Annotated in this window: 57 protein-coding genes and 1 tRNA gene; 7 read left to right on the top strand and 51 right to left on the bottom strand. The window is 38.6% G+C overall.

From position 1 onward, the window contains the following. Window positions 1-148 precede the first annotated feature (148 nt). Complete coding sequence (locus ACH0AK_RS08760; protein WP_023519362.1) at window positions 149-1,381, top strand: aminopeptidase; 1,233 nt, start codon at window positions 149-151, stop codon at window positions 1,379-1,381. Window positions 1,382-1,441: 60 nt separating this feature from the next. Here ACH0AK_RS08760 and ACH0AK_RS08755 read toward each other — a convergent pair whose 3' ends face one another. Beyond that, window positions 1,442-1,606: a hypothetical protein gene (locus tag ACH0AK_RS08755; protein WP_010735955.1), complete on the bottom strand. Its 165-nt coding sequence runs from the start codon at window positions 1,604-1,606 to the stop codon at window positions 1,442-1,444. Window positions 1,607-1,728: 122 nt separating this feature from the next. Between ACH0AK_RS08755 and ACH0AK_RS08750 the strand changes: the two genes are divergently transcribed. Beyond that, a tRNA-Arg gene (locus ACH0AK_RS08750) sits at window positions 1,729-1,802 on the top strand. Between the two features lie 291 nt (window positions 1,803-2,093). On the opposite strand, the gene ACH0AK_RS08745 is transcribed toward ACH0AK_RS08750, so the two are convergent. From ACH0AK_RS08745 to sfsA, 12 genes are all read right to left on the bottom strand, one after another. After that, window positions 2,094-2,372 (bottom strand): zinc ribbon domain-containing protein, encoded by a 279-nt coding sequence (locus ACH0AK_RS08745; RefSeq protein WP_096081434.1) that lies wholly within the window; start codon window positions 2,370-2,372, stop codon window positions 2,094-2,096. A 34-nt stretch (window positions 2,373-2,406) separates the two neighbouring features. Further along, window positions 2,407-3,585 carry a GNAT family N-acetyltransferase gene (locus ACH0AK_RS08740; RefSeq protein ID WP_023519360.1) on the bottom strand — a complete coding sequence of 393 codons (1,179 nt, stop codon included), beginning with the start codon at window positions 3,583-3,585 and terminating at the stop codon, window positions 2,407-2,409. Window positions 3,586-3,845: 260 nt separating this feature from the next. After that, window positions 3,846-4,259: a DUF3284 domain-containing protein gene (locus ACH0AK_RS08735; RefSeq protein ID WP_010735958.1), complete on the bottom strand. Its 414-nt coding sequence runs from the start codon at window positions 4,257-4,259 to the stop codon at window positions 3,846-3,848. Then, entirely contained in the window at window positions 4,259-4,441 is a 183-nt protein-coding gene (locus ACH0AK_RS08730; RefSeq protein ID WP_010735959.1) for a DUF3188 domain-containing protein, read from the bottom strand. The genes ACH0AK_RS08735 and ACH0AK_RS08730 overlap by 1 nt, the downstream gene beginning before the upstream one ends. Before the next feature lie 23 nt (window positions 4,442-4,464). Continuing rightward, window positions 4,465-4,686: a hypothetical protein gene (locus ACH0AK_RS08725; protein WP_010735960.1), complete on the bottom strand. Its 222-nt coding sequence runs from the start codon at window positions 4,684-4,686 to the stop codon at window positions 4,465-4,467. 108 nt (window positions 4,687-4,794) lie between these two features. Further along, on the bottom strand, window positions 4,795-6,255 hold the full coding sequence (locus tag ACH0AK_RS08720; RefSeq protein WP_010735961.1) for a PTS sugar transporter subunit IIC: 1,461 nt from the start codon (window positions 6,253-6,255) through the stop codon (window positions 4,795-4,797). 110 nt (window positions 6,256-6,365) lie between these two features. Next, window positions 6,366-6,686 (bottom strand): PTS lactose/cellobiose transporter subunit IIA, encoded by a 321-nt coding sequence (locus ACH0AK_RS08715; RefSeq protein WP_010735962.1) that lies wholly within the window; start codon window positions 6,684-6,686, stop codon window positions 6,366-6,368. Window positions 6,687-6,712: 26 nt separating this feature from the next. Then, window positions 6,713-7,030 carry a PTS sugar transporter subunit IIB gene (locus ACH0AK_RS08710; protein WP_010735963.1) on the bottom strand — a complete coding sequence of 106 codons (318 nt, stop codon included), beginning with the start codon at window positions 7,028-7,030 and terminating at the stop codon, window positions 6,713-6,715. Between the two features lie 151 nt (window positions 7,031-7,181). Next, a complete protein-coding gene (locus ACH0AK_RS08705) occupies window positions 7,182-9,884 on the bottom strand; it encodes a sigma-54-dependent transcriptional regulator (protein WP_404852099.1) in 2,703 nt (900 codons plus the stop codon). Window positions 9,885-9,946: 62 nt separating this feature from the next. Then, the gene (locus ACH0AK_RS08700; protein ID WP_010735965.1) at window positions 9,947-11,224 is read right to left on the bottom strand and encodes a DEAD/DEAH box helicase; all 1,278 of its coding nucleotides are present in this window, start codon (window positions 11,222-11,224) and stop codon (window positions 9,947-9,949) included. Beyond that, on the bottom strand, window positions 11,224-12,237 hold the full coding sequence (locus ACH0AK_RS08695; RefSeq protein WP_010735966.1) for a Gfo/Idh/MocA family protein: 1,014 nt from the start codon (window positions 12,235-12,237) through the stop codon (window positions 11,224-11,226). The genes ACH0AK_RS08700 and ACH0AK_RS08695 overlap by 1 nt, the downstream gene beginning before the upstream one ends. A gap of 15 nt (window positions 12,238-12,252) precedes the next feature. Beyond that, entirely contained in the window at window positions 12,253-12,981 is a 729-nt protein-coding gene (sfsA, locus tag ACH0AK_RS08690) for a DNA/RNA nuclease SfsA (RefSeq protein WP_019722912.1), read from the bottom strand. Between the two features lie 173 nt (window positions 12,982-13,154). On the opposite strand from sfsA, the gene ACH0AK_RS08685 reads away from it, so the two are divergent. The 3 genes from ACH0AK_RS08685 (at window position 13,155) to zwf (ending at window position 16,064) form a co-directional block, all read left to right on the top strand. After that, on the top strand, window positions 13,155-13,499 hold the full coding sequence (locus ACH0AK_RS08685; protein WP_010735968.1) for a DUF4828 domain-containing protein: 345 nt from the start codon (window positions 13,155-13,157) through the stop codon (window positions 13,497-13,499). Between the two features lie 379 nt (window positions 13,500-13,878). Next, the gene (gene efaR / locus ACH0AK_RS08680; RefSeq protein ID WP_010735969.1) at window positions 13,879-14,526 is read left to right on the top strand and encodes a transcriptional regulator EfaR; all 648 of its coding nucleotides are present in this window, start codon (window positions 13,879-13,881) and stop codon (window positions 14,524-14,526) included. Between the two features lie 14 nt (window positions 14,527-14,540). Next, a complete protein-coding gene (gene zwf / locus ACH0AK_RS08675) occupies window positions 14,541-16,064 on the top strand; it encodes a glucose-6-phosphate dehydrogenase (RefSeq protein ID WP_194179777.1) in 1,524 nt (507 codons plus the stop codon). Between the two features lie 91 nt (window positions 16,065-16,155). Here the strand turns inward: zwf and ileS are convergent, their stop codons facing one another. The 17 genes from ileS to ACH0AK_RS08590 all read right to left on the bottom strand — a co-directional run bounded on the left by ileS (window position 16,156) and on the right by ACH0AK_RS08590 (window position 34,295). Continuing rightward, on the bottom strand, window positions 16,156-18,948 hold the full coding sequence (gene ileS, locus ACH0AK_RS08670; RefSeq protein WP_096081432.1) for an isoleucine--tRNA ligase: 2,793 nt from the start codon (window positions 18,946-18,948) through the stop codon (window positions 16,156-16,158). Window positions 18,949-19,192: 244 nt separating this feature from the next. Next, window positions 19,193-19,900, bottom strand: a complete 708-nt coding sequence (locus ACH0AK_RS08665) for a DivIVA domain-containing protein (protein ID WP_010735972.1) — start codon at window positions 19,898-19,900, stop codon at window positions 19,193-19,195. Between the two features lie 20 nt (window positions 19,901-19,920). Then, entirely contained in the window at window positions 19,921-20,703 is a 783-nt protein-coding gene (locus ACH0AK_RS08660; RefSeq protein WP_034689841.1) for a YlmH family RNA-binding protein, read from the bottom strand. A 33-nt stretch (window positions 20,704-20,736) separates the two neighbouring features. Then, on the bottom strand, window positions 20,737-21,006 hold the full coding sequence (locus ACH0AK_RS08655; RefSeq protein WP_010735974.1) for a YggT family protein: 270 nt from the start codon (window positions 21,004-21,006) through the stop codon (window positions 20,737-20,739). Between the two features lie 30 nt (window positions 21,007-21,036). Next, window positions 21,037-21,636 (bottom strand): cell division protein SepF, encoded by a 600-nt coding sequence (locus ACH0AK_RS08650; protein WP_023519355.1) that lies wholly within the window; start codon window positions 21,634-21,636, stop codon window positions 21,037-21,039. Further along, window positions 21,636-22,322, bottom strand: coding sequence for a YggS family pyridoxal phosphate-dependent enzyme (locus ACH0AK_RS08645; protein ID WP_010735976.1), 687 nt, complete (start codon window positions 22,320-22,322; stop codon window positions 21,636-21,638). Before ACH0AK_RS08645 ends, ACH0AK_RS08650 begins: the two co-directional genes overlap by 1 nt. Before the next feature lie 15 nt (window positions 22,323-22,337). Then, a complete protein-coding gene (gene ftsZ, locus ACH0AK_RS08640) occupies window positions 22,338-23,585 on the bottom strand; it encodes a cell division protein FtsZ (protein ID WP_010735977.1) in 1,248 nt (415 codons plus the stop codon). A 20-nt stretch (window positions 23,586-23,605) separates the two neighbouring features. Continuing rightward, the gene (gene ftsA / locus ACH0AK_RS08635; protein ID WP_019723318.1) at window positions 23,606-24,934 is read right to left on the bottom strand and encodes a cell division protein FtsA; all 1,329 of its coding nucleotides are present in this window, start codon (window positions 24,932-24,934) and stop codon (window positions 23,606-23,608) included. A 154-nt stretch (window positions 24,935-25,088) separates the two neighbouring features. Beyond that, window positions 25,089-26,264: a cell division protein FtsQ/DivIB gene (locus ACH0AK_RS08630; protein WP_169058283.1), complete on the bottom strand. Its 1,176-nt coding sequence runs from the start codon at window positions 26,262-26,264 to the stop codon at window positions 25,089-25,091. Between the two features lie 14 nt (window positions 26,265-26,278). Then, the gene (gene murG / locus ACH0AK_RS08625; RefSeq protein WP_062805503.1) at window positions 26,279-27,367 is read right to left on the bottom strand and encodes an undecaprenyldiphospho-muramoylpentapeptide beta-N-acetylglucosaminyltransferase; all 1,089 of its coding nucleotides are present in this window, start codon (window positions 27,365-27,367) and stop codon (window positions 26,279-26,281) included. 18 nt (window positions 27,368-27,385) lie between these two features. Then, the gene (murD, locus tag ACH0AK_RS08620) at window positions 27,386-28,756 is read right to left on the bottom strand and encodes a UDP-N-acetylmuramoyl-L-alanine--D-glutamate ligase (protein WP_023519352.1); all 1,371 of its coding nucleotides are present in this window, start codon (window positions 28,754-28,756) and stop codon (window positions 27,386-27,388) included. 12 nt (window positions 28,757-28,768) lie between these two features. Next, complete coding sequence (gene mraY, locus ACH0AK_RS08615) at window positions 28,769-29,731, bottom strand: phospho-N-acetylmuramoyl-pentapeptide-transferase (RefSeq protein WP_499796852.1); 963 nt, start codon at window positions 29,729-29,731, stop codon at window positions 28,769-28,771. A 16-nt stretch (window positions 29,732-29,747) separates the two neighbouring features. Then, on the bottom strand, window positions 29,748-31,940 hold the full coding sequence (locus ACH0AK_RS08610; protein WP_062805506.1) for a penicillin-binding transpeptidase domain-containing protein: 2,193 nt from the start codon (window positions 31,938-31,940) through the stop codon (window positions 29,748-29,750). Next, window positions 31,941-32,339 carry a cell division protein FtsL gene (ftsL, locus tag ACH0AK_RS08605; protein ID WP_010735984.1) on the bottom strand — a complete coding sequence of 133 codons (399 nt, stop codon included), beginning with the start codon at window positions 32,337-32,339 and terminating at the stop codon, window positions 31,941-31,943. Between the two features lie 4 nt (window positions 32,340-32,343). Beyond that, window positions 32,344-33,303: a 16S rRNA (cytosine(1402)-N(4))-methyltransferase RsmH gene (gene rsmH, locus ACH0AK_RS08600; protein ID WP_010735985.1), complete on the bottom strand. Its 960-nt coding sequence runs from the start codon at window positions 33,301-33,303 to the stop codon at window positions 32,344-32,346. A 21-nt stretch (window positions 33,304-33,324) separates the two neighbouring features. Beyond that, a complete protein-coding gene (gene mraZ, locus ACH0AK_RS08595; protein ID WP_034691698.1) occupies window positions 33,325-33,756 on the bottom strand; it encodes a division/cell wall cluster transcriptional repressor MraZ in 432 nt (143 codons plus the stop codon). A gap of 170 nt (window positions 33,757-33,926) precedes the next feature. Beyond that, on the bottom strand, window positions 33,927-34,295 hold the full coding sequence (locus tag ACH0AK_RS08590) for a DUF3397 domain-containing protein (protein ID WP_010735987.1): 369 nt from the start codon (window positions 34,293-34,295) through the stop codon (window positions 33,927-33,929). Between the two features lie 209 nt (window positions 34,296-34,504). Between ACH0AK_RS08590 and ACH0AK_RS08585 the strand changes: the two genes are divergently transcribed. Next, window positions 34,505-35,461: a magnesium transporter CorA family protein gene (locus ACH0AK_RS08585; protein ID WP_010735988.1), complete on the top strand. Its 957-nt coding sequence runs from the start codon at window positions 34,505-34,507 to the stop codon at window positions 35,459-35,461. 71 nt (window positions 35,462-35,532) lie between these two features. Continuing rightward, window positions 35,533-35,649: a DUF4044 domain-containing protein gene (locus tag ACH0AK_RS08580; RefSeq protein ID WP_010735989.1), complete on the top strand. Its 117-nt coding sequence runs from the start codon at window positions 35,533-35,535 to the stop codon at window positions 35,647-35,649. 131 nt (window positions 35,650-35,780) lie between these two features. On the opposite strand, the gene ACH0AK_RS08575 is transcribed toward ACH0AK_RS08580, so the two are convergent. The 21 genes from ACH0AK_RS08575 to ACH0AK_RS08475 form a co-directional block, all read right to left on the bottom strand. Continuing rightward, complete coding sequence (locus tag ACH0AK_RS08575) at window positions 35,781-36,380, bottom strand: hypothetical protein (RefSeq protein WP_137072067.1); 600 nt, start codon at window positions 36,378-36,380, stop codon at window positions 35,781-35,783. Next, window positions 36,367-37,518 carry a hypothetical protein gene (locus ACH0AK_RS08570; protein ID WP_409173771.1) on the bottom strand — a complete coding sequence of 384 codons (1,152 nt, stop codon included), beginning with the start codon at window positions 37,516-37,518 and terminating at the stop codon, window positions 36,367-36,369. Before ACH0AK_RS08570 ends, ACH0AK_RS08575 begins: the two co-directional genes overlap by 14 nt. 187 nt (window positions 37,519-37,705) lie before the next feature. Further along, window positions 37,706-38,320, bottom strand: a complete 615-nt coding sequence (locus ACH0AK_RS08565; protein ID WP_010735992.1) for a hypothetical protein — start codon at window positions 38,318-38,320, stop codon at window positions 37,706-37,708. A 54-nt stretch (window positions 38,321-38,374) separates the two neighbouring features. Beyond that, window positions 38,375-39,832 carry a hypothetical protein gene (locus tag ACH0AK_RS08560; RefSeq protein ID WP_023519348.1) on the bottom strand — a complete coding sequence of 486 codons (1,458 nt, stop codon included), beginning with the start codon at window positions 39,830-39,832 and terminating at the stop codon, window positions 38,375-38,377. A gap of 854 nt (window positions 39,833-40,686) precedes the next feature. Continuing rightward, entirely contained in the window at window positions 40,687-42,366 is a 1,680-nt protein-coding gene (gene recN, locus ACH0AK_RS08555; protein ID WP_010735994.1) for a DNA repair protein RecN, read from the bottom strand. 17 nt (window positions 42,367-42,383) lie between these two features. Continuing rightward, on the bottom strand, window positions 42,384-42,833 hold the full coding sequence (locus tag ACH0AK_RS08550; protein WP_010735995.1) for an arginine repressor: 450 nt from the start codon (window positions 42,831-42,833) through the stop codon (window positions 42,384-42,386). Between the two features lie 99 nt (window positions 42,834-42,932). Further along, window positions 42,933-43,754 (bottom strand): TlyA family RNA methyltransferase, encoded by an 822-nt coding sequence (locus ACH0AK_RS08545; protein WP_010735996.1) that lies wholly within the window; start codon window positions 43,752-43,754, stop codon window positions 42,933-42,935. Between the two features lie 8 nt (window positions 43,755-43,762). After that, window positions 43,763-44,650 carry a polyprenyl synthetase family protein gene (locus tag ACH0AK_RS08540; protein ID WP_023519346.1) on the bottom strand — a complete coding sequence of 296 codons (888 nt, stop codon included), beginning with the start codon at window positions 44,648-44,650 and terminating at the stop codon, window positions 43,763-43,765. Continuing rightward, on the bottom strand, window positions 44,647-44,874 hold the full coding sequence (locus tag ACH0AK_RS08535; RefSeq protein ID WP_010735998.1) for an exodeoxyribonuclease VII small subunit: 228 nt from the start codon (window positions 44,872-44,874) through the stop codon (window positions 44,647-44,649). Before ACH0AK_RS08535 ends, ACH0AK_RS08540 begins: the two co-directional genes overlap by 4 nt. Before the next feature lies 1 nt (window position 44,875). Further along, the gene (gene xseA / locus ACH0AK_RS08530) at window positions 44,876-46,216 is read right to left on the bottom strand and encodes an exodeoxyribonuclease VII large subunit (protein WP_010735999.1); all 1,341 of its coding nucleotides are present in this window, start codon (window positions 46,214-46,216) and stop codon (window positions 44,876-44,878) included. Next, window positions 46,213-47,067 (bottom strand): bifunctional methylenetetrahydrofolate dehydrogenase/methenyltetrahydrofolate cyclohydrolase, encoded by an 855-nt coding sequence (locus ACH0AK_RS08525; RefSeq protein WP_010736000.1) that lies wholly within the window; start codon window positions 47,065-47,067, stop codon window positions 46,213-46,215. Before ACH0AK_RS08525 ends, xseA begins: the two co-directional genes overlap by 4 nt. Window positions 47,068-47,161: 94 nt before the next feature. Continuing rightward, window positions 47,162-47,611 carry a transcription antitermination factor NusB gene (gene nusB, locus ACH0AK_RS08520; protein WP_010736001.1) on the bottom strand — a complete coding sequence of 150 codons (450 nt, stop codon included), beginning with the start codon at window positions 47,609-47,611 and terminating at the stop codon, window positions 47,162-47,164. Beyond that, window positions 47,604-48,029 (bottom strand): Asp23/Gls24 family envelope stress response protein, encoded by a 426-nt coding sequence (locus tag ACH0AK_RS08515; RefSeq protein ID WP_010736002.1) that lies wholly within the window; start codon window positions 48,027-48,029, stop codon window positions 47,604-47,606. The genes nusB and ACH0AK_RS08515 overlap by 8 nt, the downstream gene beginning before the upstream one ends. 213 nt (window positions 48,030-48,242) lie before the next feature. Next, a complete protein-coding gene (locus tag ACH0AK_RS08510; protein ID WP_010736003.1) occupies window positions 48,243-49,307 on the bottom strand; it encodes a M24 family metallopeptidase in 1,065 nt (354 codons plus the stop codon). A gap of 152 nt (window positions 49,308-49,459) precedes the next feature. Next, window positions 49,460-49,705 (bottom strand): GlsB/YeaQ/YmgE family stress response membrane protein, encoded by a 246-nt coding sequence (locus ACH0AK_RS08505; RefSeq protein WP_010736004.1) that lies wholly within the window; start codon window positions 49,703-49,705, stop codon window positions 49,460-49,462. A 77-nt stretch (window positions 49,706-49,782) separates the two neighbouring features. Then, window positions 49,783-50,157 (bottom strand): DUF956 family protein, encoded by a 375-nt coding sequence (locus ACH0AK_RS08500; RefSeq protein ID WP_010736005.1) that lies wholly within the window; start codon window positions 50,155-50,157, stop codon window positions 49,783-49,785. 315 nt (window positions 50,158-50,472) lie between these two features. Continuing rightward, window positions 50,473-51,387, bottom strand: coding sequence for a PTS system mannose/fructose/sorbose family transporter subunit IID (locus tag ACH0AK_RS08495; protein ID WP_019724014.1), 915 nt, complete (start codon window positions 51,385-51,387; stop codon window positions 50,473-50,475). Window positions 51,388-51,403: 16 nt separating this feature from the next. After that, window positions 51,404-52,210, bottom strand: coding sequence for a PTS mannose/fructose/sorbose transporter subunit IIC (locus ACH0AK_RS08490; RefSeq protein WP_010736007.1), 807 nt, complete (start codon window positions 52,208-52,210; stop codon window positions 51,404-51,406). Window positions 52,211-52,242: 32 nt separating this feature from the next. Further along, window positions 52,243-53,214: a mannose/fructose/sorbose PTS transporter subunit IIA gene (locus tag ACH0AK_RS08485; RefSeq protein WP_010736008.1), complete on the bottom strand. Its 972-nt coding sequence runs from the start codon at window positions 53,212-53,214 to the stop codon at window positions 52,243-52,245. A 100-nt stretch (window positions 53,215-53,314) separates the two neighbouring features. Further along, complete coding sequence (locus ACH0AK_RS08480) at window positions 53,315-53,806, bottom strand: mannose/fructose/sorbose PTS transporter subunit IIB (protein ID WP_010736009.1); 492 nt, start codon at window positions 53,804-53,806, stop codon at window positions 53,315-53,317. Window positions 53,807-53,969: 163 nt separating this feature from the next. Then, entirely contained in the window at window positions 53,970-56,825 is a 2,856-nt protein-coding gene (locus ACH0AK_RS08475) for a sigma-54-dependent transcriptional regulator (RefSeq protein ID WP_010736010.1), read from the bottom strand. Between the last annotated feature and the right edge of the window lie 846 nt (window positions 56,826-57,671).

Raw genomic sequence — 57,671 nt, 5'->3', positions numbered from 1 at the left:
TGTCATTATACTCGGATATCAACGCTTTTTTGTGTTTTCTAATTAAAAACAAATGATTATTTTATCAGATGTTTATTTGTTTCACTTCTAATAAAATGTTATCATACAATGAGGAATTACAAAAAATACGATGAGGAGGAATTTAATTATGTTAGCTGATTTTAATGTTAATTTAAAAAAATACGCCCGTTTAATTGCAGAAACAGGGGTCAATGTATCGAAAGGGCACACAGTAGTCTTACAAATCAATGTAGAGCAAGCGGAATTAGCCCGATTGATCACGAAAGAGGCTTACCAATTAGGTGCAGATGAGGTGATCGTTCAATGGACAGATGATATCATTCAAAAAGAATTCTTGACTCACGCTGCAGATGATCGAATCTCTACAGTTCCACAATATAAAATCGATCAAGCAGATGATTGGATTGAAAAAGGTGCGAGCAGAATCAGCGTTGTTTCTTCTGATCCAGATGCATTCGCAGGAGTTGACAATGATCGTGTAGCCACTTATCAATCAGCAGTTGGAAAAGCATTGATGAATCTAAGAAAAGCGACACAATCAAATAAAGTAAGTTGGACAGTTGTCGCAGCTGCTGGGAAACAGTGGGCAGCAAAAGTATTCCCTGATCTACCAGGGGAAGAACAAGTCGACGCATTATGGGATGAGATTTTCAAAACGACTCGCATTTATGAATCTGATCCTGTAATTGCTTGGAAAAATCACGATGAAAAACTAGCGACAAAAGCAGAAGAATTGAACAAAGAACAATTTACAGCTTTACATTATACTGCCCCAGGGACAGATATCGTAATTGGCTTGCCGAAAAATCACTTGTGGGAAGGCGCTGGAAGCTATAATGCTCGTGATGAAAAATTCATGGCAAACATGCCAACAGAAGAAGTCTTCACCGCACCTGATAGTCATCGCGTGGATGGGTATATCTCAAGTACGAAACCTTTAAGTTATGCAGGAACGACCATTACTGGAATGAAATTTACATTTAAAGACGGTAAAGTCGTTGATTTTTCAGCGGAACAAGGACAAGAAGTCTTGGCAAAACTACTAGATACCGATGAAGGTGCACGTCGTTTAGGCGAAGTTGCTCTAGTTCCTGATCCTTCACCGATTTCACAATCTGGTATCATTTTCTATAACACATTATTCGACGAAAATGCTTCAAACCATTTAGCACTTGGTTCAGCCTATGCGTTTAGTGTGCAAGGTGGAACAGAAATGACCGATGAAGAATTGGCAGCTGCAGGCTTGAATCGAAGCCAGACGCATGTGGATTTCATGGTTGGTTCAGATAAAATGGATATTGATGGTATCCGCGAAGATGGCTCACGCGTGCCGATCTTCAGAAATGGCGACTGGGCGTAATAATAAAACAAAAAAAGATCTGGAAATCCCAGAACTTTTTTTGTTTTTCCATAGATATGTTTATAATAAATCTTCTTTTTTAGTAAACGTAAATTTGCGACTTTCTTTTTCTACAGGTTTTTCTTCTTCGTGTTTTTGGATTGCCTCTTTCGTAATTTCTTCACGTTCTCTTTTTGCTTCATCTAAACGTTCTGCAATTACTTCTTCTTTTGGCTTATCAGACATAATCAAAACCCCCTTTATCACCCTCATTCTACCACTCAGGATTCCTTTATTGGAAACGTTTTGCTCTAAAAATCAGCTTGCATGTATGCCTTCAAAGCGCTAAAATAATAGTATTGATGCTTGTTCCTGTAGCTCAGTAGGATAGAGCGATCGCCTCCTAAGCGATAGGTCGCTGGTTCGATTCCAGTCAGGAACGTCTTAAACTTATCATGAGTTTGTGATAGTGATGTTCAGCTCCGAGAAATAAGCCCGCTCCCCAGAAATTTGTTCTTGTATTTTGGGGGACGGGCTTATTTCTTATGGACACTGTTTATTCAGTTTTAATAATCATGAGATCCCTCAAGTCACAATCCCCTATTATATTTCTGCTTTTTAAAAAATAGCGACAAAAATAAAATTCCATTTTTTACTTATTACCAAATACATTATGTGAAGTCATTTTATTCGATAATGAGGTAGCATCCATTTTTTGCTATTGGAATAAACTTTATTGATGTTTCCACCTTTTTAAATCTGGGAAAAATTGATGCATGAATTCACGTGCTTCTTCCTTTGTCTTGCCTTGTTCTTTCAGCATGCCTGATTCATTCATGTGCTGGACACTCTCTTCAATCATTTCATCCATTGTACAATCAGTTAAAAATGCGCCATCTTTGTAGCAGTAAATGCAATATTCTTCACTCTTGCTATTGTTTTTGTTTGTCCCTAAAATCTCAACTGAATCAAGTGGCATTCCACAACTTTGACAATTCGTCATTGCTTCCATTTCTATGTTCCTCCTATCATCTGATTGTCTTTACTCAGAAATAATCATTGAGAATTGGTTGTTGATTAGGCAGTGATTGACTAAGTTCAGCCACCAATGCGCCTTCTACTTTGATTTTTTCATGGAAATCAAGCTCTTCAACTGTTTGATATCCTAACAATAATTGTGTCAAGCTTTGAATCGTTCCACTGACCACAGGTAATTCTGTCTGTTGGACTTTCTTTACTTCAAGTACTCCATTGACATAAGAAATATCAAAAAATCCTTCGTTCCATTTTGCATACGGATCTTCTGTCACATGGATAGAAAAGTTGATTGCATGTCGGAATGGATAAGTCTGCATAAATTTCTCAACATCTACGATTCTCCCCATCATATAAGGCGTGATCGTGGTTTTAGCAAATGGATTATCCAATAAATAATTTTTACTGTAGCCAGAAAAACCACATGTATACTCAAACGAATCAAATGCGCCACTATGCGAACCAATGAAACGCATCAATCCTTTCAATGCTTCATGATTCAGATAACCCATTTCGACGATGATAAATGTAGGGGCGGCTAATTTATAAACGACATATCCTGTAGCATTCCCCTCACGGTCGTAATACAGTGCATATTGATTCTCTTTTCGTTGTTTAAACTTGTAGGAATACCACCATTCTTCTCGGACCAAACCGCCTCGCGTACTCTCCGGCATATTTGTATAAATGGATCGTATGGCATCCACTGATTCTTCAAAACTTGTCCGTTTCATATAACCAGTTGTTTTCTTTACAGCTGGCATATCACGGCTCGCCAACTCATAGCTGATTCGATCAAATAATTGTTCGTAGCCATAGCGACGATAAAAAGGATAAGAAAATGGTGCTAGATAAGACAGCGTGACATTTCTTTCTCGACAGTCTTCAAGGATTTTTTCCATGATCCGATTGATACCGCCCTGTCCTCGCGCTTCAGGATAGGAAGCAACGTATCCAATCCCAGCCATCAAGTAATTTTTTCCATAGAAATCCACTGAAAAAGGTGTGGCCATTACTTGACTTGTCAAATGGCCCTCTGGATCTAAAAAGCCGTAGTTCCATGAATTCTCAACAATCATTTTAAATCGTTCACGTCGTTCGTCTGTATCTTGTGAATTAAAAGCATAGGTTGCTAAAGCGTACATTTCTTCTAGCGCTTGGTTCCCTAATTCTTTTATAACATTCGTCATACTTTCCCTTCTCCCTTTAAATATCTATACCAATTGTACTATTATTTTCTTTATAATAGCAAGCGGACCTTCATTACTTTCACAAAGTAGTATCTCTCAAAAAATGATTTACAAAAAATAGCGCTAAAAAGCCAAAATAGAACAAACGATTTTGGTTTTTAGCGCTTCATTTTTTTGATCCAAACGTTGTTTCCACAACTTATTCTTATTTTGATCATTAGTTATCCTCTTGGATGGACGATTTGATTTACCATCCTCTTTTAATAGGATTCTTCAATCATCCCTAGCATCTTTTTAAAACGTCTCTTTTTAAAATACATCAACATCGTTCCTAAGATCATATCATTCATTTTCTGCAACATACCGTGTGATTCCATTTGTTCTGTATAGTGGACTTCACACGATTTTTCATCAATTGGTTTGATTTGATAATGAACGACAAAATCATTTTTAGTCGTTGAGGTACGAAATTTATAAGATTGGTTATCAATGACTTCCTCAATGATAATGCGTGCACGATTATTTTGAGAGAATTGTTTGACGTATTCAAGATTCTTTAATTGTTTGCGTGTCACTGATTTCCCAGTGGCTTTGCGGACATCAAAAAGAACAGAATCCATCACTTTATCATAGAAAAACGATGCCGGAATGTTTAGTGTTTTAATTATTTCCATTAGTTCTTTTTCTCCTTTGCTTCTTCTTTTTTCTTACCTTTTAAAAAGAAGTAAATCCCTAGTCCTGCAAAAAACAACCCAGTGACCATACTATAAATGTCATATTGTTGTGTTCCCGGATTTAAACTATATAGTATGATCAGTGAACCAATACTACACAAAAACAATCCATTTTTTATCATTTGAACCACCCTTATCTTGTTTCTTAGACTGCTGCTGCTTGGAAATATAATACCGTGCCCCATGGTTGAGCTTTGATCAATTCTTTTGCTGTTTTGGCAGCTGCTTCTTTATCTTCTGCACTTGTTTCAAAGAATAATTTGATTCCTTGTTTTTCTTTGAATGTAAAGGTCATGCCTTCTTCGTTGTATCCTTCTAATAATTCTTTGATTGCATCTTGTTGCATAGCACTAGCGATTGAAATCATTTGTTCTCCTCTTTTCTTTTTTTATTGATTACTTTTAGTTTCACTCGAATGAAGCGAGGGCTAGGGATTTGACGGATCGTCATCGCCCATAGCCCCTACTTCAACTGATTATTTAGGTTCTCCTGCTGCTGGATCCATTTTATTTGCTGACATCACAAATGGTGCCCAGATCAGGAAGGTCACAACCATACATACTAATGTGACAATCGGCGCCCGCCAGTCTGCCCCTGTTGCAAGGAACGATAGCAAGAACGGTGGGACGACCCAAGTCACTTGTTGGGATACCGGTGCGACTAATCCTAGATAAGTAGCTACCCAACCAATTGTTGTTGCAACAACCGGCGCAACCAAGAATGGGATAAACATGATCGCATTCAAGACGATTGGTAAACCAAACATCACTGGTTCATTGATATTGAAGATACCAGGTCCAATCGAAAGTTTTGCTACAGTCAAGTAGTCTGCACGTTTTGATAATAGTAAGATAGCGATCAATAGAACGATTGTTCCACCTGATCCACCAAACCATGCAAACGCATCAAATGAGCCACGTACCCACATGTAAGCTTTACCATCTTCAATCGCATCTAATACTGCAGGTGTTCCTGTTTTGCCATTGTAACCTTTTTGGAAGATATCGATGTTGATCAATTGTGCTTGACCCCAAATACCTTCTAATACTGGTGCTAATACGTTCGGACCATGGATACCAAAGAACCAGAAAATCTGAACGAAGATCGTAACGATTAATACAGCACCAATACCTTGTGATAAGCCTAAGAAAGGTTCTGCAATATATTTTTGTACTAAATCAATGATCAGTTGACCATCTGCCACACGTCCAACAACATAATTAATGATAGCGATGACATATAATGAAATCGTTGCTGGTAGGATTGCTGCAAATGCTTTAGAAACTGCGGGTGGTACTGAGTCAGGCATTTTGATCGTGATATTAGCAAGCATCAATTTACAGAAAATGATAACAGAGATTGCACCCATGATCATTACTGTAAAGTAGGCGTTACCATTTAAATGATCTAATTTCAACCATCCCCACAAACCAACTGATAGAGTGCCATCAGCAATCGTTGCCCCAATTTCCGAGCCATTAATCGCATCTGCCACATTTTGTGGAACATTGACATTCAATGCAGCTGATAATGACGGGCCAAAAGCGATTCCTTGGATCAGTGTTGCTAAACCAACGATCCCTCCTGCTAAATCATTCACGCCATATGCACGGGCTAAATTATATCCCCATGAAAAGGCAAAGATCAGTCCGGCGATCGCTAAGGTACCATTCCAAACGAACCCATTGATGCCGATGATCACATTCAATACAGCAAAAAAACCTTTGTCTGCTGCTAAGCTGTCAGCATACGTACTAATAAATTGCTGTGGTAAATCACGAATAATTGCGTTGATCATTACAGCTACTGATCCAGCCATTGTTGCAGGCATCGTACCGATAAAAGCGTCACGCAATGCCACTAAGTGCTTTTGCGCCCCGATTCTTCCGGCAACTGGAAGGATGTATTTTTCCATCCAACTTGTTAATCCATTCATTATTACTTCCTCCTATAAGTTTTTTATATAAAGAATAACTCCTTATACCAAATTAAAAAAATCCGTTCAAAAATTTTTTTCTTCTTCCGTTCAAAAAAGAAGTGTTATGGTTATTCAACGTAAGTTCTACGATATAAATCAATGATTTCTTTTGCAAGGTCTGTAAATGCGATCGATGTCATCAAGTGATCTTGACTATGCACAGTCAACAGCGTTACTTGCATATGATTTCCTTGTGCTTCTTGCGTGAGCATTTGAGTTTGTGAATGATGCGCTTCTACCAGAGAGGCTTCAGCATCGCGGATTTTTTGCTCCGCTAAATCAAAATCTCCTTTTTTCGCCGCAGAAATCGCTTCCATTGCATCGCTTTTTGCATTTCCACCATACATGATCAATCCCATGATGGCTTCTAGATTTTGTTGATCTTCCACTATTCTACCTCCAGCTTCACGATTGATTATTTCATTAATTTTTCAGCTTGTTCAAGTACTTTTGCACCGTTCATCATGCCATAATCTTGCATATTGATAACATCCAATGGAATTCCTTTTGGCGCTAATTTTTGTTCAAATTGTGCTTTCATAAAGCGAACTTGTGGACCTAATAATAGAACATCTACATTTTTTGATTCAAGGTTATTGTCAGCATCTGAAGCTGAAACCGCAAAGATATCTGCTTCCATTCCTTTTTCTTCTGCTGCTTTTTGCATTTTTGTTACTAATAAACTTGTACTCATTCCTGCAGAACATACTAACATGATTGTTTTTTTTTCCATTTTTTCCACTCCTTTAAATTTGGTTTTACACTATAACTATAATGCAAGAAGCATGCCAAACACTAAATAGGTAAAATAGCGTTTTCACAACACTAATCAAGCAAACACAGTGTACACACTAATCGTTAGTGTGTACACTGTGTAATTTCAATCATTTTTTTATTTTATTTTCTATAAACATTTGTGTGATAAAAGCAATTTCATGTTCTGGGATTTTCACACCATATTTTCGTTCGACCCCGATCAAATTCGTTCGAACAATATCCATTTCTAAGCGATACATTTTTGCAAAAATGGGGAAATCATCAAATGTACGCAATTTTTCATGTTTGATTAGACCATCAATCAAAAAAGCAACATGGATCACGATACCCGTATCCACACCTGGTTCAACGATGATCGATAAGTCTGTTTGGATTTGTTGGACCGCTTTTTGCAAAGCTTGAATCAAACGCTCAACAGATGATATCGCATTCAATGAGTCTTTTAATGAATCAACAATTTTCGCTGTCGGAACTTCGTCATCTGCGATGCGTTTCAATGTATTGAGTTTTTCATCATCGAATACGTCATAGGCAGAGAAGAATGGGATATTTTGATAATCTACCTCAACAGTTCCGGCAATCGCCTTGATCTCATATTCTTCCAATAACGCATCAATGTGGCGTTTAAATGATTCACGTTCCAAAAACTGCATTTGGATCACTTCAACTTTATCCTGATTGATAACGGGCACAATTCGTTGATACAGTTTTGCTGCCACCCCTTCTCCAGTAAAACAAGTCACGATCACTGCTTTTTTCCGTTCGTTCATTTCCTGCTTTTCGATTTTAAATTGATCTTTGACAATCGATTCAAAAGACATTTGGATACTTTGGTAGATATCTTCTAAGCTTCTACCAACATTTGCCATCCGGATTGCTTCGATGACGATCATGGTACTGGTCATCGTAATTGCTTTTGTACGTATCCCCGTCTCTTCATAGATCAAATCGCTGAATGTATTCAGTGAACCCATATCAGTCAGTAAAATCAACCCATTTGTTAAATTGCTTTGACGATTCTTTACATATTTCAATACTTCTTCGTACATGGATTGAACTTCCATCTCTAATGGCATATTGAACGCTTGACCGATCGTTGTTCCGAGTAAAGCTTGCGCCATCTCCAACATACTTGAAGCGGTTTGTCGCCCGTGCATCAAGACTAACACGTCGACTTTATTTTCTTTGACTGGTTCACTTTCTCCGAGGTTGATCGATAAAAACATACTGATAAAGCCAATTTCATCAAATGGTATCTCTACTTGTTGATCTTCTTCAATGATCGTAGACAAATCGATTGCAACTTGAAATTCTTTTTTGAACTTCTTTCGTATATTATTCAAGTCTGGATGAACGATCATATGTCCATCTTTCACACGATCCAATGTACTTTGCAAATGTAAGGCAAAGGCAAAGCGTGCTTTTTGGTTATAGATTCGGTCTAGTCGTTTCTCAGCAACATCGTATAGCTCATTTGTCAAACGCCAGATGTCTTCTGGAAGTAAATCTTTAGGGATCGTACTTTTCGTCAATTCTTTTACATACGTTTGAAAATAGGCATCGACATCTTTCGAGATCAACGCCTCAAGATCAATATTTTCGCCACCCGTTTCAGAAAGTGACATCACCTTTTCTTCAATATCATTGTACACTTGCATGTTTCTTTCTGGGTCCCGAGACCAAACCACATCAGCGAATCCTGGCTCAAATGTCAAATATTGACTCTTACTATCCATGAAGCGATCTAATCGTTCAGGGACTTCTTTGATTCGTAATAATCCTTTTTGGACTTGCAGGGATAACTCTTCTTTTCGAATGACTAATTTTTCTTCTTGGTGCATACGATAATGAAGGAATGACTTAGCACAGACTAATTTCAGGTCACGTTTCACTTGCCCGATATTTCCCTCTGCGTCGTATAACATAAAAGCTAAAATCGCTTCTTTTTCAATATCGATCCGCTGATTCAAGCGATTCGCTTCTTGCTTGATAAACAAGGAAATGATTTCATACCGCTCATCTAATGAACGAGAGGCCAGATTTGGCAAAGTGATTGCCATCGGTATCCTGCGGTTAAATGTCGTCAAAAAACTTTCAGATGATTCTGTCGTTGCTCCGATGATCTGAACAGACGCCTCATGGACTTGTGCGCTCTCCCCTAATGGGCGATAAACGCCTTTGTCGATAAACGTGAAGAGCATCTCTTGCCCTTCTGGAGGTAAGCGATGGATCTCATCTAAAAATAAGATCCCCCCATCTGCTTTAGCCATCAAACCTTGGCTATCTTGTGTTGCACCTGTATAAGCACCTTTTTTTATTCCGAAGATATGTCCAAACAACAACTGTGGGTTTTGCGCATAATCTGCACAATTAAATGAAATAAATGGGGCATCTGGAGAAAGCATTTCCGAATCGATTGCAAAATGGTACATACATTCAGCAAACATCGATTTCCCTGTTCCTGTCTCCCCAAAAATAATCGTATGCAATCCTCTTGGCGGATATAAAATCGCTGCTTTAGCCTGTTGGATACTTACTTTTAATGATTCATTCTCCCCTACTAGGGTTTCAAAAGTGACTTGTGTAGAAGCGTCCACATGAACTTTATCTGAAGCTATTTTTTTGGGAGGCATAGAATAAACTACAGGTCTGCCAGTGCTTTTCACGATGTAATGCGCTTTATATAAATCACTTAGATAACGACTTGCATTACTACGATCAATCTCTAATTGCTTCGCAACATCCGTTGCTGTCAATCCTTTATGATTTTCCGTAAGTAAATCCAAGATTTCTTCCTGTCTTTCGTTCATGATAACTCTCCTTTAACCAAACGACCTGTTTCCATTTTCAATATAATAACACAAAAAGGCGCTTATTTGCGCCTTGCTCCTTTATTTTTATCTTTTTTATGCTTGTTTTTGTGTTTTGTTTTAGGAGAAGAAGCAACTTTTTTTGTAACTGTTTCACTTGCTTCTTTTTTTCCTAATTCTTTCTTTTTTGGGAGCATTTTTGTTGGGGCTTTTTCAGGGGCTTCTGTCTGTAAGCCTCCCCCATAAATAAATAATTCAGTGAGTTCTGTTTCTGTTTGTCGAGCCATTTTTTTTAAGTCTCTTAGTGTATGTTCATTCACAAAGGTGATGACTTGTCCTTCTTGCCCCATTCGACCAGTTCTACCTGCACGATGCAAATATGTTTCTTCTGTCATTGGAACGTCGACATTGACAACATAAGGCAGTTCCGCGATATCTAGCCCACGAGCAGCTACATCCGTTGATAACAACATGCTGATTTTGCCTTCTTTGAATTGATTCAATGCCGCTTTTCGTAACAGCTTGTTTTGGTCAGATGCTAAACTCGCCACGCGGATTCCTCGATAACTCATTTTTTCTTCCATCATGCCTAACTCACTCAACTGGTTGAAAAAAACAAGACCTTGGAAACCTTCCACATGGGCTAATCGTCTTAGATAGTCCTCTGTTTTTCGAGCAGGAACACGGATAAAATAGTGACTAAGTCCTTTCCTTGAATCATCCATTTTAGTAACGTCGACCACTTTCAGCGATTGTTTTGTCAATGATTCGATTTGCTGGATGGAACGATCGGCTGTTGCTGAAAAGAAAGCTAATTGGTAGTCGGTTGGCGCTTGATGAATGATTTGATCAATAAATGGTCGATTTCCTTCATCAAAAAGTTGATCTGCCTCGTCAAATACGATTGTTTGGATTTGATGAGCCTTTATTTTTTTTTGTTTCATCAACTCCAATACACGACCTGGTGTGCCTACCAATACTTCCGGTTTCTTTTTTAGTCCTTCGATTTGGCGTTTGACATTTGCACCGCCCACAACAGATTGGACAGAGATTGCTAAATCTTTTGCCCATTCACGGGTGACCTCAGCAACTTGGATCGCCAATTCTTGCGAAGAAGCAAGGATCAATAGGGTACTTGCCTCTCCTTTTTTCACATTCAATAGTAAAGGCCATAGATAAGCTAAGGTCTTACCTGAACCGGTTGGAGAAACAGCAATCAAGCTTTTACCTTCTTTTAAGTCAGTGAATACTTCTTGTTGGATAAACGATGGGACAGTGAACCCTTTTTCTTCCCATTTATTTTGCCAATTAGTTGGAAAATGTTTTACAAAATCAGTCATTACTCAGTTCCCTCTTTATCTGCATCGAATTCGATCCCACCACTGATTCGCAAATCATAAACGACTTGATTCACGTTTCGTGCAAGTTCGACCCATTCTTCATACTGTAATCCCCATTGTGGATCTTTAGGGTTCATGATCACATTCGCAAAATCTTCTGCCTCTTCACTCATTGGATTTTCAGAAGCTACGATCTCTAATTTTTCAATTTGTTCGTGGTTACGGTCATGGTACTCTGCTTGCTCAATTGCATTGACGCCATTCATGATCACTGTTCCACTATCAAAATAAATCTCGGAAGGTAGATATGAATCACCAATTTTGCCCGGTTGGATTGCTACATCAAAAGTAGCATAGCGCAAGATCCCCCAACCTAATCCATCAACACCTGTAGCTATTTTTCTAGGGAAATAATGGACTTCTTGCGGCTTGCCAAACCAACCTACAGCTGCGTAGACAAGGTAAACGCCGAGATCCATCATTGCTCCACCTGAAAAACGCGGAGAGAAAATATTCGGTTCTTCCCCATCTAATACTTGATCATAACGAGAAGAATATTTCATATAGCTGAAATTTGCGCCAATGATCTCATCTTTCAAAGGTAAAAATTCTGCAATTTTTTTAAACCCAGCTTCATGGATATTTCGCGCGGCTTCAAAGAAAAAGACTTTCTCTTGGTTTGCCAAATGAATGATCTCTTCCATTTCTTTTGGTGTACTAAATGCCGGTTTTTCTACAATCACATTTTTCCCTGCCAAAATTGCTTGCTTCGCATGCTGAAAATGCAAACTATTTGGCGAAGCAATATAGACCGTATCCATGTGTTCTAACTCAAAAAAAACAGTTAAATCTGTTGCGAATGCGATATCGCCTTCATATTCTGCGCCAAATTGTTGCGCTTTTTCTAAATGTCTTGAATAAACAGCTGTTAATTCATACTTACGTGTCGCTAATGCTGCTTGAACAAATTGATGGGTAATCCAATTTGTGCCGATTATACCTAAATGGATCATCTTTACGCCTTCTTTCTATAAATTAGGATCTTCAAAAACTGTATTTAGGTCAAATGGGATTGCTTGTTTCAATACCACTTGTTTTTCTGTTACTTGACAATTATATACGATTACTTGAACACCTGCTTGTTGAGCAAAACGAAAAGCAGTGGCTAATTCTGGTTGCATCTGTTCATGGATCGTTGCTTGATGCAAGTGTTCAAATTGTGCAATAAAAAGAATATAGGTCTCATAGCCTTCTTGATGCGCGCGGATCAATTCATTGACGTGTTTAAGTCCACGAATGGTCGGTGCATCGGGAAAAGCACCTATTGCTTTGTTTTCCAGGGTCATCCCTTTGACTTCTACAAATGCTTTTTGACCGCAACTTGTTTCTAAATAAATATCGAATTTAGACTTTCCAAAGGTCACTTCACGTTTGTAGAACTCAATATCACCATTTAAATTTGGTAAGTGGATCGTCCCATCTAAAATTCCATCAATCGCTAATCGGTTTGGTAACTGACTATCGATATTGAACCACTGCTGCTCTTTTTTTACAGCAATTAGATCATAGGCAGTTTTACGTTTTGTTCCAGGAATGTGTACTAACGCCACCTCTGCACCAGGAAGCAACAACTCTTTGCCTCTACCTGTATTCTTAACATGAGTTTTGACTACTTCTCCTTTTTTGTTCAAACAAAAAGCAATAAAGCGATTTGGTCGTTCAATGAAGTAAGCAATTTCAACATCTTGGTAGTCCAATAGTCATCACCTGTCTCCCTACTACTGTATCCTACCATATTTTTACTAAAAACACTTGAAAAACCAGTCGAAAGTCTTAGAGAAATCATGCACTTTCTTTAGTAAACTATAAGAAAAGGAACAATAAGCAAAATATGCTTTTATCATAAATGAAGACAAAGGAGTGGAAAAAAATGAAAAAAAGAATCATCTATATCCTACTTGCCGGTATCGCAACACTTGCTGGAAAAAAAGTACTCGATCATAAAAAGAAAGAAGCACAGGTCGATCATTTGAATAAATACTGTGGAACTTGGTCATTTACGGATACCAGCCAAACACACCATGAACTGACCATCCATTCTGATTATTCTTTTTGGCTTGATGACCGTTCTTTAGGAACACTATTAGTCGAAGTTACCTCCGAAAAATTGATAGTTAGAGATCAGTATGGCTTTTACCTAACGTTTTCTTACAACGACATGTTATTGTACGATGAAGCAAATGATTCCGCTTATTTATTATCAAAAAAATCATGATTATCCTAGCTTAGTAGATGATACACTGCCAATCACTTCATTAACGTACTTCTTTTTTATAAAAACGAGACAAAGGGTTTAGAAAATTGCTGTTTTCTAAACCCTTTGTCTCGTTTTACAAGTTTCATCCATGCAATTTCCTCTAGGTCACAACGATCGAACAAATTATGCTAGGATAAGAGCAAAGTACTTTTCAATTAGCGGCTATTTGATCACTACACATCTCAAATAACTACTTAGAAAGATGGACAAACGATGGAATACGAAAAATAAAAAAACCGACATTTCCGTCCTATTTTTTTCTCATAAAATAGTCAATTTGTGTTTTTTTTGTTACACTTACAAGTGATGGTTTCTTACCATGAAAGGATGATCGCATATGACACCAAACCGAGAAGATTATTTAAAAATCATTCTGGAATTAGGCGGTGACACAACAAAAGTCAATAATAAACAAATCGTTTCTAGCCTAGCAGTGTCACCTGCTTCAGTAAGCGAAATGATTTCTAAACTCGTTAAAGAAAAACTAGTCGAACACTCTCCTTACCAAGGTGTACAATTGACTGATAGCGGACTGATAAAAGCAAGTAGCCTGATACGTAAACATCGATTATGGGAAGTTTTTTTAGTCGAACATTTAGATTACAACTGGAATGAGGTTCATGACGATGCTGAGGTCCTTGAGCATGTGACTTCTGAACAGCTTGCGGATCATTTAGAAAGTTATTTAAATCATCCTAAACATTGCCCACATGGAGGCATTATCCCTAAAAAGGAACAGGTTGTCCATGAAGAGCGTCGTCAAACACTGGAATCCTACCCAGTCGGTACCAAAATTCGGATTGCTCGTGTCCTTGATGAAAAGGAATTATTAGACTATTTAGTCACAATCGATGTCAATATTGATGAAACTTATGAAATCACTGATGTAGCGGCCTATGAAGGACCAATCACCATCCAAAATAAAACTAAAAAAATTCCTGTCAGCTTTAAAGCCGCCAGCACAATTTTTGTTGATAAACTGTAAAGGAGATTACCCAAATAATGAATGAAAAAAACGTATTATTTACTATATTTGGCGGTACAGGAGATTTAGCACAACGTAAATTGTATCCTTCCCTTTTTCGTTTATACAAAAAGGGCAACTTGAGCGAACATTTTGCTGTGATCGGTACAGCACGTCGTCCTTGGAGTGATGAACACTATCGTGAAGTGGTTAAAGGAACAATCGAAACATTAAATCCTTCTGCCGAAGAAGCCGAACGATTTGCTAGCCATTTTTATTACCAATCTCATGATGTCAATGATTCTTCTCATTACCAAACATTAAAAGAATTATCTGATCGTTTAGATGAAAAATACCACTTGAATGGTAATCGAATGTACTATTTAGCCATGGCTCCACAATTTTTCGGTACGATCGTTTCACATTTGAAATCTCAGAAAATCATCACTGAAACTGGCTTCAATCGATTGATTATCGAAAAACCTTTTGGTTCTGATTTCCATTCAGCCTTTGAATTGAATGAAAAAATTCGACAAGTCTTTCCAGAAGACGATATTTTCCGTATTGACCATTATTTAGGTAAAGAAATGATCCAAAATATCTCTGCGATTCGCTTTGCCAATAATATTTTTGAGTCTCAATGGAACAATCGTTACATTGACAACATCCAAATCACTTTTGGTGAGAGTTTAGGTGTTGAAGATCGTGGCGGCTACTATGACCACAGTGGTGCGTTAAAAGATATGGTCCAAAATCATATCCTTCAAGTATTAGCATTACTTGCGATGGAACCACCCGTTGCCTTTTCCGAAAAAGAAATCCGATCAGAAAAAATCAAAGCGTTAAAAGCGATTCGTATTTATGAAAAAAAAGAAGTCTTAGAAAATTTTGTACGTGGGCAATATGCTGCAGGTCAACTAGATGATCAGACATTCAAAGGCTATCGTGAAGAAGACAACGTTGATCCAGAATCAACAACTGAAACATTTGTTGCTGGAAAATTCACGATCGATAATTTCCGTTGGTCTGGCGTACCGTTTTATGTACGTACTGGAAAACGTCTTACTGAAAAAGGTACACGAATCAATATTGTCTTTAAACAAGTACCTGTCAATGTATTTAAAACATCGATCGACGAACCTTGTAGTGATCCAACGTTACCACCAAATGTTTTGACTATCTATATTCAACCAACAGAAGGTTTTTCATTTACATTAAATGGAAAAAAAGTTGGTCAAGGCTTCGCCACCGATCCAATCAAACTGGAATATCGCAATAGTGCTGAAATGGTCGAAAATAGTCCTGAAGCGTATGAAAAGCTTATGTTAGATGCGTTGAACGGTGATAGCACCAACTTCTCTCATTGGGAAGAAGTCGCACAATCTTGGCATATCGTTGACGTGATCCGCCAAGTTTGGGATCAAGTACAACCAGATTTCCCGAATTATAAAGCTGGTTCTATGGGTCCTGAAGCAGCATTCGAGCTTTTAGAAAAAGACGGGTTCGAATGGATCTGGCAACCAGATCATTGGTACCGTGAACGTGGTAAATTGGATTAGTGACCAATCATTTGCTATTCGCTTAAAAATACTCTTTGATGTAATAAAAACAACCAAACACAAGATGTGTTTGGTTGTTTTTTACTAACTTCTATTCAAAACCTTCTGCGACTGCTTCTGGATAGAATTCTTCAACAAGCTGTGCGCAACGTCCGCATAAGTGTGGTAATTTTTCATCAGTTCCAACATCTTTACGGATTTGACGGCAACGATCACATGTTTCACCTTCTGCTTTTTCGACTAAAATCGCTACATCATCAAAGACTAAAGCATTTTCAGGCGCTTCAATGTTTTCTGGCATAACCGTAAAGTAGTCTGGTGAGACGATCAATAATTGAGGAATGTCAGCAGCAACTGCTGTCAATAATTGATTCACCTGTTGATTTGGATAGATCGTTAATTTTGCTTCTAATGATTTTCCGATCAATTTACTATTTCTTGCTTCTTCTAGTGCTTTTAAGACTTTATCACGGAAATCCATGAAGGCCGCCCATGTATCTAATAACTCATCTTGGTTAGGATATTCAACATATCCTGGTAACTCACTTAATTGAACATAAGCTTCCTCTTCTTTTAAGAAGGACCAGATTTCCTCTGTTGTGTGAGGAATGATCGGTGTCAGTAATTTTGTTAATGAAACAGCTGTTTCATAAAAAACAGTTTGCATACAACGACGTTGATGATCATTTTCTGCTTCAATATAAACAACATCTTTTGCAAAATCAAGATAGAAAGAAGAAAGATCAACTGTTAAGAAATTCATCACTGTGCGATAGATTTGCATAAAGTTATACTTATCATATCCTTCTTCACGGATTTCTTTGATGACTTGATTTAAACGAACTGTCATATATTTATCAACTGAACGACGATCTTCATACGCTACTGCATCTTTCTTAGGGTCAAAATCATCCGTATTTGCTAATAGGAAACGCATCGTATTTCGGATTTTTCGATAAACTTCAGCAACTTGACCTAAAATATCCATAGACACACGAACATCTGCTTCGTAGTCCACACTAGATACCCATAGACGTAGAATATCCGCACCAAATTGTTTGATCACTTTATCTGGAACGATCGTATTGCCTAATGATTTACTCATTTTTCGACCTTCTCCATCTAACGTGAACCCTTGTGATAGAACTGCTTTGTATGGCGCAACACCATTGATCGCGACACTTGTTGTGATACTTGAGTTGAACCAACCACGGTATTGATCGGAGCCTTCAAGGTACATATCTGCTGGGAAAGATAACTCAGGGCGTTGACGTAAAACTGCTTCATGAGAAGAACCTGAATCAAACCATACGTCCATGATATCTGTTTCTTTAGTAAATTCGCCATTTGGTGATCCTGGATGCGTAAAGCCTTCAGGTAGTAAGTCCTTCGCTTCTTTTTCAAACCAAATGATTGAGCCATGGGCCGCAAATAATTCAGCGACATGTTCAATCGTCTCAGGTGTAATGATTGCTTCACCATTTTCAGCATAAAAGATTGGTAGTGGGACGCCCCAAGCACGTTGGCGTGAGATGACCCAATCGCCGCGATCACGTACCATATTGTAAAGACGTGTTTTTCCCCATGGAATGATCCAATCAACTTTTTCCACTTCATCAAGAATGTTTTGGCGGAAATCATTGATTGAAGCAAACCATTGTGGTGTTGCACGATAAATGACAGGTTTTTTAGTACGCCAGTCATGTGGGTAACTATGGGTGAAGAAATCCAATTTCAACAAGGCACCTTTTTCTTTTAATAGATCCGTGATCATTGGATTTGCTTTGTCATAAAAGATTCCTTCGAATCCAGGAGCTTCATCAGTAAATACACCTTTAGAATCAACGGGAGAAACAACAGGTAATTTGTAACGATTTCCTGCAATATAGTCATCTTCCCCGTGTCCAGGTGCAGTGTGAACTAATCCAGTACCGGCATCCAGCGTCACATGATCTCCTAATATCACTAAAGATTCACGATCATAGAATGGATGTGTCGCTGTCATGTATTCCATCTCTTGTCCTGCAAATTCTTTTAAGACTTGGACTGCTTCCCAGCCAATTGCTTGTTGTACCGTTTCCATCAAATCTTTGGCAACGACAAATTTGCGACCATCAGCTTCTACTAAGACATACGTAAATGTTGGATTTACAGCAATCCCTTGGTTAGCTGGCAATGTCCATGGTGTAGTTGTCCAAATAACGAAAGCAGTATCTTCTTCCAAAAGACCTTTGCCATCTTTCACAGTGAAGGCGACGTAGATTGAAGGAGATTTGACATCTTTATATTCAATTTCAGCTTCAGCTAATGAGGATTCACTAGATGGTGACCAGTAAATTGGTTTTAATCCTTTATAGATATATCCTTTTTCAGCCATTTTACCAAACACACGGATCTGTGCAGCTTCATAGGAAGGATCTAAAGTGACATAAGGATTTTCCCAATCACCAGCAACACCTAGACGTTTAAAGTCTTCTCGCTGTTTGTCTACTTGTGAAAGGGCGTATTCACGACACTTTTCCAAATATTCAGCCATCGTCATTTCTTTTCTTTTGATCCCTTTGTTCGTCAACACTTGCTCAATCGGCAAGCCATGCGTATCCCAACCGGGAACGTACGGCGCACGAAAACCAGACATTGATTTTGAACGGATGATGATATCTTTACTAATTTTATTTAAAGAATGCCCTAAATGGATATTTCCGTTTGCATACGGAGGCCCATCATGAAGTATGAAGCTTGGTTTGCCTTCATTCAACGCTTGTCTTTGTTGATAGATTTGATTTTCTTCCCATTCTTTTTGCCATTCACCTTCACGGTTTGGCAAATTCCCACGCATAGGAAAACTTGTTTTTCCTAGTTGTAAGGTTTCTTTCATTTTCATACAAACACTCCTTAACTATAGTTTACAGAACGCAAAAAAGCATGCTCATCCTAGGGACGAACATGCCGTGGTACCACCCAAATTTAGTTACGATCGTAACTCTCAAAGACCGATAACGAGGTCAACCGCTATTTCTTACTAGTGTTCAGAAATAAATCAAGTAGAGGATCTTTCACTTTGCAGGGTCTTACCAATCTTACACTGTCATTGGCTCGCTTTAAGAATGTCAAAATGCTTTTCTGTTCTACTCTTCTTCGTATTCTCCAGGAATGATCGAAAGATCGATTGCTTGCGTATCAAAAGCAGTCACTGGAGACTCGTATACTCCTGTTTCAGAGTGTACATCACTTTCATTTTCATTGTCAAGCTGTTTTGCCAAAACTTCTTTGATTACTTCATGGCTATCTGTTACATAACTAGAAAATGGTTGTAGGATCTCATCCCATTCTGGACTTTTTACTTGTTCAAGTTGAGATTCCAACATCAAGCTGATTCGTTGATGGAATACACGAGTTTTCTTCTTCAAGTCCTCTGTTTCTGTCGCTAATTGTCTTGCTTTTTCAGTCGCATCTGTCAAGATACGACGTGCTTTTTCTTCAGCATCTGTAGTTAATTGGTGCGCACGTTTTTCAGCATTTGCGACCATTTCGTCCGCTTTGTTTTGTGCAGAAGTAACAATCACTTCTGATTCTTTGCTTGCACTTGTTTTTACTTTGTCAGCTGTATCTTGTGCCACAATGATCGATTGATTCAACGCATCTTTCAATTCATTGAAGTACTCAAGTTTTTCTTCCGAATGCTTTACTGCTTTTTCTAATTCACGATTTCTTTGTGTTACTTCTTCGTAATCACGAACGACTAAATCTAAGAAATCATCTACTTCGTCTTGATTGTATCCCCGCATTTTTGTTGGGAATGTTTTATTTTGAATATCTAATGGAGTTAAAGCCATGAGTAAACCACCTTCTTGTTTTATTTACGTAATACACCAAACAACACCCTGCACTTGTCTTTTTTCGTTTTCCCCTCAAGGTCTTGGATCTGTATTCTACCATACCCTCTGATCGAAACAATGTCCAATAACTCAAGTAGAAAGTCTGGTTTTGTATTTTCTGTCCAATTGACTTTTACTTTACCTGCTTCGATCAGTTGCTTCGAACGTTGTCTGGATATATTATAGATTTCCGATATCACAGTGTCCAGTCTAAGTGAAGTGACCGTTCCTCTTTCTTGCATCCAGCTATCTTTTGGCAAGACCATATCTGTATACTTGATTTCCTCTAAGCGTACAGCTACTTTTCCGATCTTAGTCACTTGATTAACGACAAAGTGGTCGACTTCATTTGCAATGAAAACTTGCCATCGTTCATCATCTGAAATAATATCACCAAAATATGAACGTTTTATCCCTGTACCAACTAATGTACCTAGGATCTTCCCATGGCTTAAACTGGCAAATTTACTGGGATAATGGACTTCATATAATGACATTTCAAAATCTTCATCAACAGGCTCATAATAGTCTGGGAAAATCAAGCATCTTTTCCGTTCCGCTTGCTCATACCCACCATATAACTGAAAACGCAAGTCACTATTTTGACGTATCAGGGTCTCTAAGATGTAGCACTGTCTCGGATCAAGAAATTCTGTCAGATATGGTGCATACTGACTCTGGACCTGTTCAATCCAATCTCCGACAGAGTCGATAAAAGAACGTTCATCTACTCGGAAATGTTGATATACATTCGCATCCACTTGATCCCCTCCTATCTCCCTGTTTATTCTACGCTAAATAGCGAACGTAATCATCCATAAAACGATATGCTGCAATCCTTGTACGGCAAGATTCAAAATCAAAATCGATGCTAAGATCGTAAAATCAATTGGTCCAAATCTTAACGGCAAACGATCAAATAGGCTGATATATGGTTCACAAATCTTTGCTAATATACGTCCAAGACTAGATTGGTACCCTCCAGGAAACCAAGATAGTAACGCATAAACTACTAGAATCATGCTGTAAAAGTATGCAGCACGTGAAATTAAATTAAGTAACATAAAAAGAATATAAATGTTTACTCCTCCTCTTTACAGATCAAACATACTGCCATCTGCGAAAGATTGAGCCGTTGAACTATCGATTTCCAGACCAGCAGGTGTGCAAAGGAAAATCTCATCACCTACTCGTTTGATATCGCCGTCTAACGCATAGACTGTCCCTGTTAGGAAATCCACGATACGTCGAGCCTGCTTTTCTTCTACTAATCGAAAATTGACTAATGTTGCTTCTCCCGCAATGATCCTTTTAGCAATCGTCATCGCTTCAGAGTAGGCACGAGGTTCCATCACTGTGATTTTTCCTGCTACCTGTGTGTTAGGTTGAACAGATGGTCTCGTTTGTCGTTGGTCTTTTTGCGTATTTTTTGTAGAAGTTTGATGTAATTCAATGACTTTTTTTGTTTCGTTCATCGGCGCATTCTCAAGACCAACCGGACGAGATGTCGTCGCTGGACGTTGTTTTTTTTCAATCGGCTGTGAAACAGCTGGAGAATGTTGTTGATACTGTGTGTTTGATTTAGTTGGTTGCTTGGCAACCTGTTGTTGTTCAGGATAATCTTCGTATTCGTACTCTTCTTCATCCGCTAATCCGAAAAAATTAGCAATTGCTCCCCTGTTTAAAAGTGACATTATTCTTCCTCCTCGTCTTTGAATAGCGCTGTTCCTACACGGATAAATGTAGCTCCTTCTTCAATTGCAAGTTGAAAATCTTGGCTCATCCCCATGCTCAGTTCGGTACATGGTGCATGTGTGTATTGTTTTGATTGGGCAAGATCACGCAATTCTCTCAGCGTTTCAAATACTTTATGAATTTGTTCAGCAGAAGCGTCCTTCGGTGCCATAGTCATAAGTCCCACTACCTGTATATTTGGATAGGCTGCTAAAGATTCTAAGAAAGGTAGAAGCTCCGCTGGTGAGATACCGTGTTTCGATACTTCACCAGACACATTGACTTCCACAAAACAAGCTAGCTGTTTTTCTAATCTTTTTTGGATTTCTTCTGCTAATTTCAAACTGTCTAACGCATGAAAGTAATCAATTTCATTTACAATCAATTTTACCTTTCTGCGTTGTAAATTACCAATTAAATGCCACTTCACTTCAGAATATTTAAGCAAATCTTGTTTTTTTTGCAACAATTTATCGACACGATTTTCTGCACAATGTGTGACTCCAGCATTGATTAATTCTTCAGCTTGGAGTGACTCTACAGATTTTGTAACAGCTACTAATGTCACTTCTTTCGGGTCACGATGAACAAGAGCACACGAATCCTGAATGTCTTGCTTGATATTCTGCAAGTTGTCAGCAATCATGTGCTCTTCCTCCTTTTATTTTTTACGACGGAAAAACGGCGGTGTATTCAATTCGTCGTCACCTTTTGTTTTTGTTTCTTCACGATTGAATGTATCAAATTCTTTTTTCTCAATAGTTTCGTAATTAGACTCATCCACTTTTGGACGAACATTTTGTTCGCGGCGGATGTCCCAATCACCAAAACTGCTTTCATCCTCAGCAGTAATTGGTTTTGCTTGGTCCATGTCTAATCGATTGCTTTGAGCAGAAGATTGCGTTTGAGTTGACGTTTGTCTAGCTGGACGACTAGACTTCCGTTCCTTTTTTGTTTCATCAATACCTGTAGCAATGACCGTTACACGGATTTCATCGCCCATTTCTTCATTGATCGATGTCCCTAAGATGATATTTACATCGCCAGTTGCTGCATTTGCTACGATATCTGAAGCATCTTGTGCTTCGAATAACGTCATATCCAAGCCACCAGTGATGTTCAATAGGACTTGTTCTGCCCCATCGATCGATGTTTCTAATAATGGAGAAGAGATTGCTTTTTTCGTTGCTTCGATCACGCGTTCTTCACCGCTTGCTACTCCGATACCCATCAAAGCAGTACCTTGGTTTGCCATCACTGTTTTCACATCAGCAAAATCCAAGTTTACGTAACCTGGTGCAGTGATTAGATCAGAGATACCTTGCACACCTTGGCGTAAGACATTATCTGCCTCGCGGAATGCTTCAAGCATTGGTGTCTTTTTATCAACGACTTCAAGAAGTCGGTTGTTTGAGATGATCAATAATGTATCTACGTTTTCTTTCAAACGTGCGATACCTTCCGCAGCAAAACGGCCACGTTTTGGTCCTTCAAATGTAAATGGACGAGTGACAACACCTACTGTCAATGCACCCAATTCTCTAGCAATTCCAGCAACGATCGGTGCAGCACCAGTACCAGTTCCACCACCCATACCAGCAGTGATGAAGATCATGTCTGCGCCTTCTAATGCTTCACGTAGAGATTGTTCACTCTCTTCAGCTGCTTTTTGGCCAACTTCTGGTTGTGAACCTGCACCTAAACCACGTGTGTATTTAGGTCCTAATTGGATCACTGTTTCAGCTTTTGAATTTTTTAATGCTTGGACGTCTGTGTTGGCAGTGATAAATTCAACACCTTTAACGTTTTCTTCAATCATACGGTTTACAGCGTTTCCGCCTCCGCCACCGACGCCGATTACTTTGATGACTGCGCCGTCATTGATGTTATTATCAATTGAGAATTCCATGTTTTTTCCTCCCACGATGATTAATCAAATATATTGGTAAAAAATCCTTTGATTTTACTTGTTACGTTTTCGCCAGAATTTTTTTCTTCTGGTTCTTCGTTATACGTTGTTTCTTCTGCCACATCGTATTGTTCATAAGATGTGTGAGCTTCCGGCTCATTGGTTGTATAATGAACAGGTGCTGATTCCCCCATAACAGCGATTTTAGCTAATTGGTATACTTCACTTAAATTCGCAGAGTAATCAACGATACTGATCACGTTTGTAAATACTGGATTTCTTAGACCCATTTGATTTGGTACATAAAGCTTCACATTAACGCCAAATATTTCCTGTGCCAAATCAACGACACCTGGAAGGCTTGCTGCCCCACCAGTTAAGACGATACCGCCAGGCAGCTCTAACGCTTCGATTTGATCTAACGCTTCTTTTGCTTTATTGAAGATTTGTTCCATTCGAGCAGAGATTACTTCTGATAGGTAATGTTCATCGACTCGAACAGGTTCTGTTTGGCCGATCACATCTACCGGAAATTCTTCTTGCTCTGAGGTACGTTCTGGATATGCATCCCCGTAATTTATTTTTAATGCTTCTGCATTGTTGAAGGAAGTATTTAAAACAATGGAGATATCTTTTGTGACAAATTCGCCACCTTCTTGATCTAGGCTCGTGAATTTCAACTGTTTGTCATGCATGACAGCTGTTGTTGTTTGTCCGCCACCCATATCGATAACGATTGTACCAAAATCTTTTTCTCCATCCGAAAGAATTGATTCAGTCAACGCTAAAGGTGTGATCACTAATTCATTGACGATCAATCCCGCATTTTCAACACATTTACGAATGTTATGAATGATTGTTTTTGGTCCAGTAAATAATAGACCATACATTTCTAATCTGACACCGATCATCCCACGAGGATCTTTGATGCCTTCGAATCCATCTACCGTAAAGTCCTGTGGTAAAATTGACACGATTTGACGTTCAGGAGGTATTGAACGAACCAGTGCAGCTGAAGCCACATTGCGGACATCTTCATCGGTGATTTCTTTTGAATCTCCGTTTACTGCAATCATCCCTTGGCAGTTTTCTACTTCAAGCATGTTTGCTGGTAGACCCACGCTTACACTTTTGATTTGAATGCCGGCTTTTTCTTCTGCCTGACGCACTGCTCGCTGTATCGCTTGTACTGTTTTATCGATATCAACGATGATGCCTCGGTTAATCCCTTCTGATTTTGCGTTCCCTACTCCAATAATATTCATTTGGCTGTCGATATATTCAGCCACGACAACTTTGACAGATGTCGTTCCAATATCAAGGCCTACGTACATTCCTGTTTTTGCCATGAATGGGATTCCCTCCTACTTAACTATTCCATATACATGCGAACCAATAACGTCCGTTTTAAAAATATACTTAATAGATATATTCACTGTTTCCAATTTTACCATAAATTACCAGTTTTTAGAAAGTAGATTATCACATTTTACAGTGGTTTTCTTAATTTTCATCTAAACTTGACGAAGATGGGGTCGTATTTTCATTTGTTGGATTCATTTCGCCTTGATTCTCACTTATTTGAGGCTCATCAACGCCCGTTTCTGAAGTAGAAGTTTGATCCGCACTTTGCGCACTTGCCTCTGTACTTTCTTCTGATCCATCTTCTTGCGCTTCTTCGCTATTATTTGAGTAAGGGTAAGAAAAAATCCCTACTTCCATGTCGATCACACCATTTTCTTCCATTTCGCTAGCTACTTGCGCATAAAAATTCATTTGCGTTGCTAAGTTAGTAATATTGACGATCACTTGGTTCCCATCGTTCATATTCAGCTGGATCAAATTTTGATTCGTATTACGAGGCGTATATTTGATTTCCGAAATGGCTTTTTGTAACTCTGGAGATAATTTATTATATTCTTTTGCTAAATCTTTGATTTTTGTTGAGTCAGTAAATCCTTCTAGGATCGGCAGATTTTTTGTTGGACTTTCAACTATTTCATCCAACACTGTTCCATCTTCGATCACAGGGCTATATTTTCCGTCCGTTAAAATCAAAGCAATCTCTTTATATTCAGTGACAGACAGATCAAATGTATTGACACTACTAAAACCGATCGTAGCAGATTTTATTCGAGGCTGCTCTTTTTTCAAATGATCGATGTAACTTTGGCGCTGCCAATACTGTCCCCAAATATGCTGATTCAATGCTAATTGCGTATCCTTCAATATTTCTTCTTTCGAAACAACTTCATTTCCGGAAACAGAAACGCCCTCTAATTTGCTCAACGGGGAAACATAATAAATCAAAAATAACAAAGGAATCAAAAGAATGGAAATGATTAAACTCAGCCTTTTGTATAAAACTTTGTTTCGATAATTTTTTAAATTAGGCAAGCGATCAATAAACGAACCATTATACGGTCCCCCGTCTTTCTTATGTTCGATTTCTTCATAGTCTAATAAATCATCTTCTTCAACAAGTAGTTCTTCTTTTTTAGGAGGTGTAGGTTCTTTTTGTTCTTCTTTATGCTCGCTTTTTTCACTTGTTCCTGTCTGATGATCTGTGTGTTCTTTATGTTCTTCTAAGTATTTTCGGTTGGCCATTTGCCAAGGCGTCAGCGAGTTTTCATCGTTTGACTTCTCAGGCGTTTTTTTTGTTTCTTTTTTCTTACTCATCTATGACCACCACCTTATTCTATGATTAACGATTTTGCTAGTTGATACAAACGCTCAGACGCATCCGGGATACCTAATGTTTTAGAGGCAGTTGACATATTTTGTTGTAGTGTTTCATCTGTCATGATCTCATTTATCGTGGCACCCAATGAATCACCATCCAACTCTCCATCCGCAATCATCTTAGCCGCCCCAACTCGAACGAGACTCATCGCGTTTTTTGTCTGATGATCGTTTGTCACATAAGGACTTGGGATAAGGATCGCAGGTAACCCGAGTGCGGTCAACTCAGCAATGGAGGTCGCCCCTGCTCGTCCGACCAATAGATCACTTGCCGCCATCACCGCTGCCATTTCATTGATGTAAGGTTGAATACTGATATTTGCTTTTGTTTCTCCTAACTTTTCCTTAATACTTTGATAATAACGTTCTCCTGATGCATAAAGGATCTGATAATCCGTCGCTTCAAATGTATCCAAATAAGAAGTAACAGCTTGATTGATTTTTAATGCCCCTTGGCTTCCTCCAAAAATCAAGACTGTTTTCTTCTTAGGATCGAGATCAAATTTTTTTAGAATATCTGTTTTCATCGTATCTGCAACTTCTTGTGCTCGCGGGTTACCGATCAAAACTGATTTGTCCTCTGGGAAAAAGGTTGCTGCATCTTTAAAAGAAAGCGCGATTCGATCCACATAACGACTCAAAAATTTATTTGTCATCCCCGGTACACTATTTTGTTCATGGATGATTGTCGGAATCCCTAACTTAGCAGAAGCATACACAACTGCCCCAGAAACATAACCACCGGTTCCGATCACGATATCTGGTTGAAATTCTTTTAGTATTTTTTTCGCTTGATGGATACTTTTTAAGAATAATTGGATCGTTTTGACATTAGCTAGTGAAAACTTTCGCTGAAATCCTTGGATCTCTAAGGTATGAAAAGGAATCCCGGTGGTTGGAACGATTTTGTTTTCCAAACCACGTTTTGCACCTACATACATAAACTCGGCGTTCGGCTCTTGTGTTTTCACATAATTGACGAAGGCTAGCGCGGGATAGATATGTCCACCGGTTCCTCCACCTGTTACCAAAATTTTCATAGTTTTTATCGCTCGTTTCTACTTTTCTATTTTTAATTTTCTAACGGCTTCCATAAAGCGATCACCACGGATCTCAAAATTAGGATATTGATCCCAACTTGCATTGGCTGGTGATAATAAAACCACATCTCCTGGTTCGCTATTTTCTAAAGCTACAGGAACCGCAGCTTCCACAGACTCTGCTGTGCAGACCGTTGGTATGCCCGCTTTTTCACCAGCATCCTTCAATTTCTCTTTAGTTTCACCAAAAGTGATCAATCCCTTCACTCCTTCAAGTGATGGAATGAGTTCATCAAAGCTATTGCCCCGATCAAGTCCACCGGCGATTAAAATTAATTTTTCTGGTTGAAATCCGCTTAATGCCATCTTGGTTGCTAAGATATTTGTGGCTTTCGAATCATTGTAAAATTTACGTCCTTGCACCTCACCAACATATTGTGTACGATGTGGTACGCCATGAAAATGACTCAATGTTTCTTTTATTTCTTCATTTGAGACATTATATTGTTTTGCAACAGTAATAGCTGCTAACGCATTTTCAACATTGTGCGCCCCTGGAACACCTATTTCTGAGATCTCCATGACTTTTTCTTTGTCGTAATAAATAACTCCCTCAAAAGAATAAGCACCTGTCGCTAAGACTTGATCTGTCGCAAAAGGTAACACTTTCGCTTTTGTTTTTTTACTTAGTTCCTGTAATTCTTTCTGATTCCAATTCAGTACAAGATAATCCTCTGACGTCATGTTTTTTTGCAAATGCCATTTAGCTTTGACATAGGCTGGACGAGAGCCATGATAGTCGATGTGTGCTTCATAGATATTCGTGATCACTGCAATATGGGGACGAAGATCAGTAATTCCCATCAATTGAAAACTTGAAAGTTCCATAACAATCTTGTCTTCCGGATTAGCTTCTTGTGCCACACTACTTGCAGGAAAGCCAATGTTACCAGCTAAACGAGTGATACCTGCTGATTTCCCCGCATTCAACAATAACCCAGTCATTGTTGTTGTCGTCGTTTTTCCGTTGGTGCCTGTTATGCCGATAATTGGGCATTCCGCTACTTCGTAAGCCAGTTCAACTTCCGTAATTACCGGAATACCCATTTCTTGAGCTTTTGCAACTAATGGATGTGTATAAGGAATACCTGGATTTTTGACCAGCATTAAAAATTTTTCATCTAATAATTCAATTGGGTGACTACCAGTCACTACTTTGATCCCTAAAGAAAGCAATTCTTGGGCTTCAGGATTTTCATCAAACGGTTTTCCGTCATTAACGGTGACAAGTGCGCCCAGTTCATGTAATAACTTGGCCGCACTAAATCCACTTTTTGCTAATCCTAATACAAGGACTTTTTTATTTTCATAAGTTGTTATTTTTTTCATTCTCGTCATCTCCTACCATACGATCCACAATGTGATCAATGAAGTAATTACACTTGTTATCCAAAAGACAGAATCTATCTTCCATTCAGACCAACCACTCATCTCGAAATGATGATGGATCGGTGACATTTTAAAGATTCTTTTACCAGTCAACTTGAAAGAAGATACTTGTAACATCACGCTAGCTGTTTCGATGACATACATCAGACCGATCAATAGTAATGTCCATTCCTGATTGAGCATGATCGAGATTGCTGCTAACAATCCTCCTAATGCTAAGGAACCGACATCCCCCATGAATATTTTGGCAGGCTTGCGATTATAGACGAAAAATCCTAGTAAACCACCTAAAACACTCAAGCAGATAATTAAGACATCATACTGCTGTTGGTGCCAAGCGATAACTGCGTAGGTCAGAAAAGAAATACTTCCTAATCCAGCTACTAAGCCATCAATACCATCTGTTAAGTTAACAGCATTGGAAAAGCCAACTAACCAGAAAATCGCGAATAATCCGTACAACCAACTTAATGGAAGAGCAATTCCAAAAAAATTCAGTGTTCCAGGGTATCCTTCACCACGATAAACGAGATAAAAGATGATTCCCCCAACAATTTGGCCAATCAATTTTTGCTTTGAGTTCAATCCCATATTTCTTTTCTTGAAGATTTTGATGAAATCATCCAAAAAACCAATTGCTCCATATAGGGCAAGTACAAAAAGTAGGATGAAAAGAGTAGGCGTTAACTGTTGTTGCCAAGCGCCTACCCAGATACCAGTCAAGAGCGCACTGACTAAAAACACCAATCCCCCCATCGTTGGAGTTCCGGCTTTTACATTATGCCATTTAGGTCCTTCCTCACGAATGGCTTGGCCTTGTTTTTTCATTTGAAAATAACCAATAAATAACGGCATTGTTGCAATCGTCATTGCACAACTACTCGCAATGGGAATTAATGTTTGTGTCAAATCCATGCTCTCTTCTCTCCTATTATTCTTTTAGATGGAAACTTAATGTTTCGTCAGATATTTTTTCATAAGGTGCGAGGCTTTGTTCTGTACAGTAACCATCACCGTGGAATGTCACTTCGACACCAAGTATTTTTCCTAATTTCATGATATCCGCCTTTGACCAACCTGTCACATCAGGCATCAATGCAGTACCACCACTATATAGAATCAATTTTTCTCCCGATATCAGCTCATCCCCATTTGCTGTGGATTGCGCTTCTACCTTATTTCCATCGCCAATGACTACTGGTTGCAAACCGCTCTTTTGTGCATCAGCAGCGGCAATATCAGGATTTAAATTACGATAGTCAGAAACAGTGATATTTTCCGTCTTTTTCTCTTCTGGCGTAGCTGTTTCAGCTTCTTTGAAATCCATTGCTCGTTTCAGTAAGGGGTTCGCAATTTTTGCTAAAGCCGTGCGGTCATATGTCTTAGGATGTTTCATTGTCAGATAAAGGACATATTCGGGATCCTCAGCTGGTACCATTTCGACGATCGAATACAGATACGCGGTATCACCTGTTAGATATCCTCCTGTATCAGAAGCAATCTGGGCTGTTCCTGTTTTAGCTGCAATATTGTATCCCGGAACATTATATACTCCGTAAGCACTACCGTAATTTTCATCTTCTATGACATCTCGCATATACTCACGAACTTTTTCTGTCGTTTCTTTCGAAAATGGCTGTCCTAACACTTCCGTTTCAGTAGAGACTTCTTCTCCAGTATTTGGATCAACGATCTTACTAATGTAACGTGGTTGGATCATAGTGCCGTTGTTGGCGATCGCACTGAAAGCTTTCATCATTTGGAAATTCGTGACACCAATCGCTTGACCATACGCACTCATCGCTTGGTCAACGATATTAGCAGTTGGTAAAGCACCCGCAACTTCATCATCTAAACCAGAGTGAGTACTTTGCCCAAATCCTAGTTTTTGCAAATAGTTAAACCACTTGCCACCTAAACGCTGTTCCAGCATTACCATACCCACGTTACTAGACCATGAAAGAGCTTGACGCATGGTCAGCATTCCTTTTTTACCAAAGTCATGGTCATTGATCGTGGCATCAGCTACTTTGATCTGTCCAGATAGGAAAGACTCATTTTCATCGAATTTACCTTCTTCGATTGCTGCTGCTGTCGTGAAGATTTTCATTGTTGAACCTGGTTCATAAGAATCTTGTACAAGGATGTTACGCCACACAGCATCTTCACCAGTCAACCCTTCCATCGTCTCAGGATTGAACGTCGGGCGTTGGCTCATCGCAGTGATCTCGCCAGTTTTAGCTTCCATCAATATCGCAGTCAATTCTTCAGGTTGATATTCTTCATTGACTTGATCCATCAATGTTTCTAAGTAACTCTGCAGACGACTATCAAGAGTCGTATACACATCTTTACCGTCTGTTGCCTTTTCTTCTTCTGCTACAGTACCTGGTAATGGATTTTGGAAATTATCCTTTTGATAATAGATCTTTCCGTTTTGTCCACTCAAAATATCATTATAAGCAGATTCGATCCCAAGTCGGCCAACCAGACCATTTTCTTCTTCATCCGGTACCGCATAGCCAATAAAATGGGAAGAAAATATCCCACTAGGATACATACGTGCAGGATGATTATCGAAATAAAGCCCATTAACATCAGCCGCTTTCATCTCTGCTTCGATGTTTTGTTTCGTCTCTTGGGTGATATTACGTCCATAATTCCCAAATTCTACTTGGTAGAGATTTTGCTCGGCTCCATCGCGTAGCACCTTCAAGGCTTTACTTTTTTCCATTGAAAGGTTTTTGCTGATAATATCCGCAAGTGTATCGAAATCTTTTTCTTGTGCATATAATTTTTTGTTTCCAGTCGTGTATGTTTCGGAAAGAATTGCTTTGATCGAGTAAGACGTGGCATCTTCTGCTAGTGCCACCCCATTACGGTCAAAGATCGTGCCTCGTTTTGCCTTGACCTCTTCACTACCTTGATAAAGCTGGTTCGTTTTTTCTTCTAATGATGTACCAGCCACATGTCCACCGATCACGATGTATGCAAAACGAACGGCAAATAAAAAGAACAATCCAATACTCGTAGCAAATAAAATGATACCTACTTTTTTGCGATTGTTCATCGGATTTAGATTTTTCTTTTCCATAAACCGCCGGAATTTATTTTTAAGACTCATTTACTTCACTTTCCTTAAATTGTCGTCATTGATTGACAACCCTTTTTCTTCTGCGATTTTTTTAACACGCTCGGTACGAGAAAGTTCACTTTTCTCTTGCTCCAAACTGATTTTTTCTTGATTTTTTTCATTATATTCAACCTGTAGCGCCCCGATTTGCTTTTCCATACCACTAATATTAGTTCGTAACATCACTGTTAATACGCAAAGTGCGATGACAGAAAAAGCAATACACACTACGGCAAGCTTTTCGAAAATAGAGATTTGCTTCAAACGTTTTGCTGGAGATTGAGGAAGAACGATTTCTTTCTCTGAGGGTGAATCTGGCAGAGGTTGCTCTGGTAGTTCAATTTCTTGTAAATCATATGGATATTGTTGGACTTTCTTTAGTTCTGCCATTCTTCTACTCCTCTTTCTCTCGTATTTTTTCAGCGATACGCAATTTTGCACTACGAGAACGATTGTTTTCTGCCACTTCTTCTTCAGATGGTAACATCGGTTTTCTCGTTATCACTTTTAATTCAGGTTGGAACTCATCAGGCACGACCGGCAACCCTGGTGGTAAATCTTTGATCGTACTATATTCTTTGAACATGTTTTTGACGATCCGATCTTCTAATGAGTGGAAAGTGATCACACTGAGCCGGCCACCGACCTTCAATAAGCGGATTGCTTGCTCTAAGGAGGCTTGCTCCGCACCTAGCTCATCATTGACTGCAATTCGCACAGCTTGAAAAATGCGTTTTGCAGGATGACCGCCTTTTCGTCTTGCTGGGGCAGGAATCACCTGTTTGATGATTTCTACTAATTCCCCGGTTGTTTCAATCGGATGATCTTTTCTCACCCGTTCAATTTCTCTGGCAATTTGTTTTGAAAATTTTTCTTCTCCATAACGAAAGAAGATCTTTACTAATTCGTTATAAGGATATTCGTTGATCACATGATATGCTGACAAAGGTGCCGATTGATCCATTCGCATATCCAAAGGCGCATCTTGATGATAACTGAATCCACGTTCTGCTTCATCTAACTGTGGCGAAGATACGCCTAAGTCGTAAAGTATCCCATCGACCTTAGGTACGTATTCAGTCAAGCGCTCTTCAAGCTCACGGAAATTTGCTTTGATAAAAGTGACCATACCTTTTTCGACATACTCAGCCAAACGGATTTTTGCGTGATCGATTGCGATCTGATCTTGATCAAATGCATAAAGATGACCCTCTGTATTCAATTGGCTTAATAAGTATTCGCTATGTCCGGCCCCGCCGAGTGTACAGTCCACATAAATTCCGTTCGGTTTGATTGCAAGTCCATCTACCGTTTCTTTTAACATGACTGTATAGTGTTGAAATGTTTCAGTCATTGGTCAGCCTCTTCCTATTTCTTATAATCCGAAATCAATCATATTTTCAGCGATTTCATTAAAGTTTTCTTCCGCAGCTTCTGAAAATTCTTGCCATTTGGCTTCATCCCAAATTTCGATCCGGTTTGACACTCCAACAATGACACACTCTTTCGTTATAGTTGCGTAGTTTCTTAATGTATTAGGGATATTGATACGTCCTTGCTTGTCCAACTCACATTCTGTAGCTGCTGAGTAGAAAAAACGGACAAAGGTTCTAGCGTCTTTCTTTGCTAGAGGCATATCATTGAGTTTCGACTCTAATTCGTTCCATTCGCTCATCGGATAGCCAAAAAGACAACCATCTAATCCACGAGTCAACACGAATTGTTCGCCTAATTCTTCACGCAGTTTTGAAGGCACGATCAAGCGACCTTTTGCATCAATATTATGCCGAAATTCGCCCATTAACATCGAAACTACCCCCAATCCTCCACTAACTAAAATCAGTCTACCACAATCCCCCACTTTCTACCACCTTTTATGGGAAATCTGAGAATAACTTTTTGATTAGTAAAAAAAATTTTAACAATCAAGCTGATAAAAGATTTTTTAAAGTCTTTTAACAGCCTGATTGCGCCATACTAGAGAAACGAAAGAATGTTTAGGACGATCAAAACGATATACATGACTAAGGTTACCAAAAAAGTAAGACGCCAAGTCATTTTGAAATAACGTGAATACACAAGTTCGTCATAATAATAAGCTTGGAATAACGCGATACAGATTGCCATTAAAAGGATAGTGATCAATAAAAAGGGCAAAAATGAAGACGTATCGGTATTACGAGACAATGCATGGATGCCTCCCCACAAAAAAGGAACGGCTAAATCAGGTGCTTTGACTTTGAAACGCCGAGTCAATGCAAATATTTTTACTAGAAATTGACAACCAAAAATCACGATTGCCGGAAAGATGTACCAAAACAATACAAGTGGTGAAAAACTACCCATTCGACAAATCTCCTTTTTTATCGTTGCGTTCAGTATACGTAATTTAGTTTACACAACGATTTCATTTAGTTTAAATTTATACTGTTTTATTATGTTGTTGCAGCCGTTGTTTGACAAATCAAGATTGATGATCAGTGGGTAGTCTCTTTCAATGTGTTCTTTTCAAGAATTGGTTATAATAGAAGAAAGAAGTATTGAGGAGGTTCCCAATGATAAAGTATTTTACACTTGAAGACCAGAAATTGGTTGATTCAATGGAAGAAACGGCTGAAACCATTTGGTATTGTGTCGAGCGACCCACAGAAGAAGAAATCAATCAATTGATCAAACAGTTCCAAATACCTAAAGATTACCTCACGTCTGTCTTAGACGATGCAGAAAACTCCAGGGTAGAAGAATTTAATCAAGAAAAGCTGACAAAACCAGCATTGGTATTATTACAATACCCTTTTCCAAAAACAAGTCCTAGCGGATATTTCCAAGTAGATACTTATCCGTTTTCGATTATTCTCACGCCCAAAAAGAAGCTTATCACAATTACGAATCACGAACCACTTTTTTTGAAAAAAGTCTTTCATCAAACGTTTCAAAGAAACGATCTTTCGACCACTCTAAATATTTTTATGCAGTTACTTTGGCAGATCACTCAGTCCTATAACACTTATCTTTCTACCTTACTTGCCCAATGTGATCTGTTGGAGACACAACTAAAAGTCTCAACTGAAAATAAGCAATTGTATCAAATCATGGATATCCAAAAAAGCTTGGTTTATTTCAAAGAAGCGACTGCCTCGAATCTTGAAGCGTTACAACAACTAGCCGAGAACCAATCGGTAAAAAATAATCACGCGATGATGAATCACCTCAGAGACGTGATTATCGAAACAGAACAAGCAAAGACCACCGCTCGTATCCGCTTAAAGCTTGTCGAACAGATGAACCAAACATTCTCTGCCATCATTTCAAACAACTTAAATAATATTATGAAAATTTTAACTTCTTTAACGATTATCTTAACGATTCCAACAATCATTGGAAGTATTTACGGTATGAATATTAAACTACCAATTGCCGAAAGGGATGATGCTTTTCTTTGGTTGATACTATTGACCGTGATCATTTCACTTCTGACCACTTATTATTTGAAAAAAGGTAAGTTTTTATAGAGATGCCCTCTTGTAGAATCAATGAAAAGCATGTAAAATCAACTTAACAATAATAAATCGAGGTAATCACGATGCGAGAAAAAAAACAAACAAGCACTTTTGCGAAAGTCACAAAATTAGTGATTTGGACAATGTTGATTTTGACAATCGGTTCAGTCGTTCTAACTGCTGTAATCAGTGTCATGTAAAAATAATGGAGGTTGCGCCAAATTTGGCGTAACCTCCATTTCCTGTTATTAATTATTATCATCAAGAGCCTGTCACATTGGTTACTACATACTTAAACTAACCTCTTTTTTGTTTGTTCTTGGTTGCTGTCTTACTTGATTCGATATATTTTTATGTTGGCTTTTACTCTCGCATCACTTGTTAGCATCGAAAAACTTTTCTTGTTTTCAATTCGAACTCCAGCCCCCGACCGTGTTGAATGACCCACTTGTTCGAATCTTACTTGATTACTTCCTTCTTTTTGCTTTTTCTGATATTGAGCCCCACTATTCTCTAAGGTTGACACTTTTTTACCTGTTGCTGTTTGAGTAGATTGTTGGTTCATCAAAGTATTGGGCAATGGATTCGAATGTCGATTATTTAAAGCCAAATTCTGCCGAGAATTTTTCTGTGTTCCTTTCATAGCTTCTTTAAATTTATTAAAGTTTTTTTCTAATCTCGGATCGAAATTATTCGGATCGATCCCCACTTCTTTATTAGTCGTCATTCTTTCCACACTGTTTGCCAGATGTGAATTTTCGCGATCTGCGGACATTTCTCTTTGATTCTTCACTCTATCTGGCTCATCCCATTCCTTTATCATCCGTCTTCTTCTTTTTAAGTACTCCTGTTCCAATTCTTTCTTACTTGGAACCGGGGTATCAGTAGCCTGAGGATGAAGAATTACCTCAGTATTTTTAAAATTGCTCATTCCAGGCTGAGAAATCAAATTGGCGTTGATTGGATTGGCTTGAAATCTTCGCTTCTTGCGTAAGCCCTGAATTTTGCTCATCCCTGAGGTTTTTGTAACTTGCTATATCCTTCGATAAGCTTTTGGATAAATCATGATTCGTAAACTCATTGATTAGTATTTTCGTTGCATCCAAAATTTGAGTTGCAAAATTTTCTTGTCCCAAACTATGGTCAGAGGAAGTAGGTTGATCAAACGATTGGGGTGATATATTGTCTTTATTTGCTTTCCCTAGGTTAATAGTAAATAATTGGAGATCAGGCAATGCAAAAGACATCAAATTTGAAACATAGGACAACATGGATTGATCCTTTGCTCCTTGCCCACCACCTCTATCAGTAGGTATTTCATATTGCCTGAAAAAATCAGTAAAGACTTTAGTTACTTTATCCCAAAATGCCTCGTTTATCTTGGGAGGGTGATCCAATCGTTCAAGTGCTGTGCTAGGCGTGTACATTTCCTCAAACGTTTTTTTAACTGGTTCAATCGCTGTTTGAGGCTTCTGGGCTTCCCCAAATGGTAGATTTACTTGTCCAACCGCTGTCGGGGGCTTCTGGATTTCCTCAACAAAACCTTTCAAAGTATTTTTAATTTGTTCTGCAACATTTTCTGCTGTAAGATTTCTAAATTGGCTTCGCTGATTTAGTGTTCTTCGTGGTCTCTGATGAACATTTTTATTAATATCCTTTTTATTTGAAACCATTAAATTGTTAAGTTCAACGTCCCAGTGATTAAGTGTATTTTTTAAATCAATTGTCATGTTGTGAGGGGAAACGTTATTGCTCTGTGTATGACTAGCTGTGATGTTGGAGGTACGTAGATAATCCATTGATTGTTCGGAAGTTCTTTTCATTTCGTTGTTTTTTTCTTTTGGTACATTCAATCGATTAGGGCCATGCGCAACCACTGGTGTTAACATATTTAACACACTGGTTGCGTATACCGCTCCCGTGAAAGCAGAAAATTTCCCTCTATTCAGATGAAATCTTCTTTGATTACTCAGAGCCCTTAACTCACGCTCTAACCCATGCGGATCTTGCTTGTCTATAACACTGTTGTCGAATCGTCCTATTCTCTCGTTATGATTTTCTCCTGGCATTCCTTTCACTCCTTCTATTTATTTAATTGGCATTCATTATTTACCGTAGTCAACATTCTGTTTTCCCATTAGCCTTGATAACGTTTGTGGTAGAAAAGTACTACTATCCTAATTTTTTAGTCATCTTTTTATTGTCTTCAATTAACTATATGCTCAAACTTGGTTCTTTTCGATTTGCTCTTGAACGCTATTTTTCTTGATTAATTATATTTTGACTTTTTACTTTAGCATTCCCTACAAGCACAGATAACCTTGGCTTATTTCCGTTTTGTTTTTCAATAAACGTTTGTAGGTTTTTATCAATGTCGTTTTTTGCTTTGGCTGACGAAAATTTATCGATGCTTAGCCCATCTGAAAACTTCTTAAAGATTCCTAGATTCTCTATATTCGTTAGCCGATCGAGTGATTCTGCTCTCTGATCCCCCTTGGATGATCTGGCTTCAAATTTAGGCATTCCATAAACAAAAGAAGTCTCATCTTTTTTTATGCTGCTCGTGCCGTGTACCAACTGATCATATAGTTCCCTTGACTCTTTCTTATTTGGTTCTAAACTTTCCTGTGACAAATGAGACTTTTCTTTTTGCCAGGAATCGATCCCATTGCTTGCTATATGATGTTCTTCTCTCAATCTAAACTCTGGAATTGGAATGTCTTTTGTCTGGGATGAAGGAGCTTGCTGTAAATCTTTCAAAAAATCCTTCAATTCTGCGGGGAAATTCTGTCCATCCGATGATTCTATCATTTTTAAAATATATTCACCTGTCCGTGTATCTTTTAAATCAATAGTTTTTTGATTCGCCAAGCTGTTATACAGATCCTGTGATTTATTTTGAGACAGTTGCGTAGGAATCGCCTGTTAATATATTTCAGCCTTAGAACGATAAGGATATGCTTGCTCTCCGAACTTGATTAGACTTTCTCCTATACCGTGTGTTAAGCTTTCTTCGTTTTCACCTCTTACATTTCTTGCTTCAAATACAGGATTATCTTTTGTTTGGGATGAAGTGGCTTGCTGTAAACCTTCTACAAATTCCTTTGTCATTCTCTGTTTTTCCATATAGATTGTCCGATTACGTGAGTCTGTTCCCTGATTTCGCTTGGATGGTCTTGCTTCAAACTTAGATATGTCATCATTTTGAATACTCTTCAAACTTTGTATTACCTTATCCTGTAGTTCAATCGTCGATTTCTGAGTTGTATCTACACCTTCCTGTGACAAGTGATACTTTCCTTTTTGCCATGACGCTATTCCAGTGCTTGTTGACTCATTTTCTTCTCGCAATCTAAAATCTGAATTTGGACTATCTTTTGTTTGGGATGAAGAGGCTTGCTGAGAACCTTGTACAAATTTCTTTGTCATTCCCTGATTTTCCATATTGGTTGTTCGATTACGAGAGTCTGTTTCCTGATTTCGCTTGGATGTTCTTGCTTCAAACTTAGGGATTTTATAAACAAAAGAAGTCTCATCTTTTTGAATAGTATTCGGACTTTTTACTTCCTGATCATGTAGTTCACTTGTATCTTTCTTAATTGAATCTACACCTTCCTGTGACAAGTGAAACTTTTCTTCTTGCCAGGAAGTATTCCCATTATTCGTTAGCTCATTGTCTTTTGTTTGGGATGTTTGCTCTTGGTTGGATGATCTTACTTCAGACTTAAACATTTCATCATTTTGAATACTATTCAGAATTTTTACTCTCTGATCATGTAACTCACTTGTGACTTTCTTAATTAAATAGGAGGATTTTTTGGAGAGCGCTCGGTGATGTCTTGGATTGATCTGTCTACTTTCATTTAGGGATTGTTGCATTACATCACTTGTATTGCGAGATGTATTGCCCTTATGTTCACTAGATTCTTTACGTTTAAATTTCAATTTCTTTTTAGAAACATACTCACTATTAAATTGTTTAGGAAGCGTACCTGTCATATTAGCTAGCTCATTTGGCGCTGTAACTCTTTGATCTATACTGACTTGGGGAATGATCTGTAATACATTACGATAGCTTTGAGTTGCATTTGCTCTAGTATTTAAATCAAACGAAGGATTTTCTTGATTTCTTTCTCCAAATGAGGTGCTTGCATTTCCTACAATTCGATCATTCCTTTGATTTATCGGCTGTAGTGTTATATTTTGAAGAATACCTGTCGAATAATAAAGATAAGAAATAATTGGGTTTGCTCTCACATTTAGGGATTCATTTCCTGTCCGAACAGCTAATCTACTCAAATCTTCTTGAGTATTTGTCTTATTAGCGTCATGCATTCGATTAATGAACTTTCCACCTGTTTCTCTGAAATCAATTATTGGCATATCTTACACTCCTCGCATTTTTATGTATTTGTTTTGTTCCAATCCTTTTTCTTAGGAAACTTCTAAAAGTGGATGTTCCTAAATCACCCATTTACAAAAAAATTTTAGATGAATTGTCCCTTCCTCCCTTTCTTGTAGGTATTCTCTATGAGTAAAAATACGACGTAACCACCATTTGGACAAAAACAACGAACAATAATCATTGAGTTTGCTATTTCTATAACAAATAAATCACCAGCGGAAACGAATCATTTACATAGACGATATGACGATACTTTTAATACAATACTTTAAGCGAATCAATGATAGCTTTTATTGATCTAAGAATATTCGTGTTATTCATTTACTAATCTATTACATTCTTACAAACCTATCTTTTATCCGTAGTAGTTACAGAGATAATATTTCTTGTTTATTTACAGAAATACTTTAGACTATTTATGACATCCTTTTCCTACTAACCTCAAGTATCTGTTCTTAGCGTTCAAAAAAGAATTATTTTCAATAATCATACGTTTAAACTAATTTATGTGTAGTGCTTTTTTTCAAACATAATCAAAATCTGGGAAAACATTACTACTGATTTTATCTTTTTGTCATTAAAAAAAATTTTTATGATTAAAAAATGATAGGACTTTGTAAGCGAATTAACTATTGATTGACTATCGACAGCTTTTGGATTTACAAATTTCATTCTCAAAATCAAAAAAAAAATATAATAAAATACAATATAAAAATAACTAATTACTTTTTCTGTCGGGAAAGATTTCAACTGTTTTTTTACCTCTATTCCCTAAAAAGCAAAATAAAATCACCCTAGCCAATGTAGGCAAAGGGTGATTTTTATTTTTTATTTATTTTTTCGCCAAACGTAACAACTCTTTGGCGTGTTCGATCGTTAAAGGCGTGATTTCACTTCCCGCTAACATTCGTGCGATTTCATTTTCTCTTTCAGCTGCAGCTAATTCGGCGACGGATGTTTGTGTTCTTCCGCCGACGACTTCTTTTACAATGTAATATTGATAATCCGCTACCGCCGCCACTTGAGGAAGATGCGTGATACAAAGTACTTGGGAATATTTGGATATTTTCAATATTTTATCCGCAATGGCTTGTGCCACTCTGCCACTAACACCAGTATCAACTTCGTCAAAAATGATACTAGTCACACCTTGTTCCGAAGAAAAAATGGTTTTCAGAGCAAGTAATACTCGTGACAATTCCCCACCTGATGCTACCTTGACTAGTGGCTTCAATGGTTCTCCAGGATTTGTCGTGATATAAAATTCGACAATATCAAAACCTTGCTCATCTAAGCGTCCATTTGCTTGCGTTGAAAAACGAACTTCAAATTCGGTGTTTTCCATATAAAGACTCTTTAATTCACGCAGAATCGACTGTTCTAAGTCACTGGCGATCGCTTTTCTTGCTTGATGGAGTTCTTCTGCACATTGAAACGCCCACTCTTCTTTTTGAGTCAGTTCATTCTTCATTTTATCAAGTTGACCTTCTGTAAAATCAGATGAATCCAATTCTTCTGTGATTTCTTCATAGTAGGCTAAGATAGCTTCAACTGAATCGCCATATTTACGCTTCAATTGGCGAATCGTTTCCATGCGTTGCGTCACTTCTTCCAAACGATTCTCATCCAGTTCAAGCAGATCGATTTGCCTGCTCATGTCCCCTACTGCATCTTGCAATAAATAATAGGCACTCTGGATATTATCAAAAATTGCTTCATACTCTGAATCAAGGTGGGCAATACTTTGGATCTCGGAAACAGCCATTCCCACCCCATCAAGACTACTTTGTTCACCTTCACTGAGCGCCCCATAAGCAGTAGCTAAACCATCGACGATTTTTTGATAATTACTTAATTTATCGCGCTCTTCTCGAAGTTTTTCTTCTTCACCAACTTCTAATTGGGCGGCTGCGATTTCTTCTTGTTGGAAATTCAACATATCGATACGTTGGACATAGTTTTTTTCGTTTTGTTGGATCTTACGTACTTTTCTTTCAAGTTCACGATACGCTTGATAGGCTTCTTGGTACGCTCTTTTTTTCTGTTGGAATGTCGAGTCTCCAAAACGATCAAGTAACACAAGATGTGATTCAGGTTGTAATAGTTCCTGATGTTCATTTTGACCTTGGATATCCACTAAATAACTACCTACGCGTCGCAAATTCGCTAATGTCACGATATGTCCATTCACTCGACAAACATTCTTACCTGCTAAAGACATATCTCGACGGACGATCAGATTTGAACCATCGGACTCAATCCCTAACTCTTCCATCAAAGCTTCAAAACCTTCTTGTTTAGGCCATTCAAACAACCCTTCCAGAATACATTTATCGGCACCTTGACGAATATAATCACTTGATCCGCGACCACCTGCTAATAAGCCCAAAGCATCAATAATAATTGACTTACCGGCTCCGGTTTCTCCTGTTAATGCTGTCATTCCTTCATGAAACGACAAACGCAATTCAGGAATAATCGCAAAATTGGTGATACTGATTTCTTGTAGCATTGCAATCACTCCTTAGATTAAAGGTAATGCAGAAAATCTTTCTTTAATTGAACAGCATCTTCTTCCAATCGTGTGATCATCAACACATTGTCATCATCGTTGATAATCGAGAATAATTCTTTTTTGTAACGTTTATCGATTAAATTTGCAGCTGCAGAAGCATTGCCCGGCAAAGTCTTTAAAATAACAAATTTTTCCATCTGGTCAACTGCTACAAATGCGTCCTTCAATAGTTTTTCTAGCTTTGTGCTCACATCTTCACTTGTTTCAGCAGGCAGACTATAGCGATAGCCACCATCAACTGCGGGAACTTTGATCAATTTAAGCTCTTTGATATCTCTTGAGATCGTTGCTTGTGTAACAGAAATCCCTTTATTTTTTAATATTTCAACAAATTCTTCTTGTTTACGTATATCTTGTTCATTTAGTAATCGAGTAATCAAACGATGTCGATCTTTTTTTCTCATGCTCAATCCGCTCCTTCACCAATCCTTCTTCTTTCAATGATAGCTTATTTTAAGCGCTTAATAAAGAAGAACTCATAGTCTTTTTTGTCAATTTCCAGACTACCGCTTATGCGTGAATTGTTCATGAGCCATTTCAACGATGTGAGCTGGATCAACGTTCGCATAGATTGTTCCTTTATCTGATACTTTTTTTAAGTGCGCTAAAAATTCAATATTTCCTTCTCCACCTGTAATAGGAGAGTAACTTAGATCTAATACATCAAACCCTTGCTCTGTGGCAAACGTCAAAATTTGTTCGATGACTTGTTGATGGGTTGTTGCTTCTCGAACAATGCCATTTTTACCGACCGCTTCTCTACCTGCTTCAAATTGTGGTTTGATCAATGCAATTACTTCACCCTCTGGCTTCAAAATTGCATGTAATGGCGGTAGCATCAGCTTCAAAGAGATGAATGATACATCAATGACAGCGACTTCTGGTACACCTTGATCAAAGTCTTCAGGTTTTGCATAACGAAAGTTAACACGTTCCATCACGACCACTTTTGGATCTTGTCTGATTTTCCATGCTAACTGATTGTAGCCTACATCTAAGGCATAGCTCATTTTTGCTCCATTTTGTAAGGCAGCATCGGTAAACCCTCCCGTGGATGCCCCAATATCAAGCAATACTTTATCTTTGACTGTTAGATCAAATTGTTTTAATGCTTTTTCTAGTTTCAACCCACCACGAGAAACATACGGCAATTTTTTCCCTTTGACTTTTAATTCACTACTAACGGGGATTTTTTCTCCTGGTTTATCAAAACGTTCATTTTTTTCATTATAGATCAACCCTGCCATCACGGAACGTTTTGCTTGTTCCCTTGTTTCAAATAGCCCTTGTTTGACGGCTAATACATCTACTCGTTCTTTTTCCATCCTCTTCCTCACTTCTCATCAAATCGTTTGACCAACTGACGAAGAATCTCTCCATCAAATGAACAAACTTCTTGTTCTAACTCGGCAATAATCCTATTGGCGGAATGGATTTCTCGTTGCAACGCAGCTCTTGTCTGCTCGATCCCTAATAAACGTGGATACGTATTTTTATCCGCTCGTTCATCCTTGCCAGCTGTTTTCCCTAATGCTTCTGTCGTACTAGTCACATCCAATAAATCATCACGGATCTGAAAAGCTAACCCAAGATGAGCGGCAATTTGTTGTAATTGTACCAAAACTTCTTCTGGTTGTTCTGCTAAAATCCCACCTGCTAGCAAAGCATAACGTATCAAACGTCCAGTCTTTCGTTCATGGATCAATGCTAGTTCTTCTAGCGCCAAATCTTTCGTTTCCCCTTGGATATCTGCCGCTTGGCCTGCAACCATGCCTTGTGTCCCAGCACTAACAGCCAATTGTTGCAATAATAACAATTTTGGTGAGTTCGCTAAGTGGGTCATGCTGATCAACTGGAAGGCACCCGTCAATAATCCATCCCCTGCTAAAATTGCGATTGCCTCCCCATAGACTTTATGGTTGGTTGGTTTTCCTCGACGCAAGTCATCGTTATCCATTGCTGGAAGATCATCATGGATCAATGAATACGTATGGATCATCTCTAATGCTGCTGCTACTTGATAAGCTGAAGCATCGATCTTGGCATCAAAAGAAGCCACGGTTGCTAATAAAGCAAGTGGGCGGATTCTTTTTCCTCCTGCATGGATCGAATAGATCATACTTTCTTTCAAGCATACATCCGAAGTATATTCCGTAATGAAAGAAACCATTTCTTCTTCTACCAAAGGAAGGTGAGTCGCAGAAAAATCGGTTAGTTTCATTGTGTCCCCTCTTTCTCGTCAAAAGTGATCTCTTCATTCGTCTCAGTCATCATTTTTGTAAGGGTTTCTTCTGCTTTAGAAAGAGTATCTTGACATTGCTTACTTAATTCCATTCCTCTTTTGAACGCATCTAACGCTGATTCTAATGGAACGTCTCCTTGCTCTAATTGCATGACGATTTTTTCTAATTCTTGCAATGATTCTTCAAATGTTGGATTTGCCATCTTATTCTGTCTCCTTTTTGATCTGTTCCACTTTGCCTTTGACCTGTCCATCTGCATAATGAATGACTAACTCATCACCGACTTGGATCTCATCGACACTTTTTGCCACCTGATCATGCAACGTGGTGTAGCTATACCCTCTACCCATGATTTTTAAAGGACTAAGTAAATCAAGTGATTGAACCGTCTGTTGAAACTTTTGTTGCTGTTGTTGCATATATTGGTACATTTTTTCTTCTAGTCGTTTTTCTAAGTAGCTTGTTTCTTGCTTGGCTGATTTCACTCGATAAATTGGTGCAACTTGTTGCAACTGATGACTTAAGGTCATGGTTTGTTTTTCTTTCGCATGGTAAATTTGTTGCGTTGCTTGATACAAGCGTTGCCGCAATTGATCTAGCTTGATCGTTTGTCCCTCATAAAGTCGTTCAGGTTGGCGAAAGACATAGGATTGTCTTGAGCGGGCAAACCGCTCTTGTTTTCGTTGGATTTGGCGTAAAAACCCTTGCTCTAAGCGGGCTTGTCTTTCCTTGATCCGCATCAACTCTTCCGATAATACTGGAACAGCCAGCTCAGCTGCTGCCGTCGGTGTCGCTGCTCGAACATCAGCCACTAAGTCAGCAATCGTCGTATCTGTCTCATGACCGACAGAAGAGATGCTCGGTGTTTTTGCTTGATAAATCGCACGAGCCACCCGTTCTTCATTGAAAGGCCAAAGATCCTCGATCGACCCACCACCACGTCCGATGATCATTGTATCGAAATTTCCTAACGCTTCAACGCGTTGGATATTGCGGACGACATCATCTGCTGCTTGGTTTCCTTGCACAACAGTTGGGAACAAAACAAGTTGCGCGATTGGGTAACGGCGTTTGACCGTCGTGATAATATCACGAATGACCGCACCACTAGGACTTGTTAAAACGGCGATGCGTTTTGGAAATCTCGGCAATGCCTTTTTAGGTCCAGCAAATAGACCTTCTTTCATCAATTTCTCTTTTCGTTCTTCTAGCTCTTGATATAACGCACCGACGCCATCAGGTTCCATATGTTCCACGTAAATTTGATAAGAACCGCTGGCCTCGTAAAGGGAGATCCGACCGATCACCAACACTTTCATGCCCTCTTTTGGTTGAAAACGTAACTTTTGGAAAGCACCTTTGAACATGATCGCAGAGATTTTTGCATGATCATCTTTTAAACTGAAATATTGATGCGCATTCGCTCGCATACGGAAATTCGAGATTTCGCCAGTTAGATAAACTCTTTCCAGATATGGATCTGCTTCAAATTTTCGTTTCAAATATTTGGTTAAGGTGGTAACTGTTAAATATTCTTGCGTCATAACTCTCCTCGCTCTGCTTCAGCTGATTGGACCGTTTGTGCCATCAACATCGTGATCGTCATTGGACCTACTCCCTTAGGGACAGGCGTGATATAGCTTGCAAGAGGAGCGACTTCATCGAATTTGACATCACCGATCAGTTTTCCATCCTCATCCCGATTCATCCCCACATCGACAACTACCGCACCTGGTTTGACGAAGTCTTTTGTTACAAAATGGCCACGCCCGATCGCTACTACGAGTATATCTGCTTCACGTGTTAACGCTGGAAGGTCTTTCGTTTTTGAATGAGCAATGGTGACTGTCGCATCAGCCATCAACAAAAGTTGCGCCATGGGTTTACCGACAATATTACTGCGACCGATCACTACTGCACGCTTGCCAGTCAAATCAATATCATATGCTTCAAACATCTTCATGATCCCATAAGGCGTACAAGGAATCTTATCAGGATTCCCTGCAAATAGACGTCCTAGATTAAATGGATGGAAACCATCAACATCTTTTTTAGGATCGATTGCTAATAACACTTTCTCTTCATCAATATGTTTTGGTAAAGGCAACTGCACAAGGATCCCATGGAAGCGTGGATCATTGTTATATTTTTCAATTTCATTTAGAAGCTCATCTTCGGAGATTTTTTGACTATAACGCTCTACTTTTGAATAAATACCTAATTGATTCGCAACTCGTTCTTTGTTACGAACATAGACTTGACTTGCTGGATTTTCTCCAACTAATAAAACAACTAATCCGGGATTGATCTGTCGTTCGTTAAGCTCTTTTACTTTTAACGCAAGTTCTGCTTGCATTTTTTCTGCTAATTCTTTTCCATTCATCAATTCTGACATACGATCACTCCCAGATATTTTTGCTTTCATTCTACCATATAAACCACTTGTAACATAACCAGATTTACTAACTATCATAGAAAAAAGCTAGGACTTACGCCCCAGCTTCTAATTCTTTTAACACATTCGATAACATACCATTTACAAACTTACGTGAACGGTCGTCACTGAATGTTTTAGCTAACTCGATTGCTTCATTCAATGCAACAGTTGCAGGCACGTCATCCACGTACATCATTTCGAAAATTGCGATTCTTAAAATAATCAGATCCATTTTGGAAATGCGGTTGATCCGCCAATTATTTTTTAAATGCTTTTCGATGATCGTGTCTAACGATGCTTTTTTTGCACAGACGCCACCAACTAGTGTGTCTAGATATACTGGAACAAATTCTGATTGCTCTTCATTGATCATCTCTTGATGGTCCAACTCGATCGCATTGAAAATTGCATCTTCTTTTGTCAGATCAGTGTTAAAATCTAATGGGAACAATGCCTGTAATGCCATCTCGCGGATCTCGTGTCTTGATAACTCTTTATTCATTTTCTTCCTCTTCGTCCTCAAAAAGTTCATCGATTGCTGGTTGTTCCAATTTTTCTGGTACAACTGCTACGACATGGATATTGACTTCAGCTAATGCAATGTCGGTCATGAAAAGTACTTCTTGGTGAACACGATCCTGCATTTCCATCGCTACTTTTGGTACTGATACGCCATATTCTAAATAACAATATAAGTCAACTTTCAAACCTTCTTCGTCATTGACTAAATATACACCTTTACCATGCGCTGCGCGACCTAGCAATTCTGTGACATTGCTAGCAAAAGTCCCACGCATTCCGTAGACCCCTTCGACTTTAGAAGCTGCAATACCGATAATGACTTCGATCACTTCTGGTGCAATCACGATTTCTCCTAAATCTTGATTAGCATGTAAGACTAAGTTTTTTTCGTCTGCCATTTTTATTTATTCCTCCTTTTGCCTACATACATCTTTCACTTCAAAAAGCGAAGTCATGTACCTAGGAAAACTGTCGCCTGTAAATCAGTCATGCGTGAAAAAACGCGCCGTTTACAATCGCTTGATTTCTCTTATAGTGTATCATTAAATGAGCCCATTTTCTATAACAAAGTCTGAGTTTTGACATTTACATTTATTGAAAAACGCTGATTATCACAAAATGATCAATTCTTTTGGTGAGTGAGTCAATACCCGGTTTCCTTCAGCAGTGATCAATAAGTCATCTTCGATCCGGACGCCACCGATTCCTGGTAAGTAGATTCCTGGTTCATCCGTAATGACATTGCCCACAACAAATGGTTTCTCTGCTCGCGCAGATACATTAGGACCTTCATGGATCTCTAAGCCGATACCATGTCCAGTGGAGTGGCCAAATGCTTCTCCATAGCCGTATTTGCTGATGTAGTCTCTTGCTACTGCATCCAGTTGGATACCTGTCACTCCAGGTTTCGCTGCTTCTAGAACTGCCAATTGGGCATCTAAAACGATTTGATAGATTTCTTTCAATTGTTCTCCAGGATCGCCGACTGCAAACGTACGTGTCATGTCAGAAACGTATCCTTCATAATAGCAACCAAAATCGATCGTGATCATATCACCTTGTTCAATGATCTTTTGGCTAGCCACTCCGTGTGGCATTGCTGAACGAACACCACTTGCCACGATGGTTTCAAAAGACACACCTGATGCACCTAGTGAACGCATATAGAAATCTAATTGATTCGCGACCTCGATCTCTGTCATCCCTGGTTGGATCATTTTAAGGATATGATCATAAGCCATATCAGCGATGCTACAAGCTTTTTCAATGATCACTAATTCATCTTCATCTTTTACTTCCCGTAATTCTTCGATCATGTCAGAAACTGGGATCAACTCTGCATCCAGTAATTCTTCCAATACTGAATACTCTAAAAATGAAACTGTACGTTCTTCAAATGCTAGATTCTTCAATCCTTCTTTTCGAGTCAAATCAGCGACTTCCTCAAAAATCGGCGCGACATTTTTGATGATCTCAAAACCTTGCGCTTGCGCAGCTGCTTGTTCTGTATAACGGAAGTCCGTAATAAAGAAGGCTTTCTCTAATGTGATGACCGCTAACCCAGTCGTTCCTGTAAAATTAGTCAAATAGCGGAGATTGTAAGGACTTGTCACTAAAAATGAATCTAGATTCGCTTCTCGCATTTTTTTGCGTAACTTTTCTACTCGTAACATCATGTGTAAATTCCTTCTTTCTTTGCACTCTTTTTATCATTATAGCAAACTTTCTTTTTTAAAGGCATAGGAAAGATAAATTCCTTCAATAGAAACGAACAAAGCGTTTTGGCTTGAGCTTTTCCCTCAAGTCAAAACGCTTTAGACTTTCATTTCTAAGATCTTTTACCAAAGAAAAATGAGACAACTGCAACTAAGATCACTGCCCCTAAAATAGATGGAATAAGTGCCATACCAGCAGCGCTTGGTCCCCAGTTGCCAAAAATCGCTTGACCGATCGTTGAACCAATCAAACCAGCAATAATATTTGTGATGCATCCCATTGAATTTCCTTTACTTGTGATTGCTCCAGCAATCGCTCCAATGATTGCACCAACAATCAATGTCCATAACCAACTCATCGTATAACCTCCCTCTTTACTCTTTAATTTTATCATAAGAAATAAATAGCAGGCAAACGATGAGGGCTAACTACAAATCATTTACGCTTGAAAATACCGATCATGCCTCGCTTGACTACGTCGATCAAACTTAAAGAGCGAACCATGTGACTTGGATCAACATACTTACGGACTGCTCGCAAAACTTCCTTGGGATGCTTTGCAGAAAATGAATAAGTTCCGTTTTTCTTTGTGCGAATCGCAAAACGTGGAATCCATTTTCCTTTGAACATCACAGAGGCAATCACGACATCTACCTCTTCCCATGGGATCTGGACGAATTTCCGCGCATCACGATCATTGTAAAATTCAAAACCTTTATCACCAATCATGATCTTCCCATATTCTGCCACACCTAGATAAGATGTCGCATTCATCGTTAAGTCAACTTTTGTATTCAGGGATTGTACCATTTCAAGCACTCCATTTCTAATCAATCTAAAGTTACAGTACTTAGAAGTCGTACCGTTTCAATGATTTGGCTATTCGTTCAGCTTAGCCATCCTTTTAATTTCACGTTTTTTACTTCTATATCAAAGACATCTTATCATAAATAGTATACCTTTTCGAGCATAGATACTGTCTCCAATAAACGGTTCTCCACAATCGTCCACCATTCGATCAGAAGAAAGCTGAAGTAAAGTCTCGTCGCATTCTATGAAAAAAGCTGCAACAAAAATCAATGATTGATTTCTGTCACAGCTTATTTAGTCTTTTATTGCCTTAGATTACATTAATCCGATCAAGTGGAAAACAATACCCACTACGAATAATCCAAGAATGATAACGATTGGTGAAACTTTTTTCTTCAATAACCACATACAGAACAATGTTAGTAACAACGCAGCTAATCCAGGGATCAAGCTGTCTAAGTTGTCTTGTAATGTTGTTACTTTGTAGTCAGATAGAGAAAGTCCAGCTGCTTGTTGTTCCAACGCACTCTTGATACCTTCTGCACCTGCAGGTAAACTACTCCAATCAATGTAAGCACCTTCGTCAAGTTTAACGCTTGATACTACTGGCGCAAAGCCGATTGATACCCAACGGTTAACTAATGAACCTAAGATGAACATACCTAAGATCGAAGCACCTTTAGTGATGTCTTGCAACAAACCACCAGATAAATCTTCTGTGATTTTAGAACCCGCTTTATAGCCGAATTCTTGTGTATACCACATAAATGCCATACGGATGATATTCCAAGCTACGAAATAAATGATTGGGCCTAAGATATTTCCAGCCATCGCTAGAGAAGCAGCTAGAGCTCCAAGGATTGGTCTTACTGTAAACCAGAAGACTGGATCACCGATACCAGCTAAAGGTCCCATCATACCAACCTTAACCCCTTGAATCGCAACATCATCAACAGGTGCGCCATTTGCACGTTCTTCTTCCAGTGCAAGAGTCACCCCTAGAATTGGTGAAGCAACATATGGGTGAGTGTTGAAGAACTCTAAATGACGAGTCAACGCAGCCGCACGGTCTTCTTTTGTTTTATATAATTTTTTGATCGCTGGGATCATTGAGAATGCCCAACCACCATTTTGCATACGTTCGTAGTTCCATGATCCTTGAAGGAAAGTCGAACGCAACCAAACAGAAATACGATCTTTTTTAGATAATTGAATTCTTTCTTCTGCCATTTCGTGAACGCCTCCTTTAATAGTTATCGATGATATCGCCTAGTGGGTCACCAGTGTTTGAGCTTCCGCCGTTACCTGAACCACCTTGTTTAGAAAGTGCCAAGTAAATAAGAGCTAAAGCAACACCGATTGCGCCTAGACCGATAAGAGTGATTTCTGATACAGTTGCCAATACAAAACCGATTGCAAAGAATGGCCATACTTCTTTTGTAGCCATCATGTTGATAACCATTGCGTAACCTACGGCAACGACCATTCCACCACCGATAGCTAAACCGTCTGTCAACCAAACAGGCATAGATTCAAGCAAGCTTCTTACTGGACCTTCACCAATAGCTAAGATCAAACCAGCAGGGATCGCAATACGAACACCTTGCATACAAATTGCAACAATATGCCATAATTCAACTTTTCTAAAGTTACCATCTTTTGCAGCAGCATCCATCAAATGAACAAACGCTGTCGCAATCGTACGACAAATGATTGTTAATAATAAACCAGCAACAGCAAGTGGCACAGCAATCGCGATTGCTGAAGAAACGCCGGCTGAACCTTGACCACCTAAAACTAAAATAATTGCAGATGCAACAGATGCTAATGCAGCATCGGGAGCGACAGCGGCACCGATATTTGCCCAACCTAAAGCGATCATTTGTAATGTACCACCTAAGATAAGACAAGGAACTAGATTTCCAGTTACTAAGCCGATCAACGTACATGCAACAACTGGTTGATGGAATTGAAATTCATCAAGAATTCCTTCCATACCAGCTAAAAATGCAACGATGATGACTAAAATCACTTGAATAATATTTAAATCCATGATAGTAATCCTCCATTTTTTCTGATAATTAATTAAGCACGATTTTTTAGTTCTTCTTGCGCTTTTTTCAAAATTTCATCCATGTTTCCTTTAGAGTCATTCGGTACTTTACGTACATCGAATTTCACGCCAGATTCTTTCAATTTATTGAATGAATCAATATCGTCTTGACTGAAAGCAAGTACTTTGTTCGGTTGTACTTTACCTGGAGAATGTGCCATTGATCCGACGTTCACTGTTTCTAATGGTACGCCACCTTCAACTGCACGCACGACATCTTGAGGATTTTCAAACAATAGCAATGCGCGTTGTCCGCCAAAGTGTTGATCATCTTTTGCAAGTTTGATCATTTGTTCAACTGGTACAACGTGTGCTTTTACACCAGGAGGTGCAGCTTGTTGGATCAATTTTTTACGTAACTCATCTTTTGCTACAGCATCAGATACAACGATGATCCGTGTTGGATTTGTTGTTTTTGTCCAAGCAGTTGCTACTTGTCCATGCAACAAACGTGAATCAATACGTGCTAAAACATAAGTGAACTTACCAGGTGTTCCTGAAGGTGCAGCTTCTTGTGCCGCAGCTTTTGTTTCTACTACTGGTTCTAATTCTTCCGGTTTGACTTTCACGCCTTCTTTTGCTGTTTCAATGATATGAGCAGCAATTTCATGTGCTGATTCCATTGAAAAACGTGAAGCATATGCTTCGATCAGCATAGGCAAGTTCAAACCACTTACGATTGCCCACTTATCTTTGTGTTCTTCAAATAATGTGTTTGATTGATTGAACGGTGTTCCGCCCCATAAATCAACTAAGAATAAGACTTCGTCTTGGTTATCGAAGGAAGCGACTGCTTCTTCTAATTTGGCTCTCAAGTCATCTGGACCTTCACTCGGTTGTAAAACAACAGCTTTGACATTTTCTTGTTCGCCAAAGATCATTGAACCCGACTGTAAGATTCCTTCAGCAAATTGCCCATGACTTGCTAGGATAATCCCTACCATATTTATACCTCCTACTTCTTTTTGTTGTAACAAAATCAAAAATAAAAATAAGTGCTTGCCTTTTACAACAGATACATTTGACCGTTACGCAACAACAATTTTATGCTTTCTTGGCTTTGGCCAGCAATTCCATTAAAAAGATTTTCCGATCAGCGGGTACCTTCCGAATCTCCAACTCCACACCTTGACCATCCAAAAAATGAAAGGCTTCGATATCTCGTTGATCGACGGACACAAAATTTGTGATCATGGTCTTCCCTTCAGAAAAACTCATTCCCCCGATATTTAGAGAATCAATTCGGATACCACTTCGGACAATTTTCTCAACGTCTTTAGGATTAGTAAATAAAAGCATCACTTTCGTTCGCGCTAAGAGTCCACTCTCAAAGATCTGGATCATCTTTTCAACAGTGATGACATTTGCCATGATCCCTGGTGGAGCAGCTTCTTTTAAAAGAAACTTTCTTAACTTGTCTTTCGCTACTACGTCACTTATGACGATGATACGTTCAACGCCAGTCAATTTAGACCAGACAGTTGCAACTTGCCCATGGATCAAACGATCATCTATACGTGCTAATCGAATATCCATTCGTAAATCTCCTTTTTATTAAATCACTACTCAAAACATCTTCCCACTTCTGTCGGAAGCATTTCCGTTAAGCACACTTTATTAAAAGCAAGAACCGTGCCAACTTTTTAAAGATACACTACTTTATTTAATGGTTTCTTATACAATACACAAAAACGATACACTATTTTAGTGTATCGTTTTTGTGTATATCTTCATTAGTGTATTCTTTTTTCTCCAAATGGTTAGTGATCATTTTCAATAGATAATACACTTCTTCTAACGGAAACTTCACTTTGATCTTTTCTTCTAAATCATTTAGTGGCTCAACAATTTTAACATAGAGCGGATCGTTTTTAATCGAACGATTATCTTGATTTTCTAAAGAGAGCGGTTCATTTAAGATGACACGCTCAATCATTCCCGCCGCATGTAGAACAAGGTTGATCATAAATCCGTATTCTTTTACATCAATGCTTGCTGAATCCATTAACCCATCTGCAAATTTCCAGAGAGGATCGATTAACTTTTCTCCATTGATAAATGTAAAATTATCTGCGATAAATGACACACATGTACTTTTGGCTGTTTCTTCATTTAATAAAACATCTTCGGTTTCATCTAACTCTGACTCTAACAGTAATTGATCTAAAATCACCTCAATGTTTTGATCAATAAATCTTTCCAAAGGAATGAATGGTGCATCGATATGTGGGTCCGTAATCCCAGTCGTCGCAATGATTTGATAATTTTTTTGGATCTTTGGTAGCTTAGTTTTCAAATCAACGATGGACAAAGCAATTACTTCCAATTGAGCTTCTTGTCTTTTACTGACTGCACGCTCGATCAATGATTTGATTCGTTGTGCTGTTCCCTCTCCTGAGGCACAGATCGCCACTACCGCCTTTCGTTGTTTGTCGTCCGCTTCTGCAACATTTCCACTTGAGACTTCAGCATACCCTCGGAAATTCTTCAAGGATTCATAAAGCAAGTCAAGATCTGTTCCCAGCACCGACACTTTACGTACTGTTTCTAAAACTAAAGAAGTCGTGACCATATCGACTGTTCGGACAGGGATACCCGTATCTTGCTGTATCTGAGCATTGAAGGACGCAAGCGAACCCATATCCACCAGAAGAATCGTTCCACTCCCCTCATCTACTTCTTGCACACTACGCTCAATCCGACTTAAAGCAGTTTTAGGGTCCATGTCTAGTGGCATATCCACTGCCCGGACGTTATCCGCATCTAGCAACTGTTGAACCACTTGCACCATACTGCTTGCGGTACTATTGCCATGTGCAGCCACAACGACCCCGATCCGACCACTTGCTTGATTGGCTCGTAATGAAACAAGTAATACAGTCAAATAGTAATCTTCACTTTCTGGGATCTCCACTTGGAAATACATTTCGATATGTTTCCGTACTTCTTTCGCCAGTGCGTATTCCTCAGGAAAATCAATGGCCATTTCTCGGATATTATCATTTGTATGCCGCTCTTCTCCTAAATGGATTCGTTTTAGAAAAGAGCTGATATGCAGACTCATCGCATAAATAAAATTTTGTTGAAACTCATATGGTAAAGATTGCTTCACCATGAGATAAATCTGATTCGTTACTTCAATAATTTTAGGGTCAACAAATTCCGCCAACTTATTATCTGCATTAAATGAAAAACCGTGATCTTTATAGAATGACTTTAAATGGATATTGATATCTGTTGAGATAAAGTGATTGATTGCTTCTTGGTCCAAGCCATCTGACTTGAGCAAAGCAGCTTTATCACCAATAATGTCATAAAGATTATAAGGCAACTCATAGGAGTCTGCCTGTAACTGCATCACATCATCGTTTGGAAAAACGGTGATTTTAGGATCAAGTATCTTGGATAACTCTGCCATTTCTTTTCGATTACTTGCTAGTTGGATCAAACCACTTCGAATCCCTTCAGTTAAATCATCGATCGTGATCGATATTTCAGGTTTGTTCATGTGGTTTAGAAATCCTCGCGCACATACCAATTGGATATTCGACTTCAACTGTCCAATGTTTCCATAAGTAACACTGCCTATTAGCGCTTTCACAACATCTTCTGTTAAAGAAATTTTTCTTTGCGTACGATTCGCTTCGTGAGCGATCATGATTTTGACTAAATCGATTTTTTCATTCGCTGGACGTCGGTCAAAAGCAGGCAACTTGATATTGATCGGGATACGGCGTACAAATGTCTCAAGTAATGCCGAACCTGGATCTTCAGTCGTTGCACCGACGATTCGAACATTCGCTTCATGAGATTTCGTTGTTTCGCCCAATCGACTATAGGTACCATGGTCCATAAAGTAAAAAATCATTTCTTGTCCTTCGGGTGGGAGTCGATGAATTTCATCCAAAAAAAGCATCCCGCCATCCGCTTGATCTATGATTCCCATTTTTTCTTCTTCCGCACCTGTAAACGCACCTTTGACATACCCGAAAAGATGACTCATCAGTAATTCAGGGTTGTTAGCATAGTCCGCACAGTTAAAGACGATCAACTCTGTGTCTTCTTCCACCACATGGTTGGTTTTAGCAAAATGAAACATCGCATGAGCAAAATAAGTCTTTCCAGAACCAGTCGGACCAGTGATCAAACAGTTCAACCCTCTGGGAGGATACAAAATGGCAGCTTTTGCTTGTTCCACTGAATTTTTCATACTACCATTGGCGCCAATGATTTTGGCAAAAATATCTTTCGTATCTACTTGAAGACTCGTTTTTTTCACGTGAGTCAATTCTTCTTTATAACTAGGTACATATTTGGATAATGGTTTCTCAATGGTCGGTCTTTCTTGATAGACATACCGAACTGGACGACCATCCATTTTCTTTAGTTTTCCTTCACGTACTAATTTGTTGAGATCTTTACTACTATTGGTACGTTGAATACCCAAAACTTCCGCGATCTCTTGGGTCGTTACACCTTGATCGTTTTCATCTATAGATAAATGAGCGGTCTTTTCTTTGACATACGTATAAATTCGGTCAATTCGTTTTGCCAATATTTTCGCCCCTCTTCTCTTGTCCTTAAAACCTAATACTATTGATTTAATCACTATTCGTCAACTATTTATATCAAAAAAGAAAACAAGACACGCTTAAAATAAAAAAGAACATTCGTTGTTTATTTATTAAGCAATTTAGACAAGTCTAAACGTGTACTATTTTTTCAGATAACAGATAACGATTATCTCTTTTTTACTTTGCGCGATATCTTTTTCCAGTTAGAACTAGCGAAAATAGTAAACCAACTATTTTTACAGCCAATCATTCTCCTAACGCAAAAAAAGCCTGACTCTGTTTGAGCCGGAAATCATTATTGATTCAGAAAAAATGAAAAAACTCTATCCCTCGCTAGGCAAGGAATAGAGCCAACTGTTCATTAAGCTTCTTGAGCTACTGGATAAACAGACACTATCAAATTTCCTACCTTCAATAATCGTCCACAATATTCAAATGTTGATTTAATAGGATTGTTAATAGTTTTAGACCTACTACTATCCTCAACAAAAAATGAAAAGTATGGTCAAAGTATGGTCATTTTTAACTAAATCAAAAGACCCACTCCGAAGAATGGGCGTCCTGTAAAGTCCTGATCAATAGTATCAAGACATCTTTAAATTACTATGATTTTATTTATTGTTCAAGTCATGTGCTTTATGTATCTCCCCTCAAAACGAGGGGAGATTTTTTTATCGCTTAGGAATCGTCAAAACATATTCAGGGAATCGAATGTCGACTGTTTGTCCATTGATCGTATTTCCGTTCGGGTCGTTTGTTCGTCGTAACATCGGAAAGACTCTTTTCCCTGCGAATTTGCGGATATCCATTGTGCCATCCAAACCAAA

It is taken from the genome of Enterococcus pernyi (assembly GCF_045371165.1).
GTDB classification, from domain to species: Bacteria; Bacillota; Bacilli; order Lactobacillales; family Enterococcaceae; genus Enterococcus_B; species Enterococcus_B pernyi.
This window is presented reverse-complemented; position numbering and strand designations above follow the sequence as displayed.

Bases quoted from the DNA above. Each gene is read 5' to 3' on its own strand.
- ACH0AK_RS08760 (WP_023519362.1), top strand. From the start codon at position 149: ATGTTAGCTGATTTTAATGTTAATTTAAAAAAATACGCCCGTTTAATT.
- ACH0AK_RS08755 (WP_010735955.1), bottom strand. From the start codon at position 1,606: ATGTCTGATAAGCCAAAAGAAGAAGTAATTGCAGAACGTTTAGATGAA.
- ACH0AK_RS08745 (WP_096081434.1), bottom strand. From the start codon at position 2,372: ATGGAAGCAATGACGAATTGTCAAAGTTGTGGAATGCCACTTGATTCA.
- ACH0AK_RS08740 (WP_023519360.1), bottom strand. From the start codon at position 3,585: ATGACGAATGTTATAAAAGAATTAGGGAACCAAGCGCTAGAAGAAATG.
- ACH0AK_RS08735 (WP_010735958.1), bottom strand. From the start codon at position 4,259: ATGGAAATAATTAAAACACTAAACATTCCGGCATCGTTTTTCTATGAT.
- ACH0AK_RS08730 (WP_010735959.1), bottom strand. From the start codon at position 4,441: ATGATAAAAAATGGATTGTTTTTGTGTAGTATTGGTTCACTGATCATA.
- ACH0AK_RS08725 (WP_010735960.1), bottom strand. From the start codon at position 4,686: ATGATTTCAATCGCTAGTGCTATGCAACAAGATGCAATCAAAGAATTA.
- ACH0AK_RS08720 (WP_010735961.1), bottom strand. From the start codon at position 6,255: ATGAATGGATTAACAAGTTGGATGGAAAAATACATCCTTCCAGTTGCC.
- ACH0AK_RS08710 (WP_010735963.1), bottom strand. From the start codon at position 7,030: ATGGAAAAAAAAACAATCATGTTAGTATGTTCTGCAGGAATGAGTACA.
- ACH0AK_RS08705 (WP_404852099.1), bottom strand. From the start codon at position 9,884: ATGAACGAAAGACAGGAAGAAATCTTGGATTTACTTACGGAAAATCAT.
- ACH0AK_RS08700 (WP_010735965.1), bottom strand. From the start codon at position 11,224: ATGACTGATTTTGTAAAACATTTTCCAACTAATTGGCAAAATAAATGG.
- ACH0AK_RS08695 (WP_010735966.1), bottom strand. From the start codon at position 12,237: ATGATCCATTTAGGTATAATCGGCACAAATTGGATTACCCATCAATTT.
- ACH0AK_RS08685 (WP_010735968.1), top strand. From the start codon at position 13,155: ATGAAAAAAAGAATCATCTATATCCTACTTGCCGGTATCGCAACACTT.
- efaR (WP_010735969.1), top strand. From the start codon at position 13,879: ATGACACCAAACCGAGAAGATTATTTAAAAATCATTCTGGAATTAGGC.
- ileS (WP_096081432.1), bottom strand. From the start codon at position 18,948: ATGAAAATGAAAGAAACCTTACAACTAGGAAAAACAAGTTTTCCTATG.
- ACH0AK_RS08665 (WP_010735972.1), bottom strand. From the start codon at position 19,900: ATGGCTTTAACTCCATTAGATATTCAAAATAAAACATTCCCAACAAAA.
- ACH0AK_RS08655 (WP_010735974.1), bottom strand. From the start codon at position 21,006: ATGTTACTTAATTTAATTTCACGTGCTGCATACTTTTACAGCATGATT.
- ACH0AK_RS08650 (WP_023519355.1), bottom strand. From the start codon at position 21,636: ATGTCACTTTTAAACAGGGGAGCAATTGCTAATTTTTTCGGATTAGCG.
- ACH0AK_RS08645 (WP_010735976.1), bottom strand. From the start codon at position 22,322: ATGATTGCTGACAACTTGCAGAATATCAAGCAAGACATTCAGGATTCG.
- ftsZ (WP_010735977.1), bottom strand. From the start codon at position 23,585: ATGGAATTCTCAATTGATAATAACATCAATGACGGCGCAGTCATCAAA.
- ftsA (WP_019723318.1), bottom strand. From the start codon at position 24,934: ATGGCAAAAACAGGAATGTACGTAGGCCTTGATATTGGAACGACATCT.
- ACH0AK_RS08630 (WP_169058283.1), bottom strand. From the start codon at position 26,264: ATGAGTAAGAAAAAAGAAACAAAAAAAACGCCTGAGAAGTCAAACGAT.
- murG (WP_062805503.1), bottom strand. From the start codon at position 27,367: ATGAAAATTTTGGTAACAGGTGGAGGAACCGGTGGACATATCTATCCC.
- murD (WP_023519352.1), bottom strand. From the start codon at position 28,756: ATGAAAAAAATAACAACTTATGAAAATAAAAAAGTCCTTGTATTAGGA.
- mraY (WP_499796852.1), bottom strand. From the start codon at position 29,731: ATGGATTTGACACAAACATTAATTCCCATTGCGAGTAGTTGTGCAATG.
- ACH0AK_RS08610 (WP_062805506.1), bottom strand. From the start codon at position 31,940: ATGAGTCTTAAAAATAAATTCCGGCGGTTTATGGAAAAGAAAAATCTA.
- ftsL (WP_010735984.1), bottom strand. From the start codon at position 32,339: ATGGCAGAACTAAAGAAAGTCCAACAATATCCATATGATTTACAAGAA.
- rsmH (WP_010735985.1), bottom strand. From the start codon at position 33,303: ATGACTGAAACATTTCAACACTATACAGTCATGTTAAAAGAAACGGTA.
- mraZ (WP_034691698.1), bottom strand. From the start codon at position 33,756: ATGTTAATGGGCGAATTTCGGCATAATATTGATGCAAAAGGTCGCTTG.
- ACH0AK_RS08590 (WP_010735987.1), bottom strand. From the start codon at position 34,295: ATGGGTAGTTTTTCACCACTTGTATTGTTTTGGTACATCTTTCCGGCA.
- ACH0AK_RS08585 (WP_010735988.1), top strand. From the start codon at position 34,505: ATGATAAAGTATTTTACACTTGAAGACCAGAAATTGGTTGATTCAATG.
- ACH0AK_RS08580 (WP_010735989.1), top strand. From the start codon at position 35,533: ATGCGAGAAAAAAAACAAACAAGCACTTTTGCGAAAGTCACAAAATTA.
- ACH0AK_RS08575 (WP_137072067.1), bottom strand. From the start codon at position 36,380: ATGAGCAATTTTAAAAATACTGAGGTAATTCTTCATCCTCAGGCTACT.
- ACH0AK_RS08570 (WP_409173771.1), bottom strand. From the start codon at position 37,518: ATGCCAGGAGAAAATCATAACGAGAGAATAGGACGATTCGACAACAGT.
- ACH0AK_RS08560 (WP_023519348.1), bottom strand. From the start codon at position 39,832: ATGCCAATAATTGATTTCAGAGAAACAGGTGGAAAGTTCATTAATCGA.
- recN (WP_010735994.1), bottom strand. From the start codon at position 42,366: ATGCTACAAGAAATCAGTATCACCAATTTTGCGATTATTCCTGAATTG.
- ACH0AK_RS08550 (WP_010735995.1), bottom strand. From the start codon at position 42,833: ATGAGAAAAAAAGATCGACATCGTTTGATTACTCGATTACTAAATGAA.
- ACH0AK_RS08545 (WP_010735996.1), bottom strand. From the start codon at position 43,754: ATGGAAAAAGAACGAGTAGATGTATTAGCCGTCAAACAAGGGCTATTT.
- ACH0AK_RS08540 (WP_023519346.1), bottom strand. From the start codon at position 44,650: ATGAAACTAACCGATTTTTCTGCGACTCACCTTCCTTTGGTAGAAGAA.
- ACH0AK_RS08535 (WP_010735998.1), bottom strand. From the start codon at position 44,874: ATGGCAAATCCAACATTTGAAGAATCATTGCAAGAATTAGAAAAAATC.
- xseA (WP_010735999.1), bottom strand. From the start codon at position 46,216: ATGACGCAAGAATATTTAACAGTTACCACCTTAACCAAATATTTGAAA.
- ACH0AK_RS08525 (WP_010736000.1), bottom strand. From the start codon at position 47,067: ATGTCAGAATTGATGAATGGAAAAGAATTAGCAGAAAAAATGCAAGCA.
- nusB (WP_010736001.1), bottom strand. From the start codon at position 47,611: ATGAATAAAGAGTTATCAAGACACGAGATCCGCGAGATGGCATTACAG.
- ACH0AK_RS08515 (WP_010736002.1), bottom strand. From the start codon at position 48,029: ATGGCAGACGAAAAAAACTTAGTCTTACATGCTAATCAAGATTTAGGA.
- ACH0AK_RS08510 (WP_010736003.1), bottom strand. From the start codon at position 49,307: ATGATGTTACGAGTAGAAAAGTTACGCAAAAAAATGCGAGAAGCGAAT.
- ACH0AK_RS08505 (WP_010736004.1), bottom strand. From the start codon at position 49,705: ATGAGTTGGTTATGGACATTGATTGTTGGTGCAATCATTGGAGCGATT.
- ACH0AK_RS08500 (WP_010736005.1), bottom strand. From the start codon at position 50,157: ATGGTACAATCCCTGAATACAAAAGTTGACTTAACGATGAATGCGACA.
- ACH0AK_RS08495 (WP_019724014.1), bottom strand. From the start codon at position 51,387: ATGGCAGAAGAAAGAATTCAATTATCTAAAAAAGATCGTATTTCTGTT.
- ACH0AK_RS08490 (WP_010736007.1), bottom strand. From the start codon at position 52,210: ATGGATTTAAATATTATTCAAGTGATTTTAGTCATCATCGTTGCATTT.
- ACH0AK_RS08485 (WP_010736008.1), bottom strand. From the start codon at position 53,214: ATGGTAGGGATTATCCTAGCAAGTCATGGGCAATTTGCTGAAGGAATC.
- ACH0AK_RS08480 (WP_010736009.1), bottom strand. From the start codon at position 53,806: ATGGATATTCGATTAGCACGTATAGATGATCGTTTGATCCATGGGCAA.